We start from the raw sequence: 57,239 nt of genomic DNA on the forward strand, positions 1-57,239 counted from the left end.
CGGCCTCCTCCGCCTCGCCGGCTGGACCAACATCGCCGAAGGGTTACGCCACCATGCCAGGCATCCGGATCACGCTGCTGCACTGGTTCTGACCTGAGGAAATGGGACTATTCCGGAGCCCTGGGTGATCGGGGACGATGAGTTTCGAGGTCGGGCCGAGTCCGTCTCGTCGTACCCGTTCGACGTCTTCTCCGGTCCCGACAGCTACGGCTACGGTTCCTACCGCGAGGTGACTGGGGTAAGTGGTGGATGGTGTTCGGCATCAACACCTTTCGGGAATTCATGGCGATGCGGGGTGTATTCGACGACTATCCCGAGGTCAACCTCTACCTGATCGAGAACTGGACCTTCGACGGCCGGATCCAGGAACTCGTCTACCGGCCGGTACTGCACATGTGAGGCGATTCAGGGCTCGGACTGGATCTCGCGCACGGCATCGTCCCGCTCCTGCTGTGGAACGACAGGTTCCGGGAAAACGAACTTGCGCATCGCCCACCAACGGAAGACCGTGGCGAGGAAGGTTCCGACGACGGTGGCGCTGACGAAGTCGGCGATGTTCTCCGCAGCGGGCGACACGTGCGGCGTCTGCAGGGCAAAGGCGTAGCGGGACACGGCCAGTGGTAGTTGGTTGATCACCAGGCCGATGCCGGCGACGACGAAGAATAGGGCGGCCTCGTGTCGACGCTCCCGCCCACCGCGGGCAGTGAACGCCCACTCGCGGTTGAGGACGTAGGAGAGCACAGTGGCGACGAGGACTGCTGCCACATTCGCTGTGATCGGCTTGCTCTCCAAGATCGTCCACTTCAATCCGAAGAACAGCACCGACGTGGTGACGAACGCGAGCGACCCCACCGCGAGGAACTTCACCAACTCGGCGTTGCGCACGAACGCAGAAAGCAACGGTGCGGGAATGCGGGACGCGACGATCCTGCCGAGGAACATTCGGACAGGCTACCGATCGACAGATGATCCGGTGTGGAAGCGCGTCTCGTCGCGGGCACGTCGTTTCCGAATGGAAACGCGCCCGTCCGGCCGCTAGGTTCGTGGGGTGACCGCGAGCCTCTATCACCGCTACGAGTTCACGTTCATCGTGCCGCTGTTGACGACGTCGCGGGAGGCGGTCGTCACCGAGGATTTCGATGCCAGGCTCCACGACCACGCCGGTATCCAACTGCTCACCGTGGTGACCGAGGGGATGCGGTGTGCGACAGCGGGAATGAGCCTCGTCGACCAGTTGGTGGCGGGGGGTGTGCGGCCCACGCGCACGCACCCGGATCTGGTGACACGGCAGGACATCGCCGACCGAGCGGGGGTGACGCGGCAGGCCGTCGGACAGTGGGTGCGTGGGGTGCGGCAGCGTGGCACCCCGTTCCCGGCGCCGTTCAACACTGTCTCCGGCGGCATCTGGTTGTGGGGCGATGTGTATGCGTGGCTGCGCAGTCGCGACTACGGTCGCGATACCGGTCTGCTGTATCCGACGCTCGACGAGCACGTCCGCATCGACCGGCACATCGTGATGAACCACCGCTGAAAAGGGGATAACCATGGCCGACGGGCTCGAGGTGACGCGCGACATCGCCGCCGCACCGGAGAAGGTGTACGCGGCGATCGCGGACGTCACCCGTATGGGGGAGTGGTCCGAGGAATGCCACACCTGCGAGTGGCAGGGCGGTGCCGACGGGCCGGCGGTCGGGGCGGTGTTCGACGGGCACAACCGCAACGGCGACCACGAGTGGACGACGCAGGGCACCGTGATCGAGGCCGATCCGGGCCGTAGTTTCGTGTTCGAGTGCTCGATGTACGGCACCCACTACGCCACCTGGGGCTACCGCCTCGAACCCGTCGACGGCGGCACCCGGGTCACCGAGTGGACCGAGGATCTGCGCACCGACGAGGCCCGCACGTTCGGGGCGCGGGTGTCCGGCGTCGAGGATCGCGTCGCCCGCAACGAGCACACGATGGGCGGCACCCTCGACCGGCTCGCCGCCGCCCTCGGGAACTGACGGTCAGACCCGCGAACGGCCGCTGCCCACGCACGCGGTGACGGCCGCGACGCGGGCCGTCCGGACCGCCGTCCACAGTGGCCGCAGCAGCGCCTCGCGGGCGGCGGCACTCGACGCCGACGGGGCTTCTGTCGGTGAATCCTGCTCGGCGACCGCGAGAATCGACGCCACCTGGTCCGCCGAATCGAGGATGCGCAGCGCCCGGGTGGGGAGCGACTCGGGGTAGCGGTGGTGGGCGCGGTCGTCGAGGGCCTCCGCGATCCGGCGTCGCGGATCGGTGCCCGGCCGGCCGGTGTGCACCGACGAGATCTGCAGCAGCGCGTCCGCGGCGTCCCGGATCGCCTCCCGCATCGTGTACTCGGCCTCCCCGAGCCCGATCTGTTCGACGCTCGCCGGCACCGTCGCGACAGGGAACACCGTCCAGCGCAACACGTCCGGACCCTCGACCACCGGGACCAGTCCGATACCCGGCCCGCCCGCCGTCCCGACCAGCACACCCTCGCCGGCGTCGAGCGCGGCCCGTGCGAACCCGGTCGCCGCGGGCAGTCCGCGGATGTCACCGGGTGCGGGCAACGTCAGCCGCAGCTCGGCGCCGGGGGCCTCGACGGCGTGCCGCAGCAGTCGCAGCAGGATCGGTGCGCCGCCGTCCTGGACACCCGGCCACGCCAGATCCGTCGACAGGGCCGTCGCCGCGTCGGACGCGGCCACCAGATGCATCGGCGCCCACCCGTGCAGGGCGTCGATCACGTCGTCGGGGGCGCTGCCGCCGGCGAGCCACGATCCGGCCCACAGAGTCAGCGTCGCGCTGGGAGAACTCACGCATTCCAGGATAGGCGGCGTGGCGGGGCCGTCGCCGCGGCCGCCGTCGCCTAGCGTGGACGGGCGTGAACGCGCGCAACAACTACGGCGACATCTTCGCCGGCCACTCCCGCAGACAGAAGCCCGTGATCCCGCAGGTCGCGGCCGAGAAAGACCTCGTCGTCGAGGATGCGGCCACCGGGTTCTGCGGGGCCGTCGTCGGCTTCGACCGCACCTACGACGGGGAGTTCGTCCGACTCGAGGACGCCGGACGCCGCACCCGACTGTTCGCGATGCGCGAGGCTGCGTTCCTGATCGACGGCCGGCCCGTCACCCTCGTCCGCCCTGCCCCGCAGGCACCGAAGCCGCAGCGGTCGGCATCGGGTTCCACGAAGGTCGACGGGCTGCGGGCCCGCACCGCGCTGCCCAGCCGGATCTGGGTGGAGGGCGTGCACGACGCCGCCCTCGTCGAACGGGTGTGGGGTCACGACCTGCGGGTCGAGGGCGTCGTCGTCGAACACCTCGAGGGCCTCGACAACCTGGCCGAACGGTTGGTCGAGTTCGGGCCCGGACCGGGCCGCAAGGTCGGGGTGCTCGTCGACCACCTCGTCACCGGATCCAAGGAGGACCGCCTCACCCAGGGCCTCGGTCCCTACGTCATGGTCACCGGCCACCCCTACATCGACGTGTGGGAAGCGGTGCGGCCCAGTGCTGTCGGCATCGACGCGTGGCCGCGTATTCCCCGCGGACAGGACTGGAAGACCGGCATCTGCGACACCCTCGGCTGGGGCACCCCGCAGGACGGCTGGCGCCGCGTCTACGGCGCCGTGAACAGCTTCCGTGACCTCGAGGCCCCCCTCATCGGGGCCGTCGAACGGCTCGTCGACTTCGTGACCGTCGACTGAACTGCGGGACGTCCGACCCGAGCGGCGATAAGTCCGTTCATGGTTGGATGGTGGCGTGGCAGCATTGATGTGGCTGGTGGCGGGGATATTGCTGGCGGCCGCGGAGGCGTTGGTGGGGGAGTTCTTCCTGCTGATGCTCGCGGGCGGCGCACTGGTGACCGCCGGTTTCAGCGCGGTGACCGATGTCCCGGTGTGGGTCGACGCCGTCGTGTTCGGCGTCGTGTCCCTCGCGTTCGTGCTCGGGGTGCGGCCGGCCCTGTTGCACCGCTTCGCCACCCCGCCGCTGACCGCGACCAACGTCGACGCCCTGCCCGGCAAACGGGCCCTCGTCCTCGACGAGGTCGCCGAGCACAGCGGCACGGTCAAGCTCGACGGTGACGTGTGGACGGCTCGTCCACTCGACGTCACCGAGGTGTATCCACCGGGGACGACGGTCACGGTGATGGAGATCGACGGCGCCACCGCCGTCGTATGGAGGGGACCCTAGAAGACATGGCAGCACTGATAGTTCTGGCGGTACTGGTCGTACTCGTCGTCGTCCTGGTCGCGAAGTCGGTGGCCCTGGTGCCGCAGGCGGAGGCGGCCGTGATCGAGCGGCTCGGCAGCTACGCGCGGACCGTGTCCGGGCAGTTGACGTTCCTGATGCCGTTCGTGGACCGGATCCGCGCCAAGGTGGACCTGCGCGAGCGGGTGGTGTCGTTCGCGCCGCAGCCCGTCATCACGCAGGACAATCTGACCCTGTCGATCGACACGGTCGTGTACTTCCAGGTCACCAACCCGCAGGCCGCGGTGTACGAGATCAGCAACTACATCGCCGCCGTCGAACAGCTCACCATCACCACGTTGCGCAACGTCGTCGGCGGGATGACGCTCGAGGAGACACTCACGTCGCGTGACTCGATCAACGGCCAGCTGCGCGGCGTCCTCGACGAGGCCACCGGACGCTGGGGCCTGCGCGTCGCCCGCGTCGAACTCAAGAGCATCGATCCGCCGCCGTCGATCCAGGAGTCGATGGAGAAGCAGATGAAGGCGGACCGCGAGAAGCGGGCCATGATCCTCACCGCCGAAGGCCACCGCGAGTCGTCGATCAAGACCGCCGAGGGTGACAAGCAGAGCCAGATCCTTGCCGCCGAGGGCGCCAAGCAGGCCGCGATCCTCACCGCCGAGGCCGACCGGCAGTCCCGCATCCTGCGCGCGCAGGGTGAGCGGGCCGCCAAGTACCTGCAGGCGCAGGGTGAGGCCAAGTCCATCGAGAAGGTGTTCGCGGCCATCAAGTCCGGCAAGCCCACCCCCGAGATGCTGGCCTACCAGTACCTGCAGACGCTGCCCGAGATGGCCAAGGGCGACGCCAACAAGGTGTGGCTCGTGCCCAGCGACTTCGGGGACGCCCTCAAGGGATTCGCGAAGACCCTCGGCGCGCCCGGCGACGACGGCGTCTTCCGGTACGAGCCGCCGCGCACCGACGACCGCGACCTGCCCCGCCCGGAGGACGACTCCGACGAGGTCGCCGACTGGTTCGACATGAAGCCCGACCCGGCCGTCGAGAAGGCCGTCCGCGCCGCCGAGGCCGTCGCCCGCACCCCCGTCGAGGGCCCGCTGTCCGGGTCCGCGCTCGACGACGGCGGCCGGCACGGACAGCTTCCGCCCGGTCAGGCGTAGACCGCGGACCTGACGGAAAGACTCGAGCCTCGATCCCCACGGATCGGGGCTCGAGCCTTTACTACCGGTCGGCCGACGTGTCGCGGGTGATCGGGGTGCGGGCGTCGAGCAGCAGGCCGGCGACACCGGCCGCGATGCACACCCCGGACACCACCAGCAGCATCGGATTCGCGTTCCCGGTGAGCGCGTCGCCGAGCAGGACGACACCGATCGTGCCGGGCAGGATCCCGACCACCGTCGCGAGCGTGTACGGCACCAGCCGGACCGACGACACCCCGCAGCAGTAGTTGACCACCGAGAACGGGACCGCCGCGATCAGCCGCAGCGATCCGACCGCGAGCCAGCCGCGCCGCGACAACCGGTCGTCCACGGCCCGCACCGCCGGATGCGTCAGGTGCGCGGCGACGGCGTCGCGGCCCATCGCCCGCACGATCAGCAGCGCCAGGACCGCGGAGATCGTCGTCGCCGCGATCGTCACCGCCAGCCCGGTCGCCGCCCCGAACAGCACACCCGCACTCACCGTGAACAGGGTGCGGGGGATCGGCGCGATCGTCACGACGGTGTGCACCAGGAAGAACACGAGCGGAAACACCGGGCCCACCGCGTCCGCCCACGCCCGGATCTGCTCGATCGACGGGAGCGGCACCAGGGTGGCCGCGACGAACAGCGCCACGAGCACGACGAGGGCACCGAGCAGTCGGGGGTCCCGCAGTCGTGTGATCACGATCGACCAGGGTAGACGCCGCATCTATCGGGCCGGGACGGTCGGCGTGGACGGTCGCCGGCACGTCACGGTCGCGACCGCGCACACCCGGCCGTCGCCGCCGGTGCTCGTCACCCGCGCCACCGCGACCGACCGTCCGGCACGCACCGTCTCGGCGGTGAACACGACGTCGGTGTCGACCGGGGCAGGCCGGAAGTAGTTGATCCGCAGCGATGCGGTGTGCATCGGAGTGTCCGGCGTGGACACGGCCGCGTTACCCGCCAGGTCCATCGCGCACGCCTGGATGCCGCCGTGCATCACGCCGAGTTTGTTGGCGAGCGCCGGATTCGGGGGCACCGTCAGCCGGACCCCGTCGGTGCGGTCGAGGCGTCCGCCGATCCGGGTCAGCGGGGACACCGACGCCGGCGGAATCGCGGAGACGGCGGTGAGCGGGCGCACGACGGCCCCACTGCGGTCGGCGCCGCCGTCGACGAAATTGCCCCACGCGGTGCCGGTGGCGATCAGCGTCCCGGCGGCGTCCCGGATCTCGGCCGCGCTCACCCCGCCGTCACCGGTGACGGCCACCACACGCCCGTCCGCGCACAACCCCGGTCCGGCCCATCCGGTCGGTGTGACAAAGTCCACTGACAGGTCCGCGGTGACGAGTCCGGCACGGGTGCCGCGACGGTCCCACAGGGTGAAGCCGAGAATGTCGTCGACGAGGATGCCGAGCGCCGCGGTCGGGGAGGTGATCCGGGGGTCGAGACCGTCGATGTCCATGGTCAGACGGTTGACGCCGTCGAGTCGCTGCGGGGCGCTCATCCGGAACAACCGTTGCGGGGTGATCACGACGCCGTCGTCCAGGATGTTCGCCACGCTCATGAATCGAGGCTAACCAACGGAGGGTGGCCTGACACCGGCCGACGGGCGGGTGCGGTTAGCATCACAGATCAACAGGACGGAAGAGTCCTTTGTAAGTCCTATTGTTCTGTCCGATCGGAAAACCCGTTCGCCCTCCGGTGGACGTGCATGAGAGTGAGAGGAAGCAGCCTCGTGTCATCAGCTTCACAAGCCGAGGACGCTGCGCGCGCCTACTCGGAATGGCAGCAGGCCGTCGCCGGTGTGCTCGCCAAGTCGCGTCGAGTCGACGCCGCCGAGCTGGGCCCGGAGCCGCAGAAGCTTCTCGAGACCACGACGTACGACGGGGTGACCGTCGCGCCGCTGTACACCGGCCGGGACGAGCTGCCCGAGGCCCCGCTGCCCGGACAGTTCCCGTTCGTCCGTGGCGCGACCGGTACCCGCGACGTCAACGCGGGCTGGCTGGTGGCCGCCCAGTTCGGCCGTGGTGGAAACGATGTCGCCGCGGTGAACCGCACGATCCTCGACGGCCTCGGGAACGGTGTGAGCGCCGTGACGCTGACCGCCGGTGCCGCCGGTGTCCCCGTCGCCGCGCTCGACGCCGCCCTCGAGGGTGTGCTGCTGGATCTGGCACCGCTGACCCTCGACGCCGGGGCGGACGCCGCCGCGGCCGCGCAGCAGCTGTACACGCTGCTCGACGCGCGCGCCGCCGCCGGTGACGGCGTCACCGACCGGGCCGCGATCCGCGTCGGCCTGGGCGCATCGCCACTGACCGACGCGTTCTCCGGTGCCGCCGGTGTCGACGTCGACACTGCCGTCGCGCTCGCCGCAGCGGCTGCCGCCCGCACCGAGACGGTTCGTGCGCTCACCGTGGACGGCACCGCCTTCCACAACGCCGGCGCCTCCGACGCCGAGGAACTCGGTGCCGCGATCGCCGCCGGTGTCGAGTACCTGCGGGCGCTCACCGCGGCCGGTCTGCCGATCACGCAGGCGCTCGGGCAGGTCGAGTTCCGGCTCGCCGCCACCGACGACCAGTTCCAGTCCGTCGCCAAGTTCCGTGCCGGCCGTCAGGTGTGGGCGCGGATCGCGCAGGTGTGCGGTGCGTCCGACGCCGGTGCCGCCGTGCAGCACGCTGTCACGTCGGCGGCGATGATGTCGCAGCGTGACCCGTGGGTGAACATGCTCCGCACCACGCTGGCCGCGTTCGGTGCCGGTGTCGGCGGCGCCGACTCGGTGACCGTGCTGCCGTTCGACGTCGCCCTGCCCGCCGGTGCCGCCGGGGTGTCGACGTCGTTCTCCGAGCGCATCGCCCGCAACACGCAGCTGCTGCTCCTCGAGGAGTCGCACCTGGGCCGCGTCCTCGATCCGGGTGCCGGTTCGTGGTACGTCGAGCAGCTGACCGAGCAGGTCGCCGGCAAGGCGTGGGAGTTCTTCCAGCAGATCGAGGCCGTCGGCGGCTACCGTGCCGCGCTCGCCGCCGGTGTCGTCGCCGAGAAGGTCGCCGCCACCAAGGCTGCCCGCGACTCCGACATCGCGCACCGCCGCACCGCCGTCACCGGCGTCAACGAGTTCCCGAACCTCGGCGAGGACCCGCTGCCCGCGGGTGCCGCGGAGGCCGGCACCGTCGCGGCCGGGGTCACCGTCGCCCGCTACGCCGCCGCGTTCGAGGCGCTGCGGGATCGCTCCGACGCGTTCCTCGCCGCTCACGGTGCCCGCCCGCGGGTGCTGCTGGCGCCGCTCGGCTCCGTCGCCGAGCACAACGTCCGCACCACGTTCGCGTCGAACCTGCTGGCCTCCGGTGGCATCGAGGCCGTCAACCCGGGTCAGCTGGACCCGACCGACGGTTCCGTCGCCGCCGCCGTGAAGGAGTCGGGCGCGTCGATCGCGGTGCTGTGCGGCACCGACAAGCGGTACGGCGAGCAGGGCGCTGCCGCCGTCGCCGCACTGCGGGACGCGGGTGTCGAGCAGGTTCTGCTGGCCGGCCCGGAGAAGATTTTCGCGGAGGCCCCGGACGCGCAGCGCCCGGATGCCTTCCTCACCGCTCGCATCGACGCGGTCGCGGCCATGACCGCGCTGTTCGACGCTATCGAGACTGGGAGCACCAAGTGAGCACCAACGAGGTCACGCACGAGATCGGCAGTTTCGCCGACGTCGCGCTGACGGACCCGCAGTTCCCGGCCCCGGCCGCCCCCACCGCGGAGCAGGCCGAGACGCTCGTCGAGAACCTCGCGGCCGCGAACGGTTACACGCCCGAGCAGGTCGTGTGGTCGACGCCCGAGGGTATCGACGTCAAGCCGGTGTACACCAAGGCGGACCGGGACGCCGCCGAGGCGTCGGGCTACCCGCTGGGCAGCCATCCCGGTGCGGCCCCGTTCCTGCGCGGCCCGTACCCGACGATGTACGTCAACCAGCCGTGGACCATCCGCCAGTACGCGGGCTTCTCCACCGCCGCCGAGTCCAACGCGTTCTACCGCCGCAACCTCGCGTCCGGTCAGAAGGGCCTGTCGGTCGCGTTCGACCTGGCCACGCACCGCGGCTACGACTCCGACCACCCGCGCGTGCAGGGTGACGTCGGTATGGCCGGTGTCGCGATCGACTCGATCCTCGACATGCGTCAGCTGTTCGACGGCATCGACCTGTCGCAGGTGTCGGTGTCGATGACCATGAACGGCGCGGTGCTGCCGATCCTGGCGCTGTACGTCGTGGCCGCCGAGGAGCAGGGTGTCGCCCCCGAGCAGCTGGCCGGAACCATTCAGAACGACATTCTGAAGGAGTTCATGGTCCGCAACACCTACATCTACCCGCCGAAGCCGTCGATGCGGATCATCTCCGACATCTTCGCGTACACGTCGGCGAAGATGCCGAAGTTCAACTCGATCTCCATCTCGGGCTACCACATCCAGGAGGCCGGTGCGACCGCCGACCTGGAGCTGGCGTACACGCTGGCCGACGGCATCGAGTACATCCGCGCCGGTCTCGACGCGGGTATGGACATCGACAAGTTCGCGCCGCGGCTGTCGTTCTTCTGGGCGATCGGCATGAACTTCTTCATGGAGGTCGCCAAGCTGCGTGCCGGGCGTCTGCTGTGGGCGGAGCTGGTCGAGAAGTTCGCGCCGAAGAACGCCAAGTCGCTGTCGCTGCGCACCCACTCGCAGACGTCGGGCTGGTCGCTGACGGCGCAGGACGTGTTCAACAACGTCTCCCGCACGTGTGTCGAGGCGATGGCCGCGACGCAGGGGCACACCCAGTCGCTGCACACCAACGCGCTCGACGAGGCGATCGCGCTGCCGACCGATTTCTCGGCCCGCATCGCGCGCAACACGCAGCTGCTGATCCAGCAGGAGTCGAACACGGTCCGGCCGATCGACCCGTGGGGCGGCTCGCACTACGTCGAGTGGCTCACCAACGAGCTCGCGAACCGGGCCCGCGCCCACATCGCCGAGGTCGAGGAGGCCGGCGGTATGGCGCAGGCCATCGGTGAGGGCATCCCGAAGCTGCGCATCGAGGAGGCCGCGGCCCGCACGCAGGCCCGTATCGACTCCGGCCGGCAGCCGCTGATCGGCGTCAACAAGTACGTGCCGGACGAGCCGGACTCCATCGAGGTCCTCAAGGTCGACAACACCAAGGTGCGTGCCGAGCAGCTCGCGAAGCTGCAGCAGCTGCGTGCCGAGCGGGACGAGGCCGTCACCCAGGCGGCGCTCGCCGAGCTGACCCGCGCCGCCGCCTCGACCGAGGGCGGTATGGAGAACAACCTGCTCGCTCTCGCGATCGACGCCGCCCGCGCCAAGGCGACCGGCGGCGAGATCTCCGACGCGCTCGAGAAGGTCTACGGGCGTCATCAGGCCGAGATCCGGACCATCAGCGGTGTGTACCGGGACGAGGCCGGAAAGGCGGGCAACATCAGTTCTGCAATCGAACTCGTCGAGAAGTTCGCCGAGGCGGAGGGCCGCCGCCCCCGCATCCTCGTCGCGAAGATGGGCCAGGACGGTCACGACCGCGGCCAGAAGGTGATCTCCACCGGCTTCGCGGACCTCGGATTCGACGTCGACGTGGGACCGCTGTTCCAGACCCCCGAGGAGGTCGCCCAGCAGGCGGCCGACGCCGACGTCCACATCGTCGGTGTGTCCTCCCTCGCCGCCGGTCACCTCACCCTGGTGCCGGCACTGCGGGAGGCTCTCGCGGCGGTCGGGCGCCCCGACATCATGGTCGTCGTCGGTGGCGTCATCCCGCCGGGTGACTTCGACGAGCTGTACGAGGCCGGTGCGGCCGCGATCTTCCCGCCCGGAACCGTCCTCGCCGACGCGGCGATCGGCCTGCTGGGCAAGCTGTCGGTGCAGTTGGGGCATGATCCGATTGCCGCCGACTAGTCGTCCGCCGCTGGACCTGGACGCGCTCGGTGACGCGGTCCTGGCGGGCTCGCGAGCACAGATCTCCAAGGCGATCACGCTCGTCGAGTCCACCCGGGCCGATCACCGGGAGCAGGCGCAGCAGCTGCTGCTGCGTCTGCTCCCGCACGCCGGAAACGCGATGCGGGTCGGGATCACCGGTGTTCCGGGTGTCGGCAAGTCGACCACCATCGAGGCCCTCGGCATGCATCTGCTGTCGCTGGGCCACAAGGTTGCGGTCCTCGCGGTCGATCCGTCGTCGACCCGCACCGGCGGGTCGATCCTCGGCGACAAGACCCGGATGCAGAACCTGTCGGTGGAGCCGAACGCGTTCATCCGGCCGTCCCCGACGTCGGGGACGCTCGGCGGCGTCGCGAAGGCGACCCGCGAGACGATGGTGCTGCTCGAGGCCGCCGGCTACGACGTGATCCTCGTCGAGACGGTCGGTGTGGGGCAGTCGGAGGTGACGGTCGCCAACATGGTCGACACGTTCACGTTCCTCACCCTCGCCCGCACCGGCGACCAGTTGCAGGGCATCAAGAAGGGTGTCCTCGAGCTCGCCGACATCGTCACCGTCAACAAGGCGGACGGCAAGCATCAGTCGGAGGCGCGGGTCGCCGCGCGGGAACTGTCCGGTGCGCTGCACCTGATCTACCCGCACGACGCGCTGTGGCGCCCGCCGGTGCTGACGATGAGTGCGCTCGAGAACGACGGCGTCGACCGGTTCTGGGACGAGGTGCTGCGGCACCGCCAGGTCCTCGGCGACGCCGGCGAGCTCGAACGCAAGCGGCACCAGCAGCAGGTGGACTGGACGTGGTCGATGGTCCACGACCAACTGCTGCGCCGCCTCGAATCGAACGAGCAGGTCAGGGCGATCCGCGGCGGCGTCGAGCAGCGGGTGCGGGAGGGATCGCTCACCGCGGCCCTCGCCGCCCGCAGCATCCTCGACGCGTTCGACGGCACGCACTAGATCCGACGTCTCGGGTCCCGCACCTTCCGAAGGTGCGGGGCCCGAAACGTATGTGGGACGGGCGCGCTGTCAGGCGCAGGCCGGTTCCGCGACCGGGGTGGCGTCCCGGATCGATTCAGGTCGCTGCCAGCGGGCCGCCCGGATGTCGGCGAGTTCGCGCGGATCGCGGGTGGCGGCGACGGACGGCAGCAGCAGCTGCCACATCTCGTCGATCCGCTGTTCGAGATCCTCCCGCCGGGTGAGTACCTGGGAGACCAACTGGACGCCGGTGAACGCCTCCGCGAGGAACCGGGCCAGGGTGTGCGGGTCGATGCTCGCGACGATCTGCCCGCGCGCGACCCCGGCCTCGACGATCGCCCGGCTGCCCGCGATCCAGTCCCGGTACGGCCGGTCCCGCCCGGACGTGGACCCGAACTCGAGGACGAGCCGGATGCCCGCGCGCACGATGGGATCCTCGACGATCTGCCGTGCCGTCTCGTGCGTGAGCATGACGAGTTGACGCAGGGCGTCCGTGCCCGCCGTCGAGATGGCCGCGACCGTGTCGAGCGATGTGCGGTGCTGCTCGTCGATGACGACGCTCGCGAGGTCGTCCTTGGATTGGAAGTGGAAGTAGAGGGCGCCCTTGGTGGTACCCGCGCCGGCGACGATGTCGCCGAGGCTCGCGCCCTCGAATCCGCAGCGCTCGAACATGCGCGCCGCTCCGGTGATGATCTGCTGCCGTGTCGCCACAGCTCTGGCCTGCTTTACCATGAAATTACCTTTCCCCGACTTCGGGGAAACGGTACCAGTATCAGACCTAACGTTCGGTCGGTCTCGGTCAGTTGCCCAGGATGCGGGCGAACCCGGCCAGGCGTCGGACCAGATCGTCGACGAACGCGTCCGGGTCGGCGTCGACGACGATCCGGGCGTTCGGCGGCCGGCCCCACAGGCCCGCCCGGTCGGCGACGGTCTGGCCGCGGGTGATCCGTCCGCCGGTTTCGACGTCCACCGTCGCCGTGCGGTAGCGGGCGATGCCGGGGTCGAGGGCGACGGCCGCCGCGAACGGATCGTGCAGGTGCGCAAGGACACCGTAGCCGTGGTCGCGGTGGAACTCGAAGTAGAAACGCAGCGCGTCGGTGACGAGGCGGACGAGGGGATTCGCCGCGGTGCCCGTGAGCACGGACAGTCGATGCAGGTGCTCGGGACGCAGGATCATCCGTTCGGTGATGTCCAGGCCGCACACGATCGGGGCCCGCTGCGGTGGGACGACGGAGAACGCGGCGAACACCTCGGCGGCGGCCTCCGGATCCACCGAGATGTTCCATTCCGCAACCGGTGTCGTGTTGCCGGGATGCTCGAACGCGCCGCCCATGATCACCAACTGCCGGAGTCGGTGCGGCAGGCCGGGATCGGCGCGGAGCGCCAGCGCCAGATTCGTCAGCGGTCCGGTGACCAGTCCGGTCAGTTCACCGGGACGCTCGCGGGTCAACTCGATCCACGCGTGGGCCGCCGACCGGTCGGACGGCGCGCGCACCGATCGGGGGAGGGTCGCGTACCCGAGACCGTGCGGGCCGTGGGTGTCCTCGGTGGTGCGCAGCGGCGTCGACAGCGGGCCGTCGGTGCCGGCCGCGACCTCGATGTCGGTGCGCCCGCACAACTCCAGCAGCGCCAGATTGTTCGCGACCACCTGCGCGGTGGGCACGTTGCCAGCGGTGGACAGCACGGCGACGACGTCGACGTCGTCGCGGGCCAGGAGGTAGAGCAGCGCGATCGCGTCGTCGATGCCGGTGTCGACGTCGACGATCAGTTCGGTGCGGCCGGTCACGTGTCGAGGCTAGAACGGACGGTCACCACATGTCGCGGAGAGTCGCCGCGCGGGTCCATACTGACGGGGCCCCGGTCTCGGGGCGAGGAGGACGACCGTCATGTGTCGACTGTTCGGGTTGTCCGCGGCACCGCACCGCGTTCACGCCACCTTCTGGCTGCTCGACGCCGAGGACAGTCTCGCCGAACAGAGCCGACGCATGCCCGACGGCACCGGCCTGGGCACGTTCGACGCCGACGGCACGCCGCGCGTGGAGACGCAGCCGCTCGCCGCGTACGAGGACCGGCAGTTCGTCCGCGAGGCGCGGGAGCGCCGGTCCCGGACGTTCGTCGCGCACGTGCGGTACGCCACCACCGGGGCCGCCGTCCCGGCCAACACGCACCCGTTCGAACAGCAGGGCCGGCTGTTCGCCCACAACGGGATGATCGAGGACCTGCCGGTGCTCGAGGCCGAACTCGGCCCCTACCGGGACCTGGTCGGCGGGGACACCGACTCGGAACGGTTCTTCGCGCTCGTCACCCGCCGCATCGACGAACACGACGGCGACGTCGCGGCCGGGATCGCGTCGGCCGTCGGCTGGCTCGCCGACACCGTGCGCCTGCTCGCCCTGAACTTCGTGCTCGTCGACGCCGACGACCTGTGGGCGTTCCGATACCCGGACGTCCACGACCTGCTGGTGTTGCAGCGTCGTCCGGGCGGCAGCAGCGGCCACCGGCACTTCGACCACGCGAGCGCCGCCGGCACCGTCCGCGCCCGGTCCGGGGAACTGTCGACGCGGCCCGCGGTCGTCGTGGCGACCGAGCAGATGGACGAGGATCCGGACTGGGAATCGTTGCGTCCCGGCGAACTCCTCCACGTCGGGCCACGGCAGGAGGTGTCGCGGACGATGATCCTGGACCGCCCACCGGCGCACCCGATGACACTCGACGACCTCACCGGCCGGGCCGCCGCGGCGCAGGCACCGAGCAGTCGCTGATCACATCCGCCGCACCGCGATCTCGAATCCGGCGTCGCGGAGTCGGTCGACGAGCACGTCGCCGAGCCCGGTGGCGGGGGTGAGGACGCCGCCCGGCGAGTCGGGGAGGGCGTCGTGCTGCAGGGCCAGGGACAGGGCGGATTCGCCGAGCATCACCGCGGTGGCCGCATAGCCGGGGTCGCCCTGCGCGGCGACCCGGCAGCAGTAGCGGGCGCCGGACGTGGTGGCGGTGTGCACGTCGATCGTGAAATGGCCGCTGCGGCGGGACTTCTCGCTCGGTCCCTCGCCGGGCTTCGGGAGCACCCGGTCGAGCAGCCAGCGGGTCGGTGGGAAGGCGAGTCCGGCGACCGCCGCGCCCATGCCCGCGGCCGTCCCACCGGCGAGCAGCGCCGACAGCGGCGACGAGCCGACGTTCATCACCTCCCGGTACCGGAACAGCCGGCCGTAGCCGTAGCCGGTGAGCGCGTTGCTGCGCCGCACCACCCGCGTGTTGTACGGGCCCATGAAGAACGGGGCCTTCCACCCGGGCATACCGGGTGTGATGTCGGAGCCGCGGACGACCGCCGCATCGGACTGCCGGCCCAGCGCCGGTTCGGACACCGGATCCGGGCTCAGCGAATACGGCGACAGGGCCAGCTTCCGCAGTCCGGCATCGTGTGTGACGGCGTCGATCTGCATCCGCAGCGAGTCGATGGTGCCGCCGCTGAGGCCACCGCGGACCGACGTCACCACCAGTGTCGTCTCGGTGAGATCACCGGCGTCGTCGGCGCGCACCTGCCGGTGCAGTGCATGGACCCCGAGATCCGACGGGACGGAGTCGAACCCGCACGAATGCACGATCCGAGCCCCCGTCGACGCGGCGACGTCGTGATACCGGTCGATGCTCTCGCGCACGAACAGCACCTCGCCGGTGAGATCGACGTAGTCGGTGCCGGCCTCCGCGCACGCCCGGACCAGCGGCAGCCCGTACCGCGCGTACGGGCCGACGGTCGACGCCACCACGTGCGTGGCGGCGGCCAGGTTGTCGAGGGAGGCGTCGTCGGTGGCGTCGGCCCGCAGCAGCGGCCAGCCCACAGCTGCGGGGCCGAGACCGGCGCGGACCCGCTCGAGCTTCTCGACCGAGCGTCCGGCCAGCCCGATCCGGGTGCCCGCGGGGGCGTGTTCGGCGAGATATTCGGCCACGAGACGGCCGACGAATCCGGTGGCGCCGTAGACGACGACGTCGAGATCGCGTGCGCGTGAGGTCATGGAGGCGACCCTACGTGCCCGCGCAGCCGGGCGAACCCGATCCAGGAGACGAGCACACACACCGCGACGAGAACCTGGACGAGCGTCGTCGCATCCGCCGGATACACGACACCGGTCAGGTAATGGGCGATGAACCCGTCCGACGGCAGTGGCGGTTCGCCGCCGCGGGCGCGCGCCCAGTTCTCCAGATAGGTGAGGGGACAGTCGAATCCGGCGGCGACGATGCCCGCCGCCCACGCCGCGGCCGCCACGTGCAACCAGATCGTCCGCCGCCACCGCCACGCCAGGAACCCGCCGGCCACGACATAGCCGATGAACAGCAGATGGACGAGCACCGTGACGTCCACCAGCAGCCGGTACGGCATCGGGCACCTCCCACGGCGGGGACAGAACTAATCGAGCGGTTCCTTGACGACGAGCACCGGCACCTCCACCTCGAGCAGGATGCGCTGCAGGGGACGGGCGAGCAGGAACTTGCCGACCGCATTCCGGCGGGGGCTACCGGCGACGAACAGGGATGCGCCACTCGCACCGATCAGATCGATCAGGGCACCGACCCGGTCCCCGCTGTGCTCGGCGGTCCGCAACTCCCACGGCGACCCACCGACCCCGTCGGCGTCCAACACCGACTGCACCGCCGACCGCACCGTCTCGGGCTCCGCCGCCGACGCATCGTCCACGATCTGCAGCACCAGCAACTGCTCCCGCCGCTGCATCGCCGCCCGCGCCGCATACACCGCGGCCCACCGGCCCTCCGGAGTGTCGTCGAAAGCGACGGCGATGACCATGAAGCCTCCCGGGCGGGTCGAAACGGGATGTGTGGGTCCAGTATCCCAGCAGGAACGCGGAGACGGGCCCACAGATGCCCCCGATGTGACCTTCTTTCGAACGACCGGTCGTGGTTCCTGCCGTCACACCCGCGGCGAGCGGGTCAACCAGATCCCACGGGAACGTCCAGGCGATGGTGGACACGGCTGACGACCGGTAACCGGGCGATCGCGTAGTCGGCGTCGGCCTTGGGAGTTCCGGATCGGGTGAGCGGAATCGACGGGCGGACAGCACGACCGTCACGGTCGACCAACCACAGCAACTCGCACGGCGTCCCGGGGGTGCACTGACCGGAGGGTGGCCGGCGCGTCATCCCGAACCAGGACTCGATCCACCATCCCTGCGGATCCGACTGCTCCGACAGCGTGGTCAGCACGTCACCGAGATTCCCCTCGCGTCGTACTTCGTCGACCAGTTCTGTGGTGCCGGAGGCGGGAAACGACCCGGAAACATGCCTGGTCCGAGACAAGTTGCTTCCGCAGCAACCTGCGCCGTCTGGGGGCTCTCCGGTGGCCGTTCGTGCAGATAGAGCACACCGGCAGTCGTAAGCCCCGCCGCCATGGCAACGACACCGACGCTCCTCACCCTCATCGCGTCGATGGTAGAGCCCTGTGCGGAGGAGCGTGGGGATGTTGCTTCTAGAAATTCGGGCCGATCTCGATGCTGTCGACGACCGTTCCGTCGGCGGCGTACCCGGTCAGGACCGGGCGGGGACTGCCGACGTCCGGCATGGGAAACCAGCCGAAGAAGCTGCCGTCCGCGAGAATCGTGGGAAGTATCTGTCCGGTGCCCAAGCGCAGTTCGGCGCGTACAGCCGTTCCTGCCATTGCGTCGTAGGCAAGTGTGGAGGGAATCTGCGAGCCGTCGGCATCGGTGCGGTAGGTCGCGACCATCGCACCCGAACCGTCACCGAATGCGCCGTCATCGTCGTGTCGACACCGGCTACCGAGGTCGGTGAAATCCGACGGGCCGGGTTGTTCGGCGCTGGCCGTGCTCTCGAACACCGGGGTCACGCACCTCCGGTCGCCGACACCACGTGCAATGAAAACGCTGAACACGGTCCCGTCGGGTCCGGGAACGGAGGCGACGCGTTCGGCAGTGGCCGGGTCCACCGGAGTTGCCTCAGGTCCCGCGCCTGGGCCCGGGTTCTTCCAGACGGAGTAGTGGTCGGTGAAGGCTTTCGGCATCAGCCCGGTGGCGGCTGCGGCGCCGATCCCGCCCACTGTGAACAACGCTGCGGCGAGAGTAACCGCGCCGACCTTCTTCGACCGTCCCGAGGGAACTGCCGGCGCGGATGTCGTTGCCATGATGCGGGCTTGTTCGGCGGCCTGGAGGTGCTGCGGCCACAGGCTGTCGGCCCGGGCCTCGGGGCGCATGGCTTCGAGGGTCTTCAACAGGTCTTTCGTCATCGGATACTCCTCGGCTCGGTGGCGGTCTGTACGGAGATCGGGGCTGTGGGTTCGGCAGCAGCGGGGCCGGACTGCAACCGATGTCGGGCACGGAACAGTCGCACGTGCATGGTCGGAACGGAGCAGCCTGCGACATGGGCGGCTTCGGTGGTGGTCAACCCGTCCCATGCGGTCAGGAGCAGCGCCTCACGTTCGGTCTCGGTCAGAGCTGCGAGTGCTGCGAGGACCTCGGCGCGGTCGGTGACGGTGATGTCGGCGCCCGGCGCGGATCGTGCGACCCGCTCGACACGGAACATCTTCTCTGTCAGCGCATCACGACGCCGGGCGCTGCGATTGTGGTTGGACATGATGTTCCGGGCGACGACGAGCAGCCAGGGCAGCGCACGGTCGGGGACGTCCGGCAGTCGCCGCCACGCGACCATGAATGTCTCGGACACCACCTCTTGCGCGGTGTGATGATCGACGTGCCGGCAGGAATAAGCGGACACTTGGCCGACGTGGTCGTTCCACAGCGACGTGAATCGCGCGATGTCCCCCGGCGCCGGCGATCCCGGCTGTTTCTCTCCCATACCGAGTAGTGTCCGGCCGATCCCTGATCCTTACGGGCGAGCGTCGAGGTTCTTCAGTGTTCGTGTCGGCGGTGCGGATCGGCGCAGCGAATCCCGTGGCACCCAGTACCTTCGGACGAACCGATACTCGGTCGCCGAGGTTGCGTGGCATCCACGATCCGCAGCACCCGCAGTTCCTCCCGCTGTGCGGGGAGCGTCGGTTCCAGTATCCCCGATCAGTGGGGACACGTGATGGTGCCGACGACCGTCGTCGGCGACCCGTTGGTTCGGTTGGCCTCCGCCGCATTGATCATCGAGAACGCCACTGCCGAGCGGTCTGCTGCGCTGTCGACGACGATGCTGTCGTTGTCCGGCGCGTACATCTGCACGTAGGTCCCGGTCGAGTCCGCGAATGCGAGCATGATCTGCGCAGTCCAGGTGATCCCGCCGTCCTGCTGGGGTTCGTCCGGGACGATGACGGAAAGATGGTAGTAGTCCACGGTCGGATAGTTGTCGACGCCGGAGAACTGCTGTGCCGTAGAGGTTGTGACACTGTAGGTCCAGCGGTGGCTGTTCTCGTCGTAGACGCACGAGAGCTCGGCCGGTTCGTCGGAGACCGCTGTACCCGACCACAATCCGTCGAGGGTGAACACCGCGCCGGGTGTCGTCGCCGTCGGCAGCAGCGGCACCTCGGGAAGATCCCTCGGACCGGTGTACCAGTTCCGTGCGAACACTCCCTCCGGTGACGGGGCGAGCGTCTCGGTTGCCGAACAGGCGGCGAGGAGTCCGGGTACGAGAAAGAGAGCGCCTACTCGGCAGCTGATCGTCGGTGTCGGCATCGTGGGCACAGTGTGGCACAGCACATTCGGACAGATCGACGGTCGAGATCCGGCGTTTCGGGATATCGTCCGCCGAGTTCGCCTACATGATCGGGGGAGCAAATGGTGCGTCGACTGCTGTCGATCGTCGCGGTGACGGGATTCGCCGGTGTGCTGCCGTTGGTCGCGCCGGCGGAGGCGTCGGCCTGCTCGTGCGTCTACATGCCCGACGATCCGCGGATCCTCGAGCAGGTGTCGCACGCCTCCTCGGTGTTCACCGGGACCGTCGTCTCGGAGCGGGTCGCGGACCAGACCGCATTCTTCGAGTTCGAGGTGCGGGAGGTGTTCGACGGCGACGTCGGCGGAACCACCACGGTGTCGTCGAGCATTCAGGGGCCGGCGTGCGGGCGCGGCTTCGAGGTCGGCACCGAGTACCTCGTCTTCGGATCGGACCACGAGACGAACGGGGCGGACTTCTCGGACAACAGTTGTTCGGCGACGACGAAGTCGACGAACCAACGGACCCGGGATGCCGCGACCACCGTCTACGGGGCGCCTCGCACGATCACTGTCGAAACCGGGACAGCCGTCGAGACGAATGCCGTCCGCGTGTGGGGCGGGGTCGCCGCAGGTGTGCTCGCTATCGGGCTTATTGCGTTCGGCTTCGACCGTTGGAGGAGTTCGCGGTCCTGAGACGGTGCCACCCATGAGCGCGCACCAAGGCTAGCCCCACCGTGGGGCCGGCCACTGGACGAGAGGAACTCTCGAGGCGTGCTGTCTTCTGTGACGGTCTTTTCCGGCTGTTCGGGTATCGGGTCTGTTGTGGACCGCTCCCGGACTGGACCGCGAGTGTCGGTCAGACCCCGTGGGACACGTTCGATGTGAAGCCGTGGAATCTGTACAACATGCTCTGGCGGGTGCGGCAGTGGATCTGCGCCGGCATGACGCAGTGAGGTGGACGCGGCGGGCGGTGTCGTGGACACCGCCCGCGCGCGGACGCTCTACCAGGGGGACGGCACGTAGTCCTTGAGGAAGCAGCCGTGCAGGTCGACGCCGGCTTCACCCTGCACGATCGGGTCGTAGACGCGGGCGGCGCCGTCGACGAGGTCGAGGGGGGCGTGGAAGCCTTCGTCGGCGAGCCGCAGCTTGGTGTAGTGGGGGCGTTCGTCGGTGATCCAGCCGGTGTCGACGGCGGTCATGAGGATGCCGTCCTGCTCGAGCATCTCCTTGGCGCTGGTGCGGGTGAGCATGTTCAGGGCGGCCTTGGCCATGTTGGTGTGCGGGTGGCCGGGCCCCTTGTAGCCGCGCCCGAACTGGCCTTCCATCGCCGAGACGTTCACGACGTACTTGCGGGTGGCTGCGGCCGCCGCCATCGCCGGACGCAGCCGCGACACCAGGATGAACGGGGCCACCGAGTTGCACAGCTGCACTTCGAGCAGTTCGATCGGATCGACCTCCCCGACGGTCTGCACCCAGCTGTTGGTGTGCGCCAGGTCGGGCAGCAGGCCACCGGCGTCGATTGCGACACCCTGCTCGATGCGGGCCGGGGTCGCCGACCCGGCGATCAGGGCCAGCGAGCTCACCTCGTCGGCGGTCAGGTTCGCGGCCGACGTGAGATTCGCCGTCGACAGCGATCCGGCCAGGGCAGCGGGATGCGCCTCGCTGGTCTTGCCGAACGTCACCACGTCGGGAAGTTCCCCGGCGGGCAGCGGACCCGACTCGGCCTCCGCGAGCGCACTGTAGGCGCCGGGGGAGCGGCGCACCGTCTGCGCCGCATTGTTGATGAGGATGTCGAGGGGGCCCTGCTCGGCGACGTCGTCGGCGAGCGCCACCACCTGCGCCGGATCACGCAGATCGATGCCGACCACGCGCAGCCGGTGGATCCAGTCGGCGGAATCCTCCATCGCCGTGAAACGGCGGATCGCGTCGTTCGGGAACCGGGTGGTGATCGTCAGGTGCGCACCGTCGCGCAGCAGTCGCAACGCGATGTACATGCCGATCTTGGCGCGGCCACCGGTGAGCAGGGCCCGCCGGCCGGTCAGGTCGGTGCGCTGGTCCCGTTTGGTGTGGCTGCGGGCCGCGCACTCCGGGCACAACTGGTGGTAGAACGCGTCCACCTGCGTGTACCGCTGCTTGCAGATGTAGCAGGGGCGCGGACGGATCAGCGTCCCGGCCGACGCACCGACCGTGTTCGACGTCAGCGCGATGCCCGCGGTCTCGTCGTCGATCCGGTCCGGCGACCCGGTCGCGGTGGCGGCCACCACGGCCCGGTCGGCGACCGAGACCGCGTCACGGGTCTCCTTGCGACGCGTCCGCTTGAGCTTCTTGAACATGTGGCCGACGGCACGCTGCACGACGACCGAATCCGGGTGGTCGATGTCGAGCAGCGATGCCTCCGACAGCACCCGCAGGCAGACGTCCATGTCGGTGGGATCGATCCCGGTGATCGGTTGGGCCATCGGTAGGTAACTCGGTTTCTGATCTCGTGCGGGCGCGTGGGTCCCGGCTCTGGTGGGGCCCGATCGTGGGGCTGCCCGATTCCGGCGTCCGAGTCTACCGAGTGCGCCGACGGGAACGTCGCCGCGTCCGACCCGGTGACACCGTGCCCGCGCCGGAGGACCATGGAGACGTACCAGGGGGCCTGTCCCCGGGGCGGGCCCCGCTCGAGTGCTCAACCTCGAGGAGGGTGAGAACCATGAACGAGACGGACGGGGCGCCAGGTCGGCGCGCCACCGCGGTCGCGGTCGCCGGGAACACGATCGGCGGCTTCTCGGCGTTGCACGCGGAATCCGTGGCACCGGTCGATCCACCACTGCAGAAGGACGGACCGTTCCTTCCCGAACTGACCGAGATCGACCTGCTGGTGCAGGCGACGCAGGCCCGCCGCGATTTCAACGTCGCCGGCGCAGGAGTGACGGTGGCGGTCCTCGACACCGGGCTGCGCACCAGCCACGTCGACTTCGCGGGCCGGGTCGTGCCGGGACGCAACTTCACCTCCGACTACGGCGGCGACCGGGACGAGGTCGCGGACGGGCACGGGCACGGCACCTCGGTGGCGGGGATCGCGTGCGCCGGACGCATCCACACCGGTGTCGCCCCGAACGCGCGGATCGTGCCGCTCAAGGTGCTCGGCAACGACGGCACCGGACGCTTCGCCGACATCCGGGACGCCCTGGACTGGGTGCTGGATCATCGTGCGTCGCTGGGGATCTCGGCGCTGTGCCTGGCGACCGGCGCCCCCGACAACCGCACTACCGACACCGACATGCCCGGCGACGCGATCGGGGCGCTGCTGCAGGAGCTCTGCGACGACGGCGTGTGCTGCTGCACGGCCGCCGGCAACGACTACTACGCGCACGGCGGCACCCAGGGCATGTGCTATCCGGCGATCTTCCGGCAGACGATCAGTGTGGGCGCCGTGTACGACGCCGACGAGGGCAGCTTCCGGTATCCGGACGGGGCGAAGGCGTTCACGTCCGACGCCGACCGGCTCACCCCGTTCTCGCAGCGCCTGCACCGCACGGTCGGCGGGCCGTGCGCGACCGACACGTTCGCGCCGGGCGCACCGGTGTCGTCGTCGGGCATCCTCAACGACACCGGCGAATCCCTCCAGTACGGGGCCAGCCAGGCCACGCCGACGGTGCTCGGGGTGGTGGCGCTGCTGCAGTCGTTCGCGCTGCGCACCACCGGCATGTTGCCGACGGTGTCCGACGTCAAACGCTGGCTGCAGCGCGGATCCACCGTCGTCTACGACGGCGGACTCGACCACGACAACGTCCGGCACACCGAACTGACGTTCTCGCGGGTGAGTGCGCTCGGGTCGCTGCTGGTGTGCGCGAAGGATCTCGCGGTGCGGGAACTCGCGAAGGCCGACCGGGCCGGTCTGCGGACCGGGCGGGGCGTCGGATCGCCGGATCGGTGACCGGCAGCCGAAACGAGAAGATCCCCGGTTCGTAAGAACCGGGGATCTTCTCGTCTGTCTCAACTCAGAGTGTCCGAGGGGGGACTTGAACCCCCACGTCCGTTAATAGGACACTAGCACCTCAAGCTAGCGCGTCTGCCATTCCGCCACTCGGACTCGTTGTTTTCCCGCCTGTTCGCGGGGCCTTCAGTTGTTTTCGTTTGCCCCCGCTCTCCGGGTGCCAGGAAAGATTATCCGATATTGCGCCAGGTCCAAAATCGGCTGGTCAGAGGGGGTTTTTGAGCGGTATGTGCGTCGTTGTCGGGTCTCGGAGGGGGCATCGGAGGGGTTGCAGACAGTTCACGACTCTGCGTAGTTCTGTGGCTTCTCGTGTCCAACTGTTCGTGTGAGGGTTTCCTGTCGGTGCCTGCCCGTATCGTCGGCGACCCAAGGAAGAAGCGGGGGTGGTGACGCGATGAGTTCCATGATCCGGGCGTACCTGTTCGCCCTGGACCCCACGGCTGAGCAGGAGGCGCAGTTCCGGTCGCATTGCGGGGCACAAAGGTTCGCCTACAACTGGGCACTCGCGCAGGTGAAGGCGAACTGGAACCAACGCGCAGCCGAGGAGTCCTACGGGATCGCCGAGGCGGACCGGACGCCGTGGATCAACGCCTCCGCCTACTCCCTGCGGAAATCCTGGAACCAGGTGAAGGACGCGGTTGCGCCGTGGTGGGGTGAGAACAGTAAGGAGGCGTACGCGTCCGGGTGCGCGAATCTGGCTGCGGCGTTGAAGAACCGTCGAGACGGGCGTACCCGGATGCCGCGTTTCAAGTCGAAGCGGTCCCACCTGTCGTGCCGGTTCACCACCGGGGCGTTCGGGCTCGGCCGGGACCGGCGGCACGTGCAGTTGCCGCGGATCGGTCAGGTCCGTACACACGAGTCGACCCGTAAGCTGGCCCGCAAGGTCGAGGACGGGACCGCACGGGTCGCCTCGGCAACCCTGTCGTACCAGCGGGGTCGCTGGCATGTGTCGTTCACGGTCGAGTTGCCCGACACCCTGTCGCCCACCCGCACCGGCACCCGTGTGGCCGGGGTGGACCTGGGGATCAAAGAATTAGCGGTCCTGTCGACCGGGGAGAAGATCGCAAACCCGCGGCACCTGGACCGGGCGCAACGCGAGTTGCGGCGGGCACAGCGGATCATGGCCCGCCGCGATGGCCCGGACCTGCGCAGTGGGCGCACCCCCAGCAACCGGTGGCGCACGGCGCAGGCCAGGGTCACCCGGATACACGCCCGCGTCGCGGGCCGGCGTCTGGATGCGCAGCACAAGCTCACCACCCGACTGGTCGGCGAGTTCGACACGATCGTCATCGAGGATCTACACGTCGCGGGAATGGTGCGTAACCGGCGCCTGGCCCGCCGTATCGCCGATGCCGGGTGGGGTGAGATCCGCCGCCAGTTGCAGTACAAGTCCGATGCAGTCGGTGTGCGGCTCGTCGTCGCGGACCGCTGGTTCGCCTCCAGTAAGACCTGTTCCGGGTGTGGCACAGCGAAAACCAAGCTAATGCTCTCGGAACGGACGTACACCTGCACGGTATGTGGCCTGGTCATGGATCGGGACCACAATGCCGCACGCAACCTCGCTGCCCTCGCTGGCAGCGGCACCGGGGAGTTGCTCCGGGAGCAGCCCGATGGAACTCGCGTCAGACCCGGCTCCGTGCCGGGCAGTGAGACTGCCACGGGAAGACCGCAACGCGGTCAACGTCATGTCCGTGAGGACGTGGCTCACGGGACAGAGCTATACGTTTCGTGAACGGTGGTAGGAAAGGGTGTGGCAGAAATGGGCGAAACACAGCGACCGCAGCGGCCCTCCGGCCGTGCCGAATCCGAGGTCGTCGATCTGGTCAGCGCCCTGATCCGGTTCGACACCTCCAACACCGGTGAACTCGAGACCACCAAGGGTGAACGCGAGTGCGCGCTCTGGGTGAAGGAACAACTCGAGGAGGTCGGCTACGAGACCGAGTACGTCGAATCCGGGGCACCGGGACGCGGCAACGTGTTCGCACGACTGCGCGGCGCCGACCCGCGCCGCGGCACGCTGATGATGCACGGCCACCTCGACGTCGTCCCCGCCGAACCGGCCGACTGGAGCGTCCACCCGTTCTCCGGGGCCGTCGAGGACGGCTACGTGTGGGGTCGCGGCGCCGTCGACATGAAGGACATGTGCGGGATGATGCTGGCGCTGGCCCGCCAGTTCAAGGCCGAGGGCACCGTCCCGCCGCGCGACATCCTGTTCGCGTTCGTCGCCGACGAGGAAGCCGGCGGCAAGTACGGCTGCCAGTGGCTCGTCGACCACCGCCCGGACCTGTTCGCTGGTGTCACCGAGGCGGTCGGCGAGGTGGGCGGCTTCTCGCTGACCGTGTCGCGCGCCGACGGCACCGACAAGCGCCTGTATCTCGTGGAGACCGCGGAGAAGGGACTCGGCTGGATGCGGCTCACCGCGAAGGCCACCGCCGGACACGGCTCGTTCCTGCACGACGACAACGCGGTGACGATCCTCGCCGACGCCGTCTCCCGGCTCGGCAACCACACGTTCCCCCTGGTGTTGTCCGATTCGGTCGCGGAGTTCCTGTCGGTGCTCGCGGAGGAGACGGGTGTCGACTTCGATCCGCATTCACCGGACATCGACGGCGCACTCGCCAAACTCGGGTCGATCGCCCGCATCATCGGGGCGACACTGCGTGACACCGCCAACCCGACCATGCTGAAGGCCGGATACAAGGCGAACGTCATCCCGCAGACCGCGGAAGCCGTCATCGACTGCCGGGTGGTTCCGGGCCGGCAGGCCGCGTTCGAGCAGGAGGTCGACGCCCTCATCGGCCCGCACGTGACCCGCGAATGGATCACCAGACTCGACTCGTACGAGACGACGTTCGACGGTGACCTCGTCGACGCCATGAACGACGCGATCCTCGCGCACGACCCGAACGGCCGCACCGCCCCCTACATGCTGTCCGGCGGCACCGATGCGAAAGCGTTCGCACGCTTGGGGATTCGCTGCTTCGGATTCGCCCCGCTGCAGTTGCCGCCGGACCTGGATTTCGCCGGACTGTTCCACGGCGTCGACGAACGTGTCCCCGTGGACGCCCTGCACTTCGGCACCCGGGTGATGGAACACTTCCTGTTGCACAGCTGATCGCGAGAGAGGAACACCATGGCGTACGACCCGTACGACGCACTGCCGTCCCTGCCGTCCTTCACCCTGACGTCCGAGCAGGTCACCGACGGTGCCCCGCTGCACAACGATCAGGTCAGCGGCATCTTCGGTGCCGGCGGCCGCGACATCTCGCCGCAGCTGTCGTGGTCCGGCTTCCCCGCCGAGACCAAGAGCTTCGCCGTCACCATGTTCGACCCCGACGCCCCCACCGCGTCCGGTTTCTGGCACTGGGCCGTCGCGAACATTCCGGCGTCGACGACGTCGCTGGCTGCCGACGCCGGCGACGAGACCGGCTCCGGCCTGCCCGACGGTGCGGTGACGTTGCGCAACGACGGCGGCCTGGCCCGTTTCCTCGGCGCCTGCCCGCCGTCCGGACACGGTCCGCACCGCTACATGTTCGTCGTCCACGCCCTCGACGTCGAACGCCTCGACGACGTCACCGCCGACTCCACGCCGGCGTTCCTCGGCTTCAACCTGTTCTTCCACGCCATCGCCCGCGCCGTCGTCACCGGCACGTACGAAGAGAAGTAGCGGACAGTGCTGCGGGAGGTTGCTGCACCATCGCCCGAGTGGCGGTCGCAGTAACCTCCCGCAGTGGCGTCAGTGGCGTCAGTGGCGTCAGTGGCGTCAGTGGCACCCGGTCCCGAAGTTGTTGCGGGACTGCAGTCCTTGCCGCTACAGTGTCACAGGTCGAACCGGACAGGTTCGGCAGCTTCACGAGATGCGGTCGCCAAGCTCCGACTTGATCGCACACCAACCCCACGGCGTTTCCGGGGTGGTTCGGATGACGAAGCGGTCCCGCACCATCCGGTGCAGGGCAAGTGCGCCCCCGTCCGCGGCGGGCATCACCGCAGGAGAAAATTCATGACCCACACTCTGGCAGCCGACGCACGATTCACCGCACTGCTGGCCGCGAACGCGTGCCCCGTCACCTACTCGACCACCGACGTCGCCGGCCTCTTCGGCAAGACCCCGCAGTGGGTGTACTGGGTGCTGCGCGGAGGCGTCACCCGCTCCGACGGCAGCCTCATCGAACCCGAACGTGTCGGCAAGAGCGCGCGACGCCGCTTCACCCTCGCCGACATCGAAGACATCACGGTCGCGCTCTACTACCGCGGCACCCTCAGCGGCGACAACGCCCGCCGGGTCATCGCCGCCCTCGACGAGACGGGGGCGTCCGCAGCCTGAGTCCTGTGCCGGACAACCGGCAGGCCGCGCATGTCCGCAGTTGTTGCGGATGCGCAGTTACTGCGGTAGCGTGGGGCATGTCCAATCGTTACACCCGCATCCGCTCCGAACTCGATCTCGCTGAATCTGCTGATGCCCCAACGGCATTGGCGCATCTTCGGGCCGTGCTCGACGAGGTGCGTCAACTGCTCGACGAGCAACTCGCCCACGCGGTCGTCGACGACGAAATGTCGCTGCGTGCCGCCGGTGCGGAGGCAGGGATGACCGAGAACGCGGTCGGCCCCCGCTTGGGCGCCACCGTGATGCTCGCCCCCTACGTCCGCCCGGACGGCCGGATCACGGCCAAGGAAGTCCAGCGGGCCCGCTACGACAAGAAGAACGGCATGCCGGCGCCCGCTCCGGCCGCTACACCGGTGTCGAAACCGATGCGGTTCACGCCGCGTCGCACCACCTGACCGCGAAGAAACATCTGTTCCCGAAGAGAGGACCCGCTGTGGCCGACCTGGATCTGACCCGTCTCGTGTTCCTGCTCGATCGTTCCGGCTCGATGCGCAGCATCCAATCCGACGTCGAAGGCGGCTTCGCCGCGTTCATCGAGGACCAGCGTGCCGCCGCCGGCGACTGCACGGTCACCCTGGCCCAGTTCGACAACCACTATGAGGTCGTCTACCAGGATGTTCCGATCGGTGAGGTTCCCGAGCTGGACCTGCAACCGCGGGGCGGGACCGCACTGCTCGACGCGATGGGCACCCTCGTCACCGGGTTGAGCGCCGACATCGCCGCCCTACCCGAAAACGAGCGTCCGGGTACGGTGATCGTCGCGATCATGACCGACGGCCACGAGAACGCCAGCCGTGAATGGACCCACCCCGCGATCAAAGCCCTCGTGGAGATGCAGACTGCCCAATTCGACTGGCAGTTCCTGTATCTGGGCGCCGACCAGGACGCCATCGAGGTCGGCTCCCGGATCGGCGTCAAACGGGAACAGTCCGTGACCTACAGCAAGGGCAAGTCCCGCGAAGCGATGGCTGCCGCGTCCGCCAACATCCGCGGCTACCGCGCCGTCAAACCCGTCAACCCGTCCGCCCCCATGCCCGCATTCACCGACGCGCAACGCGCCGACCTCGACGACTGAGCGCGACGCCCTCACCTGCAGCACCCTGCGCAGACGCGTGCCTGCAGGTGGGGAACCGGGCCGGCCGTCGTGCACCGATTCCTACGATTGAACACGCTTCACGAGATGCAGCGCCAAGCTCCGACTGGCTGCACACCAACCCCACGGCGTTTCCGGGGTGGTTCGGATGACGAAGCGGCCCGGCACTATTCGGTGCAGGGCAAGTGCGCCCCCGTCCGCGGCGGGCATCACCGCAGGAGTGATCCGTGAAAGTGTTCTACAGCCGTGACTACGTCGGCTCCGCCCACGCCTTCGACACCACCCGCAAAGCCGGGTGGATCGCCGAATCCCTGCTCACCCAACCTGTTCCCGGGGTGCAACTGACGCGTCCGCGGGCGTTGACCGTCGAACAGATCACCCGCGTCCACGACGCCGACTATGTGGACGCCGTCGTCACCGGCGCATGTCTCGATCTCGCCGAATCGCAGGGCTTCGAGTGGGATCCGGGACTCGCCCCGATGGTGCAGGCCTCCAACGGGGGCGCGGTCGAGGCCGCGCTCGCGGCGCTGCGGGACGGGGTCGCCGGATCGCTGTCGTCGGGCCTGCACCATGCCCGCTACGACTCCGGCGCCGGGTTCTGCACGTTCAACGGACTCGTCCTCGCCGCCTGCGCCGCGCAGGATGCGGGTGCGGCCAACGTGCTGATCCTCGACCTCGATGCGCACTGCGGCGGCGGCACCGCGTCGCTGATCGCCGGCCGGGACGGGATCTGGCAGGCCGACGTGTCCGTCGACTGCTACGACTACTACGTCGCCGACGACCGCACCGATCTGGCGGAGGTGTGCGACGCCGGCCGCTACCTCGGGGAGGTCGGCCAGTCCCTGAGCCGGATCGAGCGTCTCGCCCCGAGATTCGACCTCGTGATCTACAACGCCGGAATGGACCCCTACCAGGGGTGCGCGGTCGGTGGCCTCGACGGTGTCACCGCCGACACCCTCGCCCGACGCGAACAACTCGTGTTCCGGTGGTGCCGCGACCGTCGTATCCCCGTCGCCTTCGTTCTCGCCGGCGGCTACGTCGGCACCCGCCTGGACCGGGACCTGCTCGTCGCCCTGCACCGGTCCACCGTCACCGCCGCCGCGGCGGCGTGACCTGCGGGCTGTTGCTGCGCCATCGCCCGAGTGGCGTGCACAGCAACAGCCCGCGTCGGACGTTGTTACGCGATCCACACCGGCCCGGTCGTGCCCGTCACCACCCACTGCCCGTCGACGTGGTCGAGCACGTAGGTGAGCCAGATGCCGCAGTCGCCACCACACCATGCCGAGGCGCCGACCTGGACGGCGCCGTCGTCCTGGTGCGCGGGTGCATCGAGGGCGACGACGAAACCGTCCTCGTCACCGCCGACCACGCCGCCACGGCCCGTAATCGCCGGTTGCTCGGCGGGGGTGACGAACTCCACCGGCGCGAGTGGAGCGGACAGCTCCGTGACCTCGCGCTTCACATCCTCGTCGAACAGGGGACCATCGGCCTCGGGTCGCAGATCTGCATTCTGCGGAATGATCCTGTCCACGACGCGGATCGTCCCGGCCGGCGCCGACATGCCGCCGACCGGATTGTCGACGGTCGTGAGCTGCCGCAGGACGGTCGCATAGATCTGCGACTGCTCACTCGGTGGTGGTGGCGGGGCGTCGGCGTCGACGGGACCGGTGCCCGCACACCCGGCCGAGACGGCGGCGACGGCAACAGCGGTAATCGCTGCTCGAAGGTTCATGCGCCGAACTCTATGTCCGCGGGCGCAGAATTCGGGCGATCCGGAAATCGGGTGCAGACGCCGACGGCCCGCCGTGGGCGGTTGCTGCGCCATCGTTCGAGTGGCGTCCGCAGCAACAGCCCGCGGCGGGCCGTCCAGTGGGTGGGGTCAGCGCGCCCCGGCGCCGACCGCCTGGGCGATGGACGAGAATCCGGCGTCGCGGACCTTGCGGGCGAGGCCCTTGTGGAGTTTCTTGGCGTAGAACGGGCCGCCGTAGATGAAGCCGGTGTAGCCCTGGACGAGGGTGGCGCCGGCGAGGATGCGTTCCCACGCCTGGTCGACGGTTTCGATGCCGCCGACGGAGATGATCGTCAGGGTGTCGCCGACGCGGGCGTGCAGGCGGCGCAGCACCTCGAGGGAGCGGGCGGCGACGGGTGCACCGGACAGGCCGCCGGCCCCGATCTCGTCGATGCGGGACTGCGGGGTCGCGAGGCCGGTGCGGGAGATCGTGGTGTTGGTGGCGACGATGCCCGCCAACCCGAGTTCGACGGCGAGGTCGGCGACGGCGTCGACGTCCTCGTCGGACAGGTCGGGTGCGATCTTCACGAGTACCGGGATGTGGACGCACTCGAGGACGGCGGCGAGCAGTGGGCGCAGCGATTCGACGGCCTGCAGGTCCCGCAGTCCCGGCGTGTTGGGGGAGCTGACGTTGACGACGAGGAAGTCGGCCAGGGGCCCGAGGAGTTGCGCGCTGGCGGTGTAGTCGCCGGCTGCCTCGTCGGCGGGCACGATCTTTGTCTTGCCGATGTTGGCGCCGATCGGCACGTCCCCGCGGCGGTGCCGCAGATAGTTCGCCGCGTTCCCGGCACCGTGGTTGTTGAAGCCCATCCGGTTGATCAGCGCCCGGTCGTCGGGCAGCCGGAACAGGCGCGGCGCCGGGTTACCGGGCTGCGCCTGCGCGGTGACGGTGCCGACCTCGGCGAACCCGAAGCCCAGCGGACCCCACGTGTCGACGCCGGTGGCGTCCTTGTCGAACCCGGCGGCCAGACCGACCGGGGCGGGGAAGTCCACCCCGAACGCGCGGGTCCGCAGCACCGGATCGTCGACGACGAGGACCTTCGCGACCAGCGCCCGGATCGGCGCGAACCGGGTGACCAGGCGCATCGCGGCGAACGCGAGATGGTGGATGCGTTCCGGTGGAACCCGGAACATCAGACGCAGAATCAGGTAGTACACGAATCTCCCTAGATGGCGGGGACGGGGTGGGGCGGGGTCGGTGCCGAGCGGGGTCAGCCGGCCAGCGGGATCCGCTGCAGGCCGTCCCCGGTCGCCGACCCGACCAGCAGGGCACCGCCGGCGGTGTCGACCGCGACCGAGTTCGGTTGGCGGACCGTGTCGAAGCGCATCTTCTCGACGGGGATGCCGGTGGAGAGGTCGAAGCCGACCACCGTGTTGTCGGCGGTGCGTGTCACCCAGGCCAGGTCGGTGCGCTCGTCGTAGGCGATGCCGTACGGGCTGCCCGCGACCGGGTACCGCTGCCGCATGATCAGCTCGTCGGCGGTGAACACCAGCAGTTCACCGCCGCGGGTGTCGACGACCAGGATGCGGCCGTACTCGTCGGTGACGAGGTTGGTGGCGCCCTCCCCGGCGCGCAGGGCCAGCCCGAGCTTGCTGTCCCCGAGATCGATCTCGGTGAGCGACGTCTGCCCGCGGTCCAGGGCGCTGAGGTCGTCGCCGGTGACGGCGAGCGCGTCCACCGAGGCGAGACCCGAGATGGTCTCGGTCTCGCCGCCGATGCCGGCGAGGACCTGGATGCGGCCGTCGGCCAGGCCCACCGCGAGACGTCCGTCGTCCAGGAATGCCGCCGAGCGGGCGTCACCGTCGATCGGGGACGACGTCGACGTCGACACTGCTCCAGCGATCCCGGACACGATGTCGACGATCTGCACCTCGCCGTCCATCGGCGCGAGCAGCCGGCCCTCGGGGGCGAGGGTGAGTTGGGCGGCGGTGCCGTCGAGGGCGACCTCGCGTGTCGGCGTGCCGGCGGTCTGCAGCAGCACCCGGGTGCCGCCGTCGACGAGGATCGCGGTCGTGTTCGTCGACGGATCGAACACGAGCGCGTCGATCGATCGTCCGAGGTTCTCGACGGTGCCGGCCGGGGAGAGCGCGGCGGGGGAGTCGGCGGCGGTGGCCACCGGAATCGTCTTGAGGTCGTCCCCGCCCTGCTCCGTCGAGCATCCGGCCGTCAGCAACAGGGCGACGCCGATCGCGACGGCCGTGACGCGTGGGGCAGATATTCGCATGGGGATGCTCCTCGAAAAGATGCCGGGGTCGGGACGATCACCCACCAGCATTCCTGATCGACCGGACCGGCCGGAATCCGAGTCGCCCCGGCGTGAGGCACGCGACAGTTCAGGAGCCGGTGGATGCGTCGTCGTCGCGGCGCGGCAGCACCAGCGTCGCCCCCGACCGCGGATGCGGGAACACCTCGACCGGATGCTTGTAGACGCGGGAGAGCAGCTCGTCGGTGAGAACCTCGGACGGGGGGCCGTCGGCGGATGCCTTCCCGTCCTCGAGGACACAGATCCGGTCCGCGTAGGCGGCGGCGAGTCCCAGGTCGTGCAGCACGACGACGACGGCGGCACCGGCGCGTGCCCGGTCCCGCGCGATCTGCATGACGGTTTCCTGATGCCCGAGGTCGAGGGCGGCGGTGGGCTCGTCGAGCAGGATCGTCTCCGTCGACTGCGCCAGCACCCTGGCCAGCGCGACCCGGGCCCGCTCACCACCGGACAGCACGGTGAACGCGCGGTCCGCGAGATGCCGGACGTCGCAGATGTCGAGACAGTCGTCGACGCGTCGGTCGTCGTCGTCGGCCTGCGAGGTCCGCGCCCAGGGTGCCCGGCCCATCCGCACCACCTGCCGGGCGGTGAAGGAGAAGCCGACGGTGTGCTGCTGCGGCAGCACCGCGCGGCGGCGGGCCATCTCCGGCGCCGACCACGACGCGAGGGGGGTGCCGTCGAGTTCGATGGTGCCGGCGACCACCGGCTGATCCCCGGACAGTGCCGCCAGTAGCGTCGACTTGCCGGCACCGTTGGGCCCGACCAGAGCCAGGATCTCGCCGGCGCGGACGTCGACGCTCACGTTCTCGAGCACGAGACGGCCGCCGCGTTCGACGCTGATGTCGGTGGCGCGCATCGTGACGGTGCCGCGCGTGGTGGCGGCGGGCGCGGTGTCGTCGTGCCCGAACAGCCCGCGGGCCCGGTCGAGGAGCGAGGTCATTACGCCCATCCTCCCTGCTTGGTGCGGGTCTTGCGGAGCATCCAGAAGAAGAACGGCCCACCGACGAGGGAGGTGAGCATGCCCAGCGGCAGGTCGGCGTTGGTGACGAGGGTGCGGGCGCCGAGGTCGGCGGCGAGCAGCACGATCGCGCCGCCGAGTGCGCTCGCCGGCAGCAGCAGCCGGTGTCCGGGTCCGACGAGGCCCCGCATCATGTGCGGCACCACCAGGCCGACGAACAGGATGATGCCGGTGAACGCGACACTCGACGACACGAGGACCGCGACGATCACGACGACGATGATCCGCAGCTTCTCGACGTCGACACCGAGATGCCGGGCCGCGCTCTCCCCGAGCGCCAGCAGGTCCAGTTTGGGGGCGAGCACCATCGACGCCGCGATCCCGGCGATCGCCATCGGGACGACGATCGCGACCGCGTTCCAGGTGGCGCCGTTGAGGCTGCCCATCTGCCAGAACACGATCTGGTCGCGGGCGGCGGGGCTCGCCACGAATGTGAAGTAGGCGATGAGACCGCCCGCGAACGCGTTGATCGCGACACCGGTGAGGACCAGTGTCACCACCTCGGTGCGGCCCTCGGAACGGGCCAGCAGGTAGACGAGGCCGGTGGTGATCAGACCGGAGACGAACGCGGCCGCCGCGACGACCGGCCCGGCACTGAACGCGCCGCCGAGGACGATGACCGCGCTCGCACCGACCGCCGCGCCCGCCGAGACACCGATGACACCGGGTTCGGCGAGCGGGTTGGCGAACACGCCCTGCAGCAGCGCGCCGGCGCAGCCGAGGGCGGCGCCGACGAAGATCGCGAGCACCACCCGCGGGAACCGCACCTGCCACAACGTCACCTCACCGGCCGGATGCGCCGGCATCGGACCGATGTCGAGCCCGATCCGGTGCAGGATCGACCCGAGCACCTCGCCCGGCCCGGTGGGGACCTGGCCGAGGCACGCGGACGCCAACGCGAGCACGACGAGAAGGGCGATCAGGCCCGTGAGGACGGAGCCCGCACGGATCCGGGGGCGGGAGGTGACGACGGTGCTCATTTACTGATGCGGCTCATTCTGCGGTGGGATGGTAGATCGCGGTCGACAGGGCCGTCAGGACCTCGCCGACATTGGGTCCGAAGGAGAGCAGCATGCCGTCGGCCATGTCGACGACGCGGCGGTTCTGCCCGGCCGGGGTCTGCGCGATCCCGGGGATCTTCTCGAGCCCGTCGACCCCGCCGATGGATTCGAGTCCGCCGGTCATCATCAGCATGACGTCCGGTGCGGCCGCGATCATCGCCTCACTGGTGATGGGCACGAATTCGGCGGTGAGCCCGGACGCGGTTCCGGCGTCGACGCCGCCGAGTGTCTCGATGATGGAGTCGGCGCCCGAGCCCGGTCCGGCGAGCATCGTGATCGCCGAGCCCCGCATGTAGAGGAACGCGATCTTCAGCGGATCGCCGCCGGTGGGGACGGTGGCCTTCGCGGCGTCGATCTCCGCCTGGGTGCGGGCGACGAGGTCGGTGCCCTGCTGCGGCACCCCGAGCGCGTCCGCGACCGCCGTGATCTGGTCCGGCACACCCTCGAGGGTGCGGGTCGGATCGAAGAAGACGACGGGGATCCCGGCCGCGCGCAGCTGCATCTGCACCGACTCGGGGCCGATGCTGGTGTCGGTGAGCACGACGGTCGGCGCCAGGTCGAGGATCGCCTCGGCACTCAGCGACACCCCGCCCGGGGTGATGTTCGGGATGTCCCGGGCGGCCGGGAACGCCGACGACGTGTCCCGGCCGACGACGTTGTCGCCGAGGCCGAGCGAGAACACCGTCTGGGTGAGCGTGCCGTACCGGTCCGCGGTGACGATGCGGCTGACGTCGGTGACGGTGACGTCGGCGCCGTCGAAACTGCGGACGGTTGTCGGCAGCTGCGGTGTCGGGTTCTCGGTGATCGGACGGGGGTCGAGGTCCGCGACGACCGCGGTGGTCTGTCCCCGCTGATCGGTGTCGCCCCCGGTCGTGGCCGACGTGCACGCGGTGAGCCCGACGAGCGAGACGATCGCCGCCGACGCGGCCAGGACACGGGTGAGTTTTCTCATCAGGCGGCGTACCGGTCGATGTCGGCTTCGAGGTCGGAGAACAGGCCGCTGTTGAGCTGGTAGCCGAGGATGACCTCGTCGATGAACGCCTGCTGCTCGTCGGCGGACAGCGGTGCCGCGTCGAGCTTGGCGCGGTACTCGTCCTTGAACACCTTCGGCTTGGCGATGCCGTCGAAGATGTAGAAGCGCAGGCCGTCGACGTCGTAGTCGTAGGCGCGGGAGAGCATGCGGCGGATGATCTGCCCGCCGGACAGATCGCCCATGTAGCGCAGGTAGTGGTGGGCGACGAACACGGCCGGCGACGCGGCTGCGGCCTCCTCGATGCGGGCGATGTAGCGCGCGGTCGCGGGGGAGGCGACGAGACGGTCCCGCCAGTCGGCGCCGTACAGGAACTCGAGGTCGGCGGCCAGGGACGGCAGACGCAGCAGTTCCGGGGACAGGAACGGGGCCACGACCGGGTTGTCGGCGTGCGTGGTGCCGACCCGCTCGAGCGCCTCGTAGACGAGGTAGGTCTGGGCGGACAGGGCCGCGTAGCCGTCCTTGTTGATCTTGCCTTCGAGGAGTTCGCCGACGAACCGGGAGCCCTCGGTGCTGCGGTGCGCTGCATCGGATTCGGTCCTGATGCGTGCCGAGAAGGCGGGGGTGCCTTCCTCGATCGGGGCTGCCTGATCGAGCACGTCCATGGGGTCTCCTTCGTGACGAACCGTCGTGTGACTCAACGGCTGCGAGGTTAGCCTAGCCTCTCCCCGAATGTCACCGATAATCGCCCGGAATCAACCGAAAGTTGGACGCGGGATGGCGTCAGGCGCTCACGTCGTCGAGAGCGGCCGCGATCGCCGCCGGCAACTCGAGCTCTTCGGCGGACAGCACACCCGTGAGCTGCGCCAGATCCCGCGCCCCGACCACCGCGCTCGCCACCCCCGGCCGGTCCCGCGCCCACGCCAACGCGACGGCCAGCGGTGAGGTGCCGAGACCGTCGGCGGCGGTGAGGACGGCGTCCACGACGCGGATCGACGTCTCGGTGAGATAGCTGCGCACCTCGGACGCGTGGCCGTCGTCGGCGCCCCGGGAATCGGCGGGGATCCCGCCGCGGTACTTGCCGGTCAGTACCCCCCCGGCCAGCGGGACGGCCGCGAACACGCCGACCCCGTGGTGCGCGGCCGCGGGCAGCAACTCTTCCTCGACGCCGCGGGCGAGCAGCGAGTACTCGGCCTGCGTGGCCACGAGCCGGCCCGGGCCGCGATGACTCGCGGCGGTCGCCAACTGCCAGCCCAGATAGCCGCGGGCGCCGGTGTAGCGGACCCGACCGCTGGTCACCGCGTAGTCGAGGGTCGCGGCGACCTCGTCGACCGGCGTCACCGGATCCCACGTCGCCACCTGCCACATGTCGAGGTAGTCGGTGCCGAGTTCCCGCAGCGTCGCATCGAGTTGGGCGAGCAGGCCGCGTCGGGAGCAGTCCACCCGGCGGCCACCCGGCGCCGCCGGATCGATACCGGCGCTGCCGCCGAGGATCAGATAGTCGCGGGGGACGACGTCGTCGAGCAGTTCCGCGAGGATGCGCTGCGCCTTGCCGTCCCCGTACGCCGGGGACGTGTCCACGAGGGTGCCGCCGGCGTCGACGAACGCGGACAGTTGCCCGGCCGCCTCGTCGCCGTCGGTGTCCCGACCCCAGTGCAGCGTGCCCAGGCCGAGCCTCGACACCCGCAGCCCGCTCGTTCCCACCGCTCTGTATTCCATGACCGCCCACACTTCGACACCGGATGTATTCGTGGTGAACTCTGTCCACCACCGAGAACATTAGTGCCGTGCACGACGCGCCGAGGACCGGCGCGCCGGGTACCGTCTGCCTCGTGAAAATCGGACCCCACGTGTGTAATCCGGAGCTTCCCGCATGATCGGTGAGGCGATGACCTGGCTCCAGGCGATCGTGCTGGGCGTCGTGCAGGGTCTGACGGAGTTTCTGCCCATCTCGTCGTCGGGGCATCTGCGGATCGTGTCGGAGATCTTCTTCGGCACCGACGCCGGTGCGTCGTTCACCGCCGTCACCCAGTTGGGGACGGAAGCAGCGGTACTGCTGTACTTCGCCCGCGACATCGGCCGCATCGTGGTCGCCTGGTTCCGGGGGCTCGTCCACGCCGAATACCGCAAGGACCTCGACTACCGGATGGGCTGGTACGTCATCATCGGCACCATCCCGGTCGGTGTGCTGGGCATCCTGTTCAAGGACCAGATCCGCACGGGCGCACGGAATCTGTGGCTCATCGCCACCATGCTCATCGTGTTCGCCCTCGTCATCGCCGCCGCCGAATACTGGGGCCGCAAGACCCGCCCCATCGAGGACCTGCGGGCCCGCGACGGCATCATCATGGGTTCCGCGCAGGCCCTCGCCCTCATCCCGGGCGTCTCCCGCTCCGGCGGCACCATCAGTGCCGGCCTGTTCCTCGGCCTCACTCGTGAAGCGGCAGCACGCTATTCGTTCCTCCTCGCCATCCCCGCCGTTGTCGCCTCCGGCCTGTTCAGCCTGCCCGACGCCTTCGAACCCGCCGGCGAAGGACTCAACGCCTCCGGCATGCAGTTGCTCGTCGCGACCCTCGTCGCCTTCGCCATCGGCTACGCCTCCATCGCCTGGCTCCTCAAATTCGTCGTCAACCACTCCATGTACTGGTTCGTCGGCTACCGCGTGATCCTCGGCGTCGTCGTCCTCGGCCTGCTGGCGACGGGCGTGGTGTCGGCGACGTAGGAGGAAGATGACGGACATGGATGGTCTGCGGGCGTTGCTGCAGTGCGACGAGCCGATCAGCGAGGCGCTGCCGGCGGTGTTCCCGTGGATGGCAGTCCTCTCCCACGAGGAGACGCAGGAGTTCGAGGCCGAACTGGTGGGCACGTTGCGGGCCGCGGACTCGCTCGACGATCCGGCCGCGGCGGTGCAGGTGATCGAAGCGTGGCAACACACTGCAGAAGTGGTGGCCGACCCGGAGTTGACGGCAGCCCTGACAGCCGACACCGCTGGGGACTTCGGTGCTGTTCCTGCACCGGATGTTCGGTGAGTTCGAAACATAGCGGCGGCCCAGCCATGGCCTTTCGGCGGACCCTTCGACCAGCGGACCGCTCGGTGGCCGGCGGCCGACGGGAGGTGGCTGTCGAAAGTCGACGCCGGCCGCCGGCTATTGGGGGCGGCTACCAGCCGGCCGCGACGATCGAGCAGTCCATCGCAGCACGCTCCGGTGAGCACCCACCCTCGGGCCGGCAAGCACGGACTTTCCAGGAAGACGTTCTGCACGAGCTCCTGGCTGTGACCTCACGGATTACCTGACCGTCGTCGAGCAGACGCTCTGGTGCTGCGTCGACACCCCTGTTCAGGGGACCGTCCAGACACCCGCGCCGGGTGTGCTGACGACTATCAGGAAGAAGATCCCGTCGGCCTGGGGCGCCGTGGCCACGGCGACCACCGTCCCGGAACCGGTCTCGACCAGTGTGCCGTCGCGGTTGCCGAGGTATGCGACACCCGCTGCACCGGTGGAGATGTTTCGCCAATGGACATGAACACCGATGCCCGGCCCCAATCGGGTCACTCCCGGAGTGTCGGTATCGGTAGTGGCGGTCACGTAGGTGTAGCCCGACCTCGGGGGTTCACTCGAGCCGACGCTGAGAACGAGAGCGGCGACGGGAACGGGGAAGACGGTGTCGGTCGGTGTGGCCGCGGCCGGGTGTGCCGCGAGAAGCAGTGCAGCGCTGGCTCCGGCGACGATGGACGCTCGGCGTAGACGGTGACGTGGTTTCATCGACAGGCCTCCCTACCTGGTGGCCCGCGGCCACGAACACCCGGCGCCGGCCGAAGGATGCTGTCAGCCTACGACCGCACCGCGTGACCCCGACCGTGAATCACCTGGTCGAGTCCATTCAGAGTCTCTCGATCACTCCCCACCCGACAGCGAGTAGGTCACGTACTTCCCACTCCATTCGAGGAATGCGCTCCTGGTTGCCTGCCCCCGGATCTGGTCGTTCTGCCACTGGTACACGTCGTGCCAGGGCGGCACGGTGCTGACACGCTCGAGCGTGTAACGGTCGTGGTGTGGGACTACGAGAAAGGTAACGGGATCCAATGACTGAACCGAGAGTGTCTGCGCCGATGCCGGCGCGTATGTCCGGGTAGCGGGTGGGCGCCATCGTGGCCGTGTCGACCGCGGCGGTGGTGATCATGTGTGCGGTGCCGTTGGTGTTCCAGACGATGCGCACCGCCGGCGGGAACTGCGGGACGGTGTGGGCGTCGTCGGAGACGTGGACGTTCACCTCCACCTACGACGGCCCGAGCGGGTATTTCGGTGGCGGCCGCTCGCCGGAATCCTCGAAGCGGGCCGCGATCTCCGGATGGTGGGCGAACATGGAGCGCGGCGCCGACGTGTTCGAGGCGTGTGAGGACCTCCATCACGACCGGCGGATCCTGCTCCTCACTATGGGGGCGATGGCCACGATTCTGCTGGGTGTGGGGATCGCCGCGTGGAGGGCCGACCGCCGCCGGCACCCCTGACCGGACGGAAAGGGGGCGCGTGCAGTCGGCGGCCTCGGGGGCGGGGTTCGGTCGAGGCGGATCCCGGCCGGGCGGTTACGGATTCGTGAGCGCCGCGTCGAGGGCGTCGAGTCGATCGGTCAGTCCCTGCCAGTCGGTGTGGGGGACCGGTCGTAGGGTCCAGCCGATCTCGTCGAGGAGGAAGTGCCGGCGGGCGTCGTTGCAGGCGTAGCAGGTCGTGACCATGTTGTCGGGGGTGTCGCGGCCGCCGCGGGCGAGGGGCACGACGTGCTCGAGGCTGGCGGTGTGTGTCCAGTAGAGCAGGTGTGTGGCCTCGAATTTCCAGTTCCGATGGTGGGGAAACTCGAGCGGGATCAACTCCGAGATACGTCTGGTCACGCGCAGGTCGAGGGTGTGGGCCCCACAGATCCGGCATGTCCACCGGTCGCGGTCGAAGATGCCGGATTTCACCCGGGTGGGCACCGTGCGGCGGGCGGCCCGCCCGGTGACGGCTGCGTCGGCCGGGGTCTGGTGGTCGGCCACGGCGGCGAGTCGGCTGCGGCGGACCGCGCCGATTGCGTCGAGGTCGAGGGCGGCCGCGGCGGCCCGGGCCTGCGGGATTTGCTGTGTGACGAGGAGGTCGACGATGTGTGCGACTTGCTCGGTGACCTGGTCGGCCACCACTAGCGCGGGGTGGGCCCTGTCGGGGGAAACGAGTGTCATCCGTTCTCGGCCAGCGTGTCGAGGAGGGTGTCGTAGTCCTCGCCGGTGAGGAATCCGTCGGCCAGGGCGCGTCCGATCTGCATGGTGAAGCTGCCTTCGACGATGGGAGCGCCGTCGTTCACCCAGGGCAGCGGGTTCGGTTCGGCGGGGCGCTCGTAGTCCCAGTCGGCCAGCTCGCGCAGCGCGACAGAGCGGTCGAGCTCTCCGGCGGCGCGCCGGACCGCGATCTCGTAGGGGGTGCCGCCGTGCGTGCCGGGACGGATGTCTGGGGCCTCGACGCGGGCACGTCGGAGCATGTCGCTGATCGTCGGCTGGCTGACGTTCGCGATCTTCGCCAGCGCGACCTGCGTATAGCCGCTTTCGTGGAGCTGACGCAGATCACGGAGCCGGGCGATATGGGCGGCGGCTTCCTTCGCCCGGTTACGGCCGTAGTCGACGATCAGCTGCTCGGGATCCATCATGCCGCCCTCCTCTATCGGGAATCCTATATCCCCTGGACAGGAAGGAGCCGCGCCCGATCGTCCTGCTACGGCCCGTCCCGGCACGCTCTCCAGGCCGACGGGATTGCCGGCGCCGGTCCTGCTCCTACGACGCCGATATCAATCCCTTATGCAACCGCGGGTCGTTCAGGTGCGTGCCGCGTAGCGGGGGTAGAGACGGCGGGCGACGTCGCGGATGTGCGGTGGGCAGTTGCCGACGATGTCATCGGAGACTGATGCCTGGGCCTCGTACAAGGCGACGGCCGCTTCCGTTGTTGTGGCAGCTGCATACAGAAAGTCGGCAACGATGTTGGACAGGTCGGTCACATCGTGCAGGTAGTTCGTTGTCCAGGTATAGCCGTGCGCGATCCCTGAAGCAATCGCGTACATCGACTTTGATACTTCAGCCATCGGTTGGACCGTCTGACTGGTCAGATTGTCGTCGATCCACAGTGCCGCACGTTCGATGGTCTGGTCGAACTTGAGCGCGTGCTTGATGTCAGTGAGCTCGTCGAGGACCGCTGCCGCTGCGGTTCGGGTGTCTTCGAGTTCGCTTCGCGCTTCGGGCGTGGCAGAGACTGCACCCGAGTCGATCCTTGTGATCTGCTCCTCGATGTACTTTTTCTGCGCCAGCACTTCGTCCTTAGTCACTCGTAGCGCTCGAATCCTGCGTTCGTCACGACTCTCGTCCGAGAGAATCCACACGGTGCGTGAGGCCGACTCCAGCGCTGACCTGCAGAGAGTTATCAACGAGACGGTGCGGAGCTTTCCGCTCTCGTCCCACTGATCGACCAGGTTCACCACGGTAGTCAGGTTCTCGGCGGCGCTCATCGCAGGGAAGAGCGCGTGATTCAGTACAGGTTGATCGGTCGCATACTTCGCCACGATCGGCGGGACCTCTCGGTCGTCCAAGTAGATCGAGCTACTAAGAGCATGTCTCATGTGGATGAACGGTCTTGCCGGGCATAGCCTGGGGTATGACCGATACGTTGTCACTTCGGTTGGTTCCGGATGCGTTGTGGGAGATCGTCGAACCGTTGATTCCGCAGTTCACGCCGCGTCCGCAGGGTGGGGGTTCGGCGCCGGTGGACGATCGGGCGGTGTTCACCGCGATCGTGTACGTCCTGGCCAGTGGTTGCGCGTGGAGGCAACTACCGCCGTCGTTCGGGGTCACCGTGCCGACCGCGCATCGCCGGTTCACCGCCTGGGTGGCGGCCGGGGTGTTCGAGGAACTGCACCGTGCGGTTCTCGACCGGCTCGGCAGCTCCGGTGAGGTGGACTGGTCGGCGGCGATCCTGGACGCGGCGAGTGTGCGGGCGAAAAAGGGGGGTCTGGGACCGGGCCGAGTCCGGTCGACCGCGGCAAGAAGGGGTCGAAGATCCACGTCCTGTCCGATGCCGACGGAATCCCGCTGGTAGTCGCGGTGTCCGCCGCGAACATCCACGACAGCCGGCTGCTGCAGCCGGTGGTGTCCGCGATACCCGCGGTCAGGTCCCGCCGCGGTCCCCGCCGGCACAGGCCGGGTCGTTTGCGGGCCGACAAGGGCTACGACTCCGACAGTCACCGCCGGTGGCTTCGTGAACACCGGATCGTCCCGCGGATCGCGCGCCGCGGTATCGACAGCAACGATCGACTCGGCCGATACCGGTGGAAGATCGAACGCACCCTGGCCTGGCTCACCGGCTACCGGCGGCTGACCATCCGCTACGAACGCTACGGCGAAAACTTCGCAGGATTCCTCCACCTCGCGGCCGCGTTGACCTGCTTCAAGAAACTCCCCACATGAGACATGCTCTAAGGGTCGGTCGGCTTGGAGCGATGCGCCACTGCTCGAATCGGCGAGCCGCTTTCGCTCGCTGTTCCACTCGTCGTCGAGATGGAACCAGGGCCCGAGACAGGAGAGCCCGGATGACCGCGGCTTCGGGCGATTCAAGGTTGAACGTGCTGTGCGAGGTCGGCTGACCGGCCCGTTTCTGACTCTGTCGCCGGTTCGATCTACTCATTCTGGAGTCCTTCTTCTCGCTGTGTTTTCAGGAACTGCTACCCGAACCGCAGCCAGCTTCGTGCTGGCAGCCCCATCGAGCGATGAGCCAGAGGGATCGTCGGCACGGCTCGTGGGGTCGGGTCGACGCGCACGATGCGGCCGCCACCGGCGGTTGGTCTCGGGGCTGGTAGTGGCGGGTAGGCGTCGGGGTCGGTCCGCGGGGTGGAGATTTCGCGGCCGGCTGCGATGCACCATTCCTCGGAAGTGGTCATGTGGCCGTTGAGTCGGCCGGTGTTCAGTCGCATCTTCGTTGCTCGGCCGCACTCCGGGCAGGTCACCGGCACGGCCCGGCCCAGTCGTTCCGCGTCCGAGGAGCGGGACCGGTGCGACCACGTGGCGGGCTCGAGGTTGCACGAGCGGGAGCCGATGATCGTCCGCGCGAGCATGTGGAGGGGGATGCGCTTGCCGACGGTGAGGGCGCGGCGCTGCAGCCGGGACAGCAGTTCCACGGCGACCTCCCGAAGATCCTCCGCCCCGGCGGACGCACCATCGGTGATCTCCGCCAGTGGGACGAGGCCGTGGGTCTCCATCTCGGCGACGGTGTAGAGGAACAACACTTCGTCGTCGCAGCAGGCGCTACACCGCGGCCCCGGGTAGCGGGTCTGCGGTTTGCTGCAGAACGAGCAGGTCCCCTGATGTCGACGTCCTCTGTGCGTAGGTGTGGCCATGTCCCCTCCTTGGTAGCCGGCACGTGTGTGCCGGCTCTCGATCTGTCTGGTTGGCAGTGTCCTGGAACGGTCCGACAGGACGGTGTCCCGGCCGGGGGACATCCCCGGATCGGGGTCTCTGCAGCCGGGCACTTGTGGCCGGCGTCGAACTGAAGTGCCAGCTGGTGCCGCTTTCGCGGCAATGAAACACGCTGCTGTATACAACTCAACCAGCCGGAAACTTAACACATCACAGTCTGTGTACTTGCATACAGATAGTCATGTCTGTATGGTTCTCATCAGAAATGATCATCAAGTTTGCCGCCGACAGAGCGAGGCCACCATGAACGTCGTCCCCTTCCGCCCCACGCAGGTTCACGCCACCCCCGCGCCGGCGCACACCCTCATCGCGACCCGCCGCCTGCCGGCTGCGCGACGCCTGCACCTGCTCGACATCGAGAATCTGTGCGGCACGAGCCACCTGACCACGAGCATGGTCATCTACGTCCTCGACGCCTACCGGCGCGAAATCGGTATCGGCCCTTCGGACCACCTTGTGGTGGGGGTTTCGCACCACAACGCACTCGCTGCCGGCCGGATCGTTCCCGACGCCCGGATCTGCGTCCGATCCGGCGCGGATGGCGCTGACCTCGCGCTCCTCGACATCCTCGACAGTGAGCGAGTCCAGGACCGGTTCGCTGAGATCTGCCTCGGTACCGGCGACAGCATCTTCGCTGACCCCGCCGCGGCGATGACCGGAGGAAGAGCCCGCATCCGGGTCGTCGCAGGCTTCGGTGCCGCGTCCCGACGCCTGCGTCTGGCCGCCGGCGCTTTCACTCAGCTGACCTTCACGTCTTTTGTTCAGGAGCACGCATGACCACGCCGCCCGCCGACACCATCTCCACGGTCGCGATCGCGGAGATCCTGGGTGTCACCCGCGGCACCATCACCAACTGGAAGAGCCGCAAGGCCGACTTCCCCGAGCCGGTGGCCGGCACCGTCCGCAGCCCCCTGTACGACCGGCAGGAAATCTTCCGGTGGCTGATCGCCAACGGTAAGGCCACCGGCCAGCAGCTCAGCGCCCCGAGCGTCGGTCAGGTCGTCGTGCAGCTGTTCGATCTGATCCGTAGCCAGGGGGTTTCCGCGGATGTCCTCAGCGCCGCTACCTGCTACATCCGGCTGTCCCGGAACACGGACTTTCCCCCGTCGTGTCGATGGACCGAGGAGCTGTCGCCCGGGGAGGTCGCCGACGCGATCCGGAATGCCGACCAGTGGGCGCGCTCCAGCGACGTGACGTACGGGATGCCGATCTTCGCCCCACTGGCCAGGGCACTCGACACCCCGGCGGGTGCACGGGAATTCGTCGGCCACATCCTCGAGCAGATCGCGGGGGTGCATGATCTCGAGGCGCTACACGCGGCCCTGCTGCATGCTGCCCGATCTACTCCGTACGGGGAGGGATCGTTGCCCGACGATGTGGCCACGATGGCGGCCCAGCTGATTCCGGACAGTGCGACCAGCATTCTCGACTACTACTGCACCAGCGGTTCACTCGTCGTCGCGTGCGGAAAGCAGCACCCTGCTGCGGATCTGGTGGCAGCCTCACCGCGCCTCGACGTCCTCGAATCTGCGGTCCGGTGGGCTCTGATCGCGGATGTCGGCCTCGAGGTCGTCGACGGTGATGTCCTCTGCGGCACCGCCATGGACTACCGGGCCGATGCGGTGGTGTGCCACGCCCCGTGGGGGATGAGATTGTCGGACCGATCGCGGTCGATGATCCGTGACACCGATCCGCGATGGATGTTCGGCACTCCTCGCGGAGACCTTCACTCAGCCCTCCTGCAGGATGCGATCTACCGACTCAACCCGGGCGGACGCGCCGTGGTGCTCTGCCCCAAATCAGTCCTGTTCAACAACTCGAGCAGAACCATCCGTGAGGGACTGCTCCGCCAGGGATGCCTCGACGCGGTCATCTCCGTTCCTCCGGGAGCTCTGTCGAACACCGGAATCGGCTTCTGCGTCCTGATCCTCACCCGCCCCGGCGAGGCCACCGACACCGAGAACGTGCTGCTCCTCGACATCGACAGCCCACCCACGCGGGGGGAGCGCCCCGACTTCCCGGACGCGGTCCGCTGCTATCGCCAGTGGTTCGACACCGGCACCGTCGATGCCGACTCCGGGAACGCCTTCCGGGCACCCGTCCGCGACATCGTGGCCCCCCACGGGTCACTGGACCCCACCAAATGGCGGGAAGCCGCGAACCGGCCCGACACCGACACCCTCACAGACACCCTCGACCTTGCCCGCAGAGAACTGGAGAACGCCCTGACCGTGACGACCGCCCTGGACACCCACTGGACCCCGCAGGTAGACCGTGCCTCCCGCTACGCCACCATCGGCTCACTGACGGACATCACGATCCACCGCGGCGTCTCGTTGGATCGGCGCGTCCTCGACGCCGACTCTGGCCGCGGCGTCCCGGTACTCTCCGTCGCAGTTCTCCGCGGCCGCACCGACGAGATCCGGATGGTCGACCCGGACACCGTCCGCGGCCGGATGGTCCTGACCGAACCCGGCGACGTCATCACCTATCCGACCCCGAACGGCATCGTCGCCACGGTCTGGGACCAGCCAGGATGGCTGCCCAACTCGCACTCGGAGATCCTGCGCATCACCGACCCCGAGGCGTTCGACCCGGAGTTCCTCGCCCTGTGCCTGTCGTCTCGCCTGATCACCGACCCGGTGACGGTCGGCACGGTCATGCCCCGTGCCCAGTCGAAGAACGTCACGATCCCGCTGATCCAGATCACCGACCAACGCTCGATCGTCGCCTACCGCCGGCAGGTCGACCAGATCGCCGCGCAGGGACAACGACTCACCCAGGCCGCCGACGAACTCCGGCGCGCCCTCGCCGACGCCGCAGCCAGCGGCATCACGATGGCCCCGTCATGACCCCGTGAACTGACCACCAGCCCATCCTTTCGCGTCCCGAACCTCAGACGAGGCCGGCAGCGCACCGCCGACACCGATTGTCGGCGCCCACAGATACCGTGCATCGACCCATCGAACACCGAAGGACCAGCCCTTTTATGGCCACCACCAACGCCAGTCTGATCTGGAACATCGCGAACCTGCTGCGCGGCCCCTACCAGCCGAACCAGTACGGCGACGTGATCCTGCCGTTCACGATCCTGCGCCGCCTCGACGCGATCCTCGCCCCCACCAAGGATCAAGTGCTCGCCGAGTACAAGAAGACCCAGGGACTCGGGATCGACCCGTTCGTGGTCCTCAAATCGAAGTTCGCGCTGCCGTTCTTCAACACCTCCGTGTGGGACTTCGGCAAACTCGCCGCCGACCCCGCCGGCCTGGCCGACAACCTCCTCGACTACCTCGAGGGCTTCTCCACGAACATCCGCGACGTGTTCGACGGCTACGGCCTGCCCACCCTGATCGCCGAACTCGACAAGAAGGACCGCCTGTTCCTGATCGTCAAGGAATTCGCCAACGTCGACCTGCACCCGGACCGGGTCACCGGGCACGACATGGGCTACATCTTCGAAGAACTCATCCGCAAGTTCGCCGAATCCAACAACGCGCAGGCCGGTGACCACTTCACCCCCCGCGAAGTCATCGCCCTCATGGTGGATCTGCTCTACGCCGACCAGGACCTCGAGCTCACCGCACCCGGGATCGTGCGCACCATCTACGACCCCGCCTCCGGCACCGGCGGCATGCTCTCGACCGCCTACGACCACCTCGTCGCCATGAACCCGGCCGCGAAGCCGGTTCTGTTCGGGCAGGAGATCAACCCCCGCTCCTACGCGATGTGCAAATCCGACATGGTCATCAAGGGCCAGAGTGTCGACAACATCTACCTCGGCGACACCCTCTCCGACGACGGCTTCTCCGGGCACCACTTCGACTTCCTGCTCTCCAACCCGCCGTTCGGCGTCGAATGGAAGAGCCAGCAGGCGACCGTGACCGCCGAACACGAACAGCAGGGCCACGCCGGCCGCTTCGGCCCCGGACTTCCCCGTGTCTCGGACGGCTCGCTGCTGTTCCTGCTGCACCTGATCAAGAAGATGCGCCCCGTCCGCACCCCCGCCGACAAGGGCTCCCGCCTGGCGATCGTCCTCAACGGATCCCCACTGTTCACCGGCGGCGCCGGCTCCGGCGAGTCGAACATCCGGCAGTGGATCATCGAGAACGACCTCCTCGACGCGATCATCGCCCTGCCGACCGACATGTTCTACAACACCGGCATCTCCACCTACATCTGGATCCTCGACAACAAGAAAACCGAGGAGCGCAAGGGCAAGGTTCAGCTCATCAACGCCGTCGACATGTTCGGCAAGATGCGCAAATCGTTGGGCTCCAAGCGCAAGCAGCTGCGTGACGAGGACATCAAGCTGATCTGCGAGCTGTACGACGGCTTCCGCAACGACGAGGGCACTGACGAGCCTGCCCTGTCGAAGATCTTCGACAACACCGCGTTCGGGTACCGCACCATCACCGTCGAACGCCCCCTGCAGCTGTCGTTCCACGTCCACGAGGACACCGCCGAGCAGGTCCTCACGGTCAAGGCCATCGCCAAGCTGCCCGCTGATGAGCAGACTGCAGTCCGGGATGCGCTCACCGCACTCGCCGGCCGGTCATGGTCCAACCGGGACAAGTTCGTCGCCGACCTGAAAACCGCACTCAAGATCGCCGGCATGACCAAGCCCGGCGCCCCCGTCGTCAAGGCCATCTGGGGTGCGGTCGGCCAACACGACCCCGCCGCCGACAGCGTCATGTCGAAGGGCAAGCCCGACGCCGACTCCTCCCTTCGTGACACCGAGAACGTGCCCCTCACCGAGGACATCGAGGACTATTTCGACCGCGAAGTCCTCCCGCACGTGCCCGACGCGTGGATTGACCACGACAAGACCAAGATCGGCTACGAAATCCCCTTCACCCGCCACTTCTACCGTTACATCCCACCCCGACCCCTCGACGAGATCCAGAAAGACCTCCGCGGCCTCGTCACCGAGATCCAGGCCATGCTCGCGGAGGTGGGCGCGTGAGCTGGCCTGCCTATGCGGAGTACGCGGAGTCTGGTATCGATTGGCTCACGCAAGTTCCAGCGTCCTGGCGAATCGAACGAATGCGAAACATCTTCACGAAGATGCAGCGGCCCTACGGGGAGGATGCTGAGACCGTGACGGCCTTCCGGGACGGAACCGTCACACGCCGCTCGAACCGGCGGACGGACGGGTTCACCGAAGCCGACAAGTACATCGGGTATCAAGGCATTGAACCCGGTGATTTGGCCATCCATGCGATGGATGGGTTCGCTGGTGCGATCGGAGTGTCCGACTCGCAAGGCAAGTGTTCCCCTGTGGTTTCGGTATGCCGTGCGAGCGGACTGGAGGATCCCCACTACTTCGCTCACATCTTGCGGCACATCGCCCGGTCTGGGTTCCTTACGGCAATCGCGAAGGGAATCCGTGAGCGATCAACAGATTTCCGATGGGCTGATGCACGGGACATCTGCGTCCCCTGCCCGCCTATTGAGGAGCAGCAAGCAATCGCGGTCTTCCTCGACCGTGAGACCGCCAAGATCGATGCGCTGATCGTCAAGCAGGAACAGCTCATCGCCACCCTGCGCGAGGACCGTGCCGCCACGATCACCCAGGCCGTCATGAAGGGCCTCGACCCGAACGCCGCGATGAAGGACTCAGGTACATCCTGGCTCGGTTCGATTCCAGAGGACTGGACCGCGTGCCGACTCGGGCGGTTGTGTCGCTCAGTCTCAGACGGCCCCCACTTCTCTCCCGCGTATGTGGATGAGAGCGAGGGGGTGATGTTCCTTTCTGCACGCAACATCAAGGTCGACGGGTGGTCGCTCGCGGACTCGAAGTTCATTTCAGAGGACGACTACGTGGAGTTCTCTCGACGGGTCGTTCCCGAGCTTGGTGATGTCCTATACACCAAGGGTGGCACCACTGGAATTGCAAGGGCAGTCGACATCGAGGGTCGATTCCAGGTGTGGGTTCATGTTGCTGTGCTGAAGCTGATCAGGGGCACCGTTACGCCGGAATACCTTGCGTACGCATTGAATAGCGCACCCTGCTACGAGCAATCTCAGCTCTACACCAGAGGTGCGACGAACAAGGACCTCGGGCTGAGTCGTATGGTCCGCATCCAACTTGCGCTGCCTCCGGTCCAGGAGCAGCAGGAGATTGTCGACTTCCTCGATGACCGCTGCGCGAATGTCGACGCCCTGATCGTGAAGTCGACCGAGGTGATCGGGACGTTGCGTGAGTACCGGTCGGCGCTGATCACGGATGCGGTGACGGGGAAGATCGACGTCCGCGGCGCGGTCGTAGAAGAAGCGAATATCCTTGTGGCGCATGGGGGAATGAAGTGATCAAGTCTGTCGACAATGTTCCGGTGTACACGCTGCTGAGCCCGGAGAACACGATCGTGTACCGGATCCCGACGTACCAGCGGGAGTACTCGTGGAGCAAGCAGCAGTGGGACGACCTGTTCGACGACCTCCTCGACTCGGTCGGTGATTCCGGGCATTTCCTCGGCACGATCATCTGCGTCAACCAGACCGAGAACGCCACCCAGGAAACCGTGCTCGAACTGATCGACGGACAGCAGCGCATGACCACCCTGTCGCTGCTGCTCGCCGCCATCCACGGTTGCCTCGAGGCTCGGCGTGACCAGCTCGACGAGGACGATCTCACCGACCTGACGAACCTGCGCCGCCAACTCGTACTGCGTCGCCCCATCCGGCCCCGGCTGCGGCCCCAGAAGCAGAACTCCAACTACGAGGACTACCTCAACGTCCTGTCCCGTATCGGTATAGACATCGAACACCCCAAGGTTCGTAACCTCGGGAACCGGCGGATCATGCGGGCCTGCACCCACTTCACCAACCGTATCGAGTCCCGCGCCGACGAAACGGGTCGGGATGTCATCGACATCGCGCTCGACATGCTCGGCCGCGTCAAGAACGCCACTCTCGTCAAACTCGAGGTCGAAAGCCACTCCGATGCGTTCGTGCTGTTCGAGTCGTTGAACAACCGCGGGATGCCGCTCACCCCGATCGATCTCATCAAGAACAATCTCCTCGCGGCCTCTGATCGGCGGGACGGTTTCGACACAGACAAGGTGTTCGCCCGCTGGAACGACCTACTCGCCGACCTCGGCGACGACTACAAGAACCAGGAACGCTTCTTCCGGCAGTACTACAACGCGTTCAAAGCCGCCCTGCCGGCGGTTGCGAAGGCCCCGATCGCCACCCGCACCAACCTGATCCGCATCTACGAAACCCTCATTGCCGCTGATCTGGCGGCATTCCTCGACGGCATCACCACCGTCGGCTCGGCCTACAAGCGGATCATCGGCAACCTCGACGACGAGGACACCCGCACCGGACTCGACAGCGCACTCCGGGCGCTGTCCCGCGCCCAGGGATCACCGTCCCACATCCTGCTGCTGTTCCTGATGCTCCGCCGCGACGACCTCGACCTCACCGAGACGCAGCTCGAGCAGATCACCCGACTGCTGGCGAGTTTCTTCGTGCGCCGCAACCTGACCGGCACCCCGCAGACCTACACCCTGCAGGCCCGGTTCATGGATCTCATCGACCAGGTGACGCCGCTACGGGGCGACGACGTCGAGGCCACCGTCCGAGAGGGCCTGCGCCGGGTCTCCGCATCGGACGAGTACTTCCTCGAGAAGCTGTCCGGGCAGATCTACGACGAGAACGCGGACGTCGCACGATTCGTCCTGGTCTCCCTCGCCGAACATGGATTCACCAAGGAGACGTGGACCGACCTGTGGGAACGCGAAAGCACCCACTACAAGTGGACGATCGAGCACATCCTGCCGCAGGGTGTCAACCTGCCGGAGGAATGGGTTGCCATGCTCGGCGGGGACCGCGAGACCGCCGGCGACATCCAGCAGCGTGTCGCTCACACACTCGGGAACCTCACCATCACCGGCTTCAACAGCAACCTCGGCAACCGCTCCTTCGCCTACAAGAAGGACCGCAAGGACGGGCGCGGTAACGCCATCGGCTTCCGCAACGGACTCAGCCTGAATGCCGACGTCGTCACCGCCGACCAATGGACCGAACATGAGATCGAGGCACGCACCGCGGTACTCGCACAACGCACGCTCGAACTGTTCCCGATCTGACGGCCACTACCGCCCACCAGATCTGATCGAGCCGCAAGCCAAGGAGAACCAGCGTTGCCACAGCATCACGAGTCCGTCCTCGAGGACGAAATCTGCCAGTACCTCGCCGCTCACGGCTGGTTGTACTCGCCGGACGACACCGGCTACGACCGCGACCTCGCGTTGTTCCCGGAGGATGTGTTCGCCTGGCTGGCGGAGACGCAGCCGGTCGAGTTCGAGAAGCGGATCAAGCCGGCCGACACCCGGGAGGTGCAGGAGAAGGCGAGGACGGCGCTGCTGCAGCGTCTCGCGAAGGCCCTGTCCGCGGACTTGAAGGCAGACGGCGGCACGCTTGCCGTCCTGCGGCGCGGGTTCAGCGACTTCAACGCGTCGTTCGCGATGTGCCAGTTCCAGCCGAACTCCGGCCTCAACGTGTCGACCGCGCAGAAGTATGGGGCGGTGCGGTTGCGGGTGATGCGGCAGGTGCACTACTTGACGTCGAACACCAAGAAATCGATCGATCTGGTGTTCTTCGTCAACGGAATCCCCGTCGCCACAGCCGAACTCAAGACCGATTTCACGCAGTCGGTGGCGCATGCGATCGAGCAGTACAAGAAGGACCGGGCCTCGAAGGGGGAGCCGCTGCTCACGTTCGGCAAGCGGGCGTTGGTGCATTTCGCGGTGTCGAACAAGGAAGTCCACATGACGACCCGGCTCGCCGGGCCGGCCACGGTGTTCCTGCCGTTCAACCGCGGCAACAACCGTCGGGCCGGGAACCCGGTGAACCCGGACGGGTCGGCGTCGTCGTATCTGTGGGAGACGATCCTGCAGCGTGACACCTGGCTTCAGATCCTCGACCGGTTCCTCCACCTGGAGGTCACCGAGCGCAGAGACCCCGACACCGGCAAGAAGATCCGCAAGGAAACCCTGTTGTTCCCGCGGTTCCACCAGTGGGAGGCCGTCACCGCGCTGGTGGCCGCCGCCCGTAGTGAGGGGCCGGGGCACAAGTATCTGATCCAGCATTCGGCCGGGTCGGGGAAGACGAACTCGATCTCCTGGCTCGCCCAACGCCTGGCCAGCCTCTACAACGAGGCGGACGAGAAGGTGTTCTCGTCGGTCATCGTGGTCACCGACCGCACCGTCCTCGACGCCCAGTTGCAGGAGGCGATCCACCAGATCAACCGCACCACCGGCGTCGTCGCCCACATCGACGGCCTGACCGGCTCCAAGTCCTCGGAGTTGGCGGATGCGTTGGAGTCGGGGACGCACATCATCATCGTCACGATCCAAACGTTCCCCTACGCCCTGGATGCGATCGCCGACCGAAAGTCGCTGCAGGGCCGCTCGTTCGCGATCATCGCGGACGAGGCGCATTCGTCGCAGGCCGGTGGGGCGTCGAACAAGCTCAAGCAGGTCCTCTCGCAGGCCGAGTTCGACGAGGTCGCCGACGGCGCGGCGGTGTCCGCGGAGGACATCCTGGCGGCGGAGACGAAGGCCCGTGCGGAGGCCGGCAACATTTCGTTCTTCGCGTTCACCGCGACCCCGAAGGCCACCACCCTCGAGTTGTTCGGGCGCACGGGCGCGGACGGGACGCCGCGGCCGTTCCACCTGTATTCGATGCAGCAGGCCATCGATGAGGGCTTCATCCTCGACGTGCTGCGTAACTACACCCCCTACAAGACCGCGTTCCGTCTCTCCCATGACGGGCAGACGTACGCCACCGACGACACGAAGGACGGCACGATCGCCGTCACCAGCGGCGCCGGCGGCTCGGATGCGGATCTGGTGGATCGGTTGGCGGCGGTGAAGTCGGTGATGAACTGGGTGAAGCTGCACCCGACGAACATCGCCCAGAAGGTCGCGATCATCGTCGAACACTTCCGGGAGAACGTCGCCTGGCGTTTGAACGGTCAGGCCAAGGCGATGGTCGTCACCTCTTCCCGCAAGGCCGCGGTCCGCTACAAGCTCGCCTTCGACCGCTATGTCGCCGACCACGGCTACACCGACGTCGCCGCCCTGGTCGCATTCTCCGGCGAGGTCAAGGACCCCGAATCCGGGACGGTGGAGCCGTTCACGGAGACCAGCATGAACCCCGGCTTGAAGGGCCGGGATCTGCGCGATGCGTTCGCCACCGACGAGTTCCAGGTGATGTTGGTGGCCAACAAGTTTCAGACCGGGTTCGACCAGCCGAAACTGGTCGCGATGTATGTCGACAAGAAACTCGGCGGCGTCCAAGCCGTCCAGACCCTGTCCCGCCTCAACCGCACGTATGCGCCGCTGAAGGACCAGACGTTCGTCCTCGACTTCTCGAACGAGGTCGCCGACATCGTGGACGCGTTCTCCCCGTACTACGAGGCCACCACCCTCGCCGATGTCACCGATCCGAACATCGTCCACGACACGATGCGCAAACTCGCCGTCGCCGGCCTCTACGAGGCCTCCGAAGTCGACGGCCTCGTCGATGCCTACCTCGCCCGCAAGGGACACGAGGCGTTGGAGAAGTGGGTCGCCCCGGCGGCCGAGCGGTACACGATCCGTATGCGTGATGCCGTCGAGCACAACGACGCCGCGGCGGTCGACGAGCTGGCGATGTTCCGCAAGGACGCCGGCACCTACGTGCGGCAGTACGAGTTCCTGTCCCAGTTGTTCGACTACGAGAACCCGTGGCTCGAGAAACTCGCCATCTATCTCAAACTCCTCGCCCCGCAGCTCAGCGGTGGGGAGAAGCAGACCCCGATCGACCTGTCCGCGGTGACGATCGACTACCTCGGCCACCACGAACAGGCCCAGCAGCATGGCACCCTCACTGCAGGCGTGCAGTTGGAGCCGGCCAAGGAATCGGGCACCGGGACTGTGAAGGATCCGGACATGGTCGCGCTCGAAGAGGTCATCGAGAAGATCAACGATCTGTTCTCCGGTGACCACCCCGACTCGTCCGTCCGGAACGTCGTCACCCACATCAAGGATCGGCTCGAGGAGAACGAGAACCTGCAGCAGCAGGCCAAGCACAACAGCCTGGCCCAGTTCTCCGCGAGCCCCGACATCGACATCGCCTTCGTCGACGCCGTCATCGGCGCGATGGACTCCTCGGCCGATCTGTCGGTGCAGATCCTCAACAACAAGGGCCTCGCGCAGAAGCTCCTCGGGGAGCTGCTACCGGGAATCTATGCACAACTTAGCAATTGACCGTCGTTGAAGAACAAATCTGAATCGAGGAGCAGGCGCATATCATGAGGGCGAGTACTCGTGGGCAGACCGGCGCCATCGGCGAAACGGCGGTGGCATTGAAGTTCGAGAAGCTGGGTTGGGGTGTGGCTGAGAATCCGACGCAGCATGACCTCGGCACGGACCTGTGGCTCCAAGCGCGCGATGACCGCGGTTTCGACCTGGGGGCGCTGGTGGGCGCACAGGTCAAGTCTGGGGATTCATTTTTCTGCAAACCATCAAACGAGGCTGATGGACACCAGGCTGGGTGGTGGTTCACTGACTCCGATGATCGTCATGTCAAGTATTGGACCGACCATCGGGTGCCGCATCTGCTGGTTCTACATTCGCCGGAATCTGAGGTCTCGTACTGGGTACACGTCACGAGAGATAAAATCGTGTCGACTGGGAAGGGAGTGAAAATTCTTGTTCCAGAATCGAATACGGTCGACCCGGATCACTTCGGAGACCTCGTTCGGGTCGCGGTAGGTGATCGGGACGGGGCTCAGTGGGAAGGCAGCACGTGGGACGGCGGAAGGTCGGTCCTCCGAGCCGACAGGCTTCGCTATGCCCTCCTGACGCCCCGATTGATCGCACCGCACCCCAATCTTACGGTCACCGAACTCACAGCCGAGTCGGCCATCGCGCTGCTCATCAAGATGCGCCTGCGAGACCTTGACCCGGACAACCATCGCGAGACGAAGGTCCCGAGCGTCGACGAAGCGAGGTTGTCTCAAGACTGGGCATGGCGGCTCTACGCCGCGATGTATGACTACCTCGTCAACGGGAAAAAAATCGAGGATGTTCGGGAACTGATCGATACCGCAGACGAGCCCTTTCAGAGAGCATCTGCAGCGGCGATCACCTGCGCACTGCTTGTTGAGGAAGGCGAACCTGAACATGCTCTGGAGGCAGTGACGTTCGTTCTCGATCAAGATGATTGCGACCCCGTCGACCATGCCTGGCTCATGACCCACAAGGCGCGATGCTTAGCTGAGTTGGGTCATCTGG

General features: G+C 68.0%; 56 protein-coding genes, 1 tRNA gene and 2 riboswitches (1 of these 59 running past the window's edge). Of the genes, 29 read left to right on the forward strand and 28 right to left on the reverse strand.

Going from position 1 to position 57,239, the window contains the following annotated elements; translation table 11 throughout:
- Positions 1–405: 405 nt before the first annotated feature.
- Positions 406–942: a GtrA family protein gene (locus E0497_RS16375; RefSeq protein WP_137725861.1), complete on the reverse strand. Its 537-nt coding sequence runs from the start codon at positions 940–942 to the stop codon at positions 406–408.
- Between the two features lie 106 nt (positions 943–1,048).
- Here E0497_RS16375 and E0497_RS16380 point away from each other — a divergent pair, with 106 nt between their 5' ends.
- On the forward strand, positions 1,049–1,531 hold the full coding sequence (locus E0497_RS16380) for a hypothetical protein (protein WP_137725862.1): 483 nt from the start codon (positions 1,049–1,051) through the stop codon (positions 1,529–1,531).
- Between the two features lie 13 nt (positions 1,532–1,544).
- Positions 1,545–2,003, forward strand: coding sequence for an SRPBCC family protein (locus tag E0497_RS16385; RefSeq protein ID WP_137725863.1), 459 nt, complete (start codon positions 1,545–1,547; stop codon positions 2,001–2,003).
- A gap of 3 nt (positions 2,004–2,006) precedes the next feature.
- On the opposite strand, the gene E0497_RS16390 is transcribed toward E0497_RS16385, so the two are convergent.
- Positions 2,007–2,822, reverse strand: coding sequence for a hypothetical protein (locus tag E0497_RS16390; RefSeq protein ID WP_137725864.1), 816 nt, complete (start codon positions 2,820–2,822; stop codon positions 2,007–2,009).
- 65 nt (positions 2,823–2,887) lie between these two features.
- On the opposite strand from E0497_RS16390, the gene E0497_RS16395 reads away from it, so the two are divergent.
- Genes E0497_RS16395 through E0497_RS16405 form a run of 3 tightly spaced genes read left to right on the forward strand, consistent with a single transcriptional unit; the run spans position 2,888 to position 5,365 of the window.
- Positions 2,888–3,706 carry a DUF3097 domain-containing protein gene (locus E0497_RS16395; protein WP_137725865.1) on the forward strand — a complete coding sequence of 273 codons (819 nt, stop codon included), beginning with the start codon at positions 2,888–2,890 and terminating at the stop codon, positions 3,704–3,706.
- Positions 3,707–3,761: 55 nt separating this feature from the next.
- The gene (locus tag E0497_RS16400; RefSeq protein ID WP_137725866.1) at positions 3,762–4,193 is read left to right on the forward strand and encodes an NfeD family protein; all 432 of its coding nucleotides are present in this window, start codon (positions 3,762–3,764) and stop codon (positions 4,191–4,193) included.
- Positions 4,194–4,198: 5 nt separating this feature from the next.
- The gene (locus E0497_RS16405; protein ID WP_137725867.1) at positions 4,199–5,365 is read left to right on the forward strand and encodes an SPFH domain-containing protein; all 1,167 of its coding nucleotides are present in this window, start codon (positions 4,199–4,201) and stop codon (positions 5,363–5,365) included.
- Between the two features lie 61 nt (positions 5,366–5,426).
- Here E0497_RS16405 and E0497_RS16410 read toward each other — a convergent pair whose 3' ends face one another.
- Both E0497_RS16410 and E0497_RS16415 read right to left on the reverse strand, forming a co-directional pair.
- Complete coding sequence (locus E0497_RS16410; protein WP_241665934.1) at positions 5,427–6,089, reverse strand: TVP38/TMEM64 family protein; 663 nt, start codon at positions 6,087–6,089, stop codon at positions 5,427–5,429.
- 24 nt (positions 6,090–6,113) lie between these two features.
- On the reverse strand, positions 6,114–6,950 hold the full coding sequence (locus E0497_RS16415) for a PaaI family thioesterase (protein ID WP_137725868.1): 837 nt from the start codon (positions 6,948–6,950) through the stop codon (positions 6,114–6,116).
- Positions 6,951–7,121: 171 nt separating this feature from the next.
- Between E0497_RS16415 and mutA the strand changes: the two genes are divergently transcribed.
- The 3 genes from mutA to meaB are packed head-to-tail and all read left to right on the forward strand — an operon-like array spanning position 7,122 to position 12,281.
- Positions 7,122–9,035 (forward strand): methylmalonyl-CoA mutase small subunit, encoded by a 1,914-nt coding sequence (gene mutA / locus E0497_RS16420; protein ID WP_137725869.1) that lies wholly within the window; start codon positions 7,122–7,124, stop codon positions 9,033–9,035.
- Entirely contained in the window at positions 9,032–11,293 is a 2,262-nt protein-coding gene (gene scpA, locus E0497_RS16425) for a methylmalonyl-CoA mutase (protein ID WP_137725870.1), read from the forward strand. Before mutA ends, scpA begins: the two co-directional genes overlap by 4 nt.
- Positions 11,271–12,281: a methylmalonyl Co-A mutase-associated GTPase MeaB gene (gene meaB, locus E0497_RS16430; protein WP_137725871.1), complete on the forward strand. Its 1,011-nt coding sequence runs from the start codon at positions 11,271–11,273 to the stop codon at positions 12,279–12,281. The genes scpA and meaB overlap by 23 nt, the downstream gene beginning before the upstream one ends.
- A 69-nt stretch (positions 12,282–12,350) precedes the next feature.
- On the opposite strand, the gene E0497_RS16435 is transcribed toward meaB, so the two are convergent.
- Together E0497_RS16435 and E0497_RS16440 are read right to left on the reverse strand one after the other, a co-directional pair.
- Positions 12,351–13,031, reverse strand: a complete 681-nt coding sequence (locus E0497_RS16435) for a ScbR family autoregulator-binding transcription factor (protein ID WP_137725872.1) — start codon at positions 13,029–13,031, stop codon at positions 12,351–12,353.
- A gap of 67 nt (positions 13,032–13,098) precedes the next feature.
- A complete protein-coding gene (locus E0497_RS16440; protein ID WP_137725873.1) occupies positions 13,099–14,085 on the reverse strand; it encodes a nucleoside hydrolase in 987 nt (328 codons plus the stop codon).
- A 100-nt stretch (positions 14,086–14,185) separates the two neighbouring features.
- On the opposite strand from E0497_RS16440, the gene E0497_RS16445 reads away from it, so the two are divergent.
- Complete coding sequence (locus E0497_RS16445; RefSeq protein WP_137725874.1) at positions 14,186–15,061, forward strand: class II glutamine amidotransferase; 876 nt, start codon at positions 14,186–14,188, stop codon at positions 15,059–15,061.
- Here the strand turns inward: E0497_RS16445 and E0497_RS16450 are convergent, their stop codons facing one another.
- From E0497_RS16450 to E0497_RS16480, 7 genes are all read right to left on the reverse strand, one after another.
- Positions 15,062–16,309 carry a saccharopine dehydrogenase family protein gene (locus tag E0497_RS16450; RefSeq protein WP_137725875.1) on the reverse strand — a complete coding sequence of 416 codons (1,248 nt, stop codon included), beginning with the start codon at positions 16,307–16,309 and terminating at the stop codon, positions 15,062–15,064.
- Positions 16,306–16,674, reverse strand: coding sequence for a DUF2784 domain-containing protein (locus E0497_RS16455; RefSeq protein ID WP_137725876.1), 369 nt, complete (start codon positions 16,672–16,674; stop codon positions 16,306–16,308). The genes E0497_RS16450 and E0497_RS16455 overlap by 4 nt, the downstream gene beginning before the upstream one ends.
- A gap of 27 nt (positions 16,675–16,701) precedes the next feature.
- Positions 16,702–17,097: a universal stress protein gene (locus E0497_RS16460; protein ID WP_137725877.1), complete on the reverse strand. Its 396-nt coding sequence runs from the start codon at positions 17,095–17,097 to the stop codon at positions 16,702–16,704.
- Positions 17,098–17,240: 143 nt separating this feature from the next.
- Positions 17,241–17,513, reverse strand: a complete 273-nt coding sequence (locus E0497_RS16465) for a hypothetical protein (RefSeq protein ID WP_137725878.1) — start codon at positions 17,511–17,513, stop codon at positions 17,241–17,243.
- Between the two features lie 262 nt (positions 17,514–17,775).
- On the reverse strand, positions 17,776–18,546 hold the full coding sequence (locus E0497_RS16470) for a hypothetical protein (RefSeq protein ID WP_137725879.1): 771 nt from the start codon (positions 18,544–18,546) through the stop codon (positions 17,776–17,778).
- Entirely contained in the window at positions 18,543–19,115 is a 573-nt protein-coding gene (locus tag E0497_RS16475) for an RNA polymerase sigma factor (RefSeq protein WP_137725880.1), read from the reverse strand. The genes E0497_RS16470 and E0497_RS16475 overlap by 4 nt, the downstream gene beginning before the upstream one ends.
- 215 nt (positions 19,116–19,330) lie before the next feature.
- On the reverse strand, positions 19,331–19,933 hold the full coding sequence (locus tag E0497_RS16480; protein ID WP_137725881.1) for a hypothetical protein: 603 nt from the start codon (positions 19,931–19,933) through the stop codon (positions 19,331–19,333).
- A gap of 102 nt (positions 19,934–20,035) precedes the next feature.
- Here E0497_RS16480 and E0497_RS16485 point away from each other — a divergent pair, with 102 nt between their 5' ends.
- Entirely contained in the window at positions 20,036–20,605 is a 570-nt protein-coding gene (locus tag E0497_RS16485) for a hypothetical protein (protein WP_137725882.1), read from the forward strand.
- A 308-nt stretch (positions 20,606–20,913) separates the two neighbouring features.
- On the opposite strand, the gene E0497_RS16495 is transcribed toward E0497_RS16485, so the two are convergent.
- The gene (locus E0497_RS16495) at positions 20,914–22,371 is read right to left on the reverse strand and encodes an SDR family NAD(P)-dependent oxidoreductase (protein WP_137725884.1); all 1,458 of its coding nucleotides are present in this window, start codon (positions 22,369–22,371) and stop codon (positions 20,914–20,916) included.
- Between the two features lie 236 nt (positions 22,372–22,607).
- On the opposite strand from E0497_RS16495, the gene E0497_RS16500 reads away from it, so the two are divergent.
- Complete coding sequence (locus E0497_RS16500) at positions 22,608–23,834, forward strand: S8 family peptidase (protein WP_137725885.1); 1,227 nt, start codon at positions 22,608–22,610, stop codon at positions 23,832–23,834.
- Between the two features lie 70 nt (positions 23,835–23,904).
- Here the strand turns inward: E0497_RS16500 and E0497_RS16505 are convergent.
- A tRNA-Leu gene (locus E0497_RS16505) sits at positions 23,905–23,990 on the reverse strand.
- Between the two features lie 298 nt (positions 23,991–24,288).
- On the opposite strand from E0497_RS16505, the gene tnpB reads away from it, so the two are divergent.
- The 7 genes from tnpB (at position 24,289) to E0497_RS16540 (ending at position 30,483) form a co-directional block, all read left to right on the forward strand.
- Positions 24,289–25,626 (forward strand): IS607 family element RNA-guided endonuclease TnpB, encoded by a 1,338-nt coding sequence (gene tnpB / locus E0497_RS16510; protein ID WP_137725886.1) that lies wholly within the window; start codon positions 24,289–24,291, stop codon positions 25,624–25,626.
- Positions 25,627–25,653: 27 nt separating this feature from the next.
- Positions 25,654–27,009, forward strand: a complete 1,356-nt coding sequence (locus E0497_RS16515; protein ID WP_137725916.1) for a M20/M25/M40 family metallo-hydrolase — start codon at positions 25,654–25,656, stop codon at positions 27,007–27,009.
- 18 nt (positions 27,010–27,027) lie between these two features.
- Positions 27,028–27,561: a YbhB/YbcL family Raf kinase inhibitor-like protein gene (locus E0497_RS16520; protein WP_137725887.1), complete on the forward strand. Its 534-nt coding sequence runs from the start codon at positions 27,028–27,030 to the stop codon at positions 27,559–27,561.
- Positions 27,562–27,742: 181 nt separating this feature from the next.
- Positions 27,743–27,860, forward strand: a riboswitch (SAM riboswitch).
- Between the two features lie 34 nt (positions 27,861–27,894).
- On the forward strand, positions 27,895–28,218 hold the full coding sequence (locus E0497_RS16525; protein WP_137725888.1) for a DUF7229 domain-containing protein: 324 nt from the start codon (positions 27,895–27,897) through the stop codon (positions 28,216–28,218).
- 77 nt (positions 28,219–28,295) lie between these two features.
- Positions 28,296–28,673: a hypothetical protein gene (locus tag E0497_RS16530; protein WP_137725889.1), complete on the forward strand. Its 378-nt coding sequence runs from the start codon at positions 28,296–28,298 to the stop codon at positions 28,671–28,673.
- A gap of 38 nt (positions 28,674–28,711) precedes the next feature.
- Positions 28,712–29,353, forward strand: coding sequence for a vWA domain-containing protein (locus E0497_RS16535; RefSeq protein WP_137725890.1), 642 nt, complete (start codon positions 28,712–28,714; stop codon positions 29,351–29,353).
- A 96-nt stretch (positions 29,354–29,449) separates the two neighbouring features.
- Positions 29,450–29,565: riboswitch (SAM riboswitch) on the forward strand.
- 33 nt (positions 29,566–29,598) lie between these two features.
- The gene (locus tag E0497_RS16540; protein ID WP_137725891.1) at positions 29,599–30,483 is read left to right on the forward strand and encodes an arginase family protein; all 885 of its coding nucleotides are present in this window, start codon (positions 29,599–29,601) and stop codon (positions 30,481–30,483) included.
- Between the two features lie 65 nt (positions 30,484–30,548).
- Here the strand turns inward: E0497_RS16540 and E0497_RS16545 are convergent, their stop codons facing one another.
- The 8 genes from E0497_RS16545 to E0497_RS16580 form a co-directional block, all read right to left on the reverse strand.
- Positions 30,549–31,103: a hypothetical protein gene (locus tag E0497_RS16545; protein WP_137725892.1), complete on the reverse strand. Its 555-nt coding sequence runs from the start codon at positions 31,101–31,103 to the stop codon at positions 30,549–30,551.
- 147 nt (positions 31,104–31,250) lie between these two features.
- A complete protein-coding gene (locus tag E0497_RS16550; RefSeq protein WP_137725893.1) occupies positions 31,251–32,318 on the reverse strand; it encodes a quinone-dependent dihydroorotate dehydrogenase in 1,068 nt (355 codons plus the stop codon).
- Between the two features lie 53 nt (positions 32,319–32,371).
- Positions 32,372–33,385: a YncE family protein gene (locus E0497_RS16555; protein WP_137725894.1), complete on the reverse strand. Its 1,014-nt coding sequence runs from the start codon at positions 33,383–33,385 to the stop codon at positions 32,372–32,374.
- 109 nt (positions 33,386–33,494) lie between these two features.
- Complete coding sequence (locus E0497_RS16560) at positions 33,495–34,361, reverse strand: heme ABC transporter ATP-binding protein (protein ID WP_137725895.1); 867 nt, start codon at positions 34,359–34,361, stop codon at positions 33,495–33,497.
- Positions 34,361–35,419: a FecCD family ABC transporter permease gene (locus E0497_RS16565; RefSeq protein WP_137725896.1), complete on the reverse strand. Its 1,059-nt coding sequence runs from the start codon at positions 35,417–35,419 to the stop codon at positions 34,361–34,363. Before E0497_RS16565 ends, E0497_RS16560 begins: the two co-directional genes overlap by 1 nt.
- 13 nt (positions 35,420–35,432) lie before the next feature.
- Positions 35,433–36,452 carry a heme/hemin ABC transporter substrate-binding protein gene (locus E0497_RS16570; RefSeq protein WP_137725897.1) on the reverse strand — a complete coding sequence of 340 codons (1,020 nt, stop codon included), beginning with the start codon at positions 36,450–36,452 and terminating at the stop codon, positions 35,433–35,435.
- Positions 36,452–37,135: a biliverdin-producing heme oxygenase gene (locus E0497_RS16575; RefSeq protein WP_137725898.1), complete on the reverse strand. Its 684-nt coding sequence runs from the start codon at positions 37,133–37,135 to the stop codon at positions 36,452–36,454. Before E0497_RS16575 ends, E0497_RS16570 begins: the two co-directional genes overlap by 1 nt.
- Positions 37,136–37,253: 118 nt before the next feature.
- Positions 37,254–38,189, reverse strand: coding sequence for an aldo/keto reductase (locus E0497_RS16580; RefSeq protein WP_137725899.1), 936 nt, complete (start codon positions 38,187–38,189; stop codon positions 37,254–37,256).
- A 157-nt stretch (positions 38,190–38,346) separates the two neighbouring features.
- On the opposite strand from E0497_RS16580, the gene E0497_RS16585 reads away from it, so the two are divergent.
- Together E0497_RS16585 and E0497_RS16590 are read left to right on the forward strand one after the other, a co-directional pair.
- Positions 38,347–39,192: an undecaprenyl-diphosphate phosphatase gene (locus tag E0497_RS16585; RefSeq protein WP_170312993.1), complete on the forward strand. Its 846-nt coding sequence runs from the start codon at positions 38,347–38,349 to the stop codon at positions 39,190–39,192.
- Between the two features lie 7 nt (positions 39,193–39,199).
- Entirely contained in the window at positions 39,200–39,499 is a 300-nt protein-coding gene (locus E0497_RS16590) for a hypothetical protein (RefSeq protein ID WP_206663648.1), read from the forward strand.
- 309 nt (positions 39,500–39,808) lie between these two features.
- Here the strand turns inward: E0497_RS16590 and E0497_RS20900 are convergent, their stop codons facing one another.
- Positions 39,809–40,024 (reverse strand): hypothetical protein, encoded by a 216-nt coding sequence (locus E0497_RS20900; RefSeq protein ID WP_241665935.1) that lies wholly within the window; start codon positions 40,022–40,024, stop codon positions 39,809–39,811.
- Positions 40,025–40,620: 596 nt separating this feature from the next.
- Between E0497_RS20900 and E0497_RS16605 the strand changes: the two genes are divergently transcribed.
- On the forward strand, positions 40,621–40,980 hold the full coding sequence (locus E0497_RS16605; protein WP_137725902.1) for a hypothetical protein: 360 nt from the start codon (positions 40,621–40,623) through the stop codon (positions 40,978–40,980).
- A gap of 75 nt (positions 40,981–41,055) precedes the next feature.
- Here the strand turns inward: E0497_RS16605 and E0497_RS16610 are convergent, their stop codons facing one another.
- From E0497_RS16610 to E0497_RS16620, 3 genes are all read right to left on the reverse strand, one after another.
- Complete coding sequence (locus E0497_RS16610) at positions 41,056–41,682, reverse strand: HNH endonuclease (RefSeq protein WP_137725903.1); 627 nt, start codon at positions 41,680–41,682, stop codon at positions 41,056–41,058.
- On the reverse strand, positions 41,679–42,143 hold the full coding sequence (locus E0497_RS16615; RefSeq protein ID WP_137725904.1) for a helix-turn-helix domain-containing protein: 465 nt from the start codon (positions 42,141–42,143) through the stop codon (positions 41,679–41,681). Before E0497_RS16615 ends, E0497_RS16610 begins: the two co-directional genes overlap by 4 nt.
- Before the next feature lie 165 nt (positions 42,144–42,308).
- The gene (locus E0497_RS16620; protein WP_137725905.1) at positions 42,309–43,046 is read right to left on the reverse strand and encodes a hypothetical protein; all 738 of its coding nucleotides are present in this window, start codon (positions 43,044–43,046) and stop codon (positions 42,309–42,311) included.
- Between the two features lie 92 nt (positions 43,047–43,138).
- Between E0497_RS16620 and E0497_RS16625 the strand changes: the two genes are divergently transcribed.
- Positions 43,139–43,947, forward strand: a protein-coding gene (locus E0497_RS16625) for an IS5 family transposase (RefSeq protein WP_421958354.1) whose coding sequence is annotated in 2 segments (ribosomal slippage) — positions 43,139–43,495 and positions 43,498–43,947 — 807 coding nt in all. Because the reading frame shifts where the segments join, the coding sequence is not laid out codon by codon here.
- Positions 43,948–44,201: 254 nt separating this feature from the next.
- On the opposite strand, the gene E0497_RS16630 is transcribed toward E0497_RS16625, so the two are convergent.
- Positions 44,202–44,762, reverse strand: coding sequence for a hypothetical protein (locus E0497_RS16630; protein WP_137725907.1), 561 nt, complete (start codon positions 44,760–44,762; stop codon positions 44,202–44,204).
- Between the two features lie 349 nt (positions 44,763–45,111).
- Between E0497_RS16630 and E0497_RS16635 the strand changes: the two genes are divergently transcribed.
- The 7 genes from E0497_RS16635 to E0497_RS16665 all read left to right on the forward strand — a co-directional run.
- A complete protein-coding gene (locus E0497_RS16635; RefSeq protein WP_206663649.1) occupies positions 45,112–45,729 on the forward strand; it encodes a hypothetical protein in 618 nt (205 codons plus the stop codon).
- Complete coding sequence (locus tag E0497_RS16640) at positions 45,726–47,804, forward strand: N-6 DNA methylase (RefSeq protein ID WP_137725909.1); 2,079 nt, start codon at positions 45,726–45,728, stop codon at positions 47,802–47,804. Before E0497_RS16635 ends, E0497_RS16640 begins: the two co-directional genes overlap by 4 nt.
- Positions 47,805–47,941: 137 nt before the next feature.
- Positions 47,942–49,915 (forward strand): type I restriction-modification system subunit M, encoded by a 1,974-nt coding sequence (locus E0497_RS16645; protein WP_137725910.1) that lies wholly within the window; start codon positions 47,942–47,944, stop codon positions 49,913–49,915.
- Positions 49,912–51,261 (forward strand): restriction endonuclease subunit S, encoded by a 1,350-nt coding sequence (locus E0497_RS16650; RefSeq protein WP_137725911.1) that lies wholly within the window; start codon positions 49,912–49,914, stop codon positions 51,259–51,261. The genes E0497_RS16645 and E0497_RS16650 overlap by 4 nt, the downstream gene beginning before the upstream one ends.
- Positions 51,258–53,045, forward strand: a complete 1,788-nt coding sequence (locus E0497_RS16655) for a DUF262 domain-containing protein (RefSeq protein WP_137725912.1) — start codon at positions 51,258–51,260, stop codon at positions 53,043–53,045. The genes E0497_RS16650 and E0497_RS16655 overlap by 4 nt, the downstream gene beginning before the upstream one ends.
- Before the next feature lie 54 nt (positions 53,046–53,099).
- Positions 53,100–56,210, forward strand: coding sequence for a type I restriction endonuclease subunit R (locus E0497_RS16660; RefSeq protein ID WP_137725913.1), 3,111 nt, complete (start codon positions 53,100–53,102; stop codon positions 56,208–56,210).
- Between the two features lie 44 nt (positions 56,211–56,254).
- Positions 56,255–57,239, forward strand: the beginning of a protein-coding gene (locus E0497_RS16665) for a DUF4365 domain-containing protein (protein WP_137725914.1). 1,802 nt of this gene lie beyond the right edge of the window; only the first 985 of its 2,787 coding nucleotides appear in the window; it begins with the start codon at positions 56,255–56,257; its stop codon lies beyond the right edge, outside the window.

The organism is Prescottella subtropica (assembly GCF_005434945.1).
Lineage (GTDB): Bacteria > Actinomycetota > Actinomycetes > Mycobacteriales > Mycobacteriaceae > Prescottella > Prescottella subtropica.

Excerpts from the sequence above, each read along its gene's own strand:
- E0497_RS16375 (WP_137725861.1), bottom strand. The coding sequence starts at position 942 with ATGTTCCTCGGCAGGATCGTCGCGTCCCGCATTCCCGCACCGTTGCTT.
- E0497_RS16385 (WP_137725863.1), top strand. The coding sequence starts at position 1,545 with ATGGCCGACGGGCTCGAGGTGACGCGCGACATCGCCGCCGCACCGGAG.
- E0497_RS16405 (WP_137725867.1), top strand. The coding sequence starts at position 4,199 with ATGGCAGCACTGATAGTTCTGGCGGTACTGGTCGTACTCGTCGTCGTC.
- E0497_RS16415 (WP_137725868.1), bottom strand. The coding sequence starts at position 6,950 with ATGAGCGTGGCGAACATCCTGGACGACGGCGTCGTGATCACCCCGCAA.
- meaB (WP_137725871.1), top strand. The coding sequence starts at position 11,271 with ATGATCCGATTGCCGCCGACTAGTCGTCCGCCGCTGGACCTGGACGCG.
- E0497_RS16435 (WP_137725872.1), bottom strand. The coding sequence starts at position 13,031 with ATGGTAAAGCAGGCCAGAGCTGTGGCGACACGGCAGCAGATCATCACC.
- E0497_RS16445 (WP_137725874.1), top strand. The coding sequence starts at position 14,186 with ATGTGTCGACTGTTCGGGTTGTCCGCGGCACCGCACCGCGTTCACGCC.
- E0497_RS16450 (WP_137725875.1), bottom strand. The coding sequence starts at position 16,309 with ATGACCTCACGCGCACGCGATCTCGACGTCGTCGTCTACGGCGCCACC.
- E0497_RS16455 (WP_137725876.1), bottom strand. The coding sequence starts at position 16,674 with ATGCCGTACCGGCTGCTGGTGGACGTCACGGTGCTCGTCCATCTGCTG.
- E0497_RS16460 (WP_137725877.1), bottom strand. The coding sequence starts at position 17,097 with ATGGTCATCGCCGTCGCTTTCGACGACACTCCGGAGGGCCGGTGGGCC.
- E0497_RS16470 (WP_137725879.1), bottom strand. The coding sequence starts at position 18,546 with ATGACGAAAGACCTGTTGAAGACCCTCGAAGCCATGCGCCCCGAGGCC.
- E0497_RS16475 (WP_137725880.1), bottom strand. The coding sequence starts at position 19,115 with ATGGGAGAGAAACAGCCGGGATCGCCGGCGCCGGGGGACATCGCGCGA.
- E0497_RS16480 (WP_137725881.1), bottom strand. The coding sequence starts at position 19,933 with ATGCCGACACCGACGATCAGCTGCCGAGTAGGCGCTCTCTTTCTCGTA.
- E0497_RS16485 (WP_137725882.1), top strand. The coding sequence starts at position 20,036 with ATGGTGCGTCGACTGCTGTCGATCGTCGCGGTGACGGGATTCGCCGGT.
- E0497_RS16495 (WP_137725884.1), bottom strand. The coding sequence starts at position 22,371 with ATGGCCCAACCGATCACCGGGATCGATCCCACCGACATGGACGTCTGC.
- E0497_RS16500 (WP_137725885.1), top strand. The coding sequence starts at position 22,608 with ATGAACGAGACGGACGGGGCGCCAGGTCGGCGCGCCACCGCGGTCGCG.
- tnpB (WP_137725886.1), top strand. The coding sequence starts at position 24,289 with ATGAGTTCCATGATCCGGGCGTACCTGTTCGCCCTGGACCCCACGGCT.
- E0497_RS16515 (WP_137725916.1), top strand. The coding sequence starts at position 25,654 with ATGGGCGAAACACAGCGACCGCAGCGGCCCTCCGGCCGTGCCGAATCC.
- E0497_RS16520 (WP_137725887.1), top strand. The coding sequence starts at position 27,028 with ATGGCGTACGACCCGTACGACGCACTGCCGTCCCTGCCGTCCTTCACC.
- E0497_RS16525 (WP_137725888.1), top strand. The coding sequence starts at position 27,895 with ATGACCCACACTCTGGCAGCCGACGCACGATTCACCGCACTGCTGGCC.
- E0497_RS16530 (WP_137725889.1), top strand. The coding sequence starts at position 28,296 with ATGTCCAATCGTTACACCCGCATCCGCTCCGAACTCGATCTCGCTGAA.
- E0497_RS16545 (WP_137725892.1), bottom strand. The coding sequence starts at position 31,103 with ATGAACCTTCGAGCAGCGATTACCGCTGTTGCCGTCGCCGCCGTCTCG.
- E0497_RS16555 (WP_137725894.1), bottom strand. The coding sequence starts at position 33,385 with ATGCGAATATCTGCCCCACGCGTCACGGCCGTCGCGATCGGCGTCGCC.
- E0497_RS16560 (WP_137725895.1), bottom strand. The coding sequence starts at position 34,361 with ATGACCTCGCTCCTCGACCGGGCCCGCGGGCTGTTCGGGCACGACGAC.
- E0497_RS16565 (WP_137725896.1), bottom strand. The coding sequence starts at position 35,419 with ATGAGCACCGTCGTCACCTCCCGCCCCCGGATCCGTGCGGGCTCCGTC.
- E0497_RS16570 (WP_137725897.1), bottom strand. The coding sequence starts at position 36,452 with ATGAGAAAACTCACCCGTGTCCTGGCCGCGTCGGCGGCGATCGTCTCG.
- E0497_RS16575 (WP_137725898.1), bottom strand. The coding sequence starts at position 37,135 with ATGGACGTGCTCGATCAGGCAGCCCCGATCGAGGAAGGCACCCCCGCC.
- E0497_RS16580 (WP_137725899.1), bottom strand. The coding sequence starts at position 38,189 with ATGGAATACAGAGCGGTGGGAACGAGCGGGCTGCGGGTGTCGAGGCTC.
- E0497_RS16590 (WP_206663648.1), top strand. The coding sequence starts at position 39,200 with ATGACGGACATGGATGGTCTGCGGGCGTTGCTGCAGTGCGACGAGCCG.
- E0497_RS16610 (WP_137725903.1), bottom strand. The coding sequence starts at position 41,682 with ATGACACTCGTTTCCCCCGACAGGGCCCACCCCGCGCTAGTGGTGGCC.
- E0497_RS16615 (WP_137725904.1), bottom strand. The coding sequence starts at position 42,143 with ATGATGGATCCCGAGCAGCTGATCGTCGACTACGGCCGTAACCGGGCG.
- E0497_RS16640 (WP_137725909.1), top strand. The coding sequence starts at position 45,726 with ATGACCACGCCGCCCGCCGACACCATCTCCACGGTCGCGATCGCGGAG.
- E0497_RS16645 (WP_137725910.1), top strand. The coding sequence starts at position 47,942 with ATGGCCACCACCAACGCCAGTCTGATCTGGAACATCGCGAACCTGCTG.